Raw genomic sequence first — 57,671 nt, 5'->3', positions numbered from 1 at the left:
TCGCCGGGCGCATAAAAACGCAGCTGACATTGCTCAACCAGGTACGCCAGGTGGGCGTGTTCCATCTGATTGAAAGGCGGGAAGCGCTGAAGGAATTGCAAAGTGCCCTGGATGTTCTGCAACACCGCGGTTTTCCCTGCCTGTGTGAAGGCGTCCGCTTTACTCATAACCATTACCGCAGTCTTTTTTTGGATTTGTTGTTGTCGGATGACTCACCCATGGTCGGCCCCTGCGTCCGGGGTGCCCATTGGACGTAAGTCTAGGTAGGCAGTAAACGTGATGAAGCGTCGGAAAAAACTTACGCAAATGTGCGAAAAACCTCTGCGTTCCCCTCTTGGAAAAGTTTCCGACGAAGTGCACATTGGAGGTCTGCTTAGCGATGTCTCACCACTGTGCTAGGGAACTGTACTGAACATGTAGAGAAAGCCATGTCCGACCACGATATTTTGAGTGACGCCGAGCGCGAGGCGCTCAGTGCCGTCATGCTGGAACCTGACCTGCCGCCGCAGCGGGTGCTGATCGTCGATGACGATAAAGACGCCCGAGAGCTGTTGTCAGAGATTCTGGGTTTGGACGGAATTCGCTGCCTGACCGCCTCCAGTGGAGAAACCGCACTCAAGATGCTGGAAGAGAAACCCTCGATTGGACTGGTCATTACGGACCTGCGGATGGGACATATCGATGGCCTGGATTTGATCCGCCAGGTGCGTGAGTCTGTTCGGGCGGCGATGCCGATCATCATCGTTTCCGGCGATGCCGATGTGAAAGACGCGATTGCGGCGATGCATTTGAGCGTGGTGGACTTCCTGCTCAAGCCCGTCGATACCGGCAAGCTGCTGGGGTTGGTCAAGCATGAGTTGGGGATGGAGCCTTAACTGCATCTGCTGGCGGGTGCTGTTGTGGCGAGGGAGCTTGCTCCCGCTCGGCTGCGCAGCAGTCGCAAAGTCAGCGAACGTGGTCTGTCTGGCAAATGAAGGGGGCCGCTTCGCAGCCCAGCGGGAGCAAGCTCCCTCGCCACGGTGGTTTACGCGCGATCAATAAAAAAGCCCTGATCTTTCGATCAGGGCTTTTTCATGTCCGGCGTAAACGCTCAGTTACAGGCCATTGGCAGCCTTGAACTCGCGACGACGACGGTGCAGAACCGGCTCGGTGTAGCCGTTTGGCTGCTTGGTGCCTTCGATCACCAATTCGACGGCCGCCTGGAAGGCGATGTTGCTGTCGAAGTTTGGTGCCAGCGGACGGTACAGCGAGTCACCGGCGTTCTGACGGTCCACCACCGGCGCCATGCGCTTGAGGCTTTCCATCACTTGCTCTTCGGTGACGATGCCGTGACGCAGCCAGTTGGCGATGTGCTGGCTGGAAATACGCAGCGTCGCACGGTCTTCCATCAGGCCGATGTCGTTGATGTCCGGCACTTTCGAACAGCCGACGCCCTGGTCGATCCAGCGCACCACGTAACCAAGGATGCCCTGGGAATTGTTGTCCAGTTCGTTCTTGATCTGCTCGGCGGTCCACTGCGGATTGACTGCCAGCGGGATGGTCAGGATGTCGTCGACCGACGCGTGAGCACGCTTGGCCAGTTCGGCCTGACGGGCGAACACGTCAACCTTGTGGTAGTGCAGCGCGTGCAGTGCAGCAGCGGTCGGCGATGGCACCCAGGCGGTGTTGGCACCGGCCAGCGGGTGAGCGATTTTCTGTTCGAGCATCGCCGCCATCAGGTCGGGCATGGCCCACATGCCTTTACCGATCTGAGCGCGACCTTGCAGGCCGGTGCTCAAGCCGATATCGACGTTGGAGTTCTCGTAGGCGCCGATCCATTTTTCCGCCTTCATGTCGGCCTTGCGCACCATCGGGCCGGCTTCCATGGAGGTGTGGATTTCATCGCCCGTGCGGTCGAGGAAACCGGTGTTGATGAACACCACGCGCTCGCTCGCAGCCTTGATGCAGGCCTTGAGGTTGATCGTGGTGCGACGCTCCTCGTCCATGATCCCGACTTTGAGGGTGTTGCGCGGCAAGCCCAGCACGTCTTCGATGCGACCGAACAGCTCGTTGGTGAACGCAGCTTCTTCCGGGCCGTGCATTTTCGGTTTAACGATGTAGACCGAACCGGTGCGCGTGTTTTTGCGCGACGTATTGCCGTTCAGGTTGTGCATCGCCGCGAGGCAAGTGACCAGACCGTCAAGGATGCCTTCCGGCACTTCGTTGCCATCTTTGTCGAGGATCGCATCGATGGTCATCAGGTGACCGACGTTGCGCACGAACAACAGCGAGCGGCCGTGCAGGTTTACCGCGTTACCGTCGACACCGGTGTAGCTGCGGTCGGCGTTCATGGTGCGGGTAAATGTCTTGCCGCCCTTGGCGACTTCTTCCGACAGGTCGCCCTTCATCAGGCCGAGCCAGTTGCGGTAGATCACCACTTTGTCATCGGCATCGACGGCGGCGACGGAGTCTTCGCAGTCCATGATGGTGGTCAGCGCGGCTTCCATCAGGATGTCTTTGACGCCGGCAGCGTCGGTCTGACCGACCGGGGTGCTCGCATCAACCTGGATTTCAAAATGCAGGCCGTTGTTTTTCAGCAGGATCGCGGTCGGTGCCGAAGCATCGCCCTGGAAGCCGATCAACTGGGCATCGTTGCGCAGGCCGCTGTTGCTGCCGCCTTTGAGGGCGACAACCAGTTTGCCGTCAACGATTTTGTAGTGCGTGGAATCGACGTGGGAGCCGGCCGCCAATGGCGCTGCTTCGTCGAGGAAGGCGCGGGCGAAGGCAATGACCTTGTCGCCGCGAACCTTGTTGTAGCCTTTGCCTTTTTCCGCACCGTCAGCTTCGCTGATGGCGTCGGTGCCGTAGAGCGCGTCGTACAGCGAACCCCAGCGGGCGTTCGAAGCGTTGAGCGCGAAGCGCGCGTTCATCACCGGAACCACGAGTTGTGGACCGGCCATGCGGGCGATTTCTTCATCGACGTTTTGCGTCGTTGCCTGGAAATCGGCCGCTTCTGGCAGCAGATAACCGATGTCTTGCAAGAAGGCTTTATAGGCCACGGCGTCGTGCGCCTGACCGGCACGCTGTTGGTGCCAGCCATCGATACGAGCCTGGAAATCATCGCGTTTGGCGAGTAGGGCTTTGTTCTTCGGCGCCAGGTCATGAATGACCTTGTCGGCACCGGCCCAGAACTTATCGGCGGTGAGGCCGGTACCGGGAATGGCTTCGTTGTTCACGAAGTCGAACAGGACTTTGGCGACCTGCAGGCCACCGACTTGAACGTGTTCAGTCATTGCTTGCCTCACTCTGCTCAGCTATTTCGCTTTTCAGCTCTTCAATTTAACAATGAAGCCTTGGGCATTTAAACCACAAACCCTGCGACCAGTGCATGCCATTTCTGACGGCTGGGTGAGGACCAATCAACGGCGTTGAGGCCTTGCTGACGGGGCTTTCAGGGATGCGACTGCGCCTGTGGCAGACATCGATCCAACGTTATGTAGTGCGCGCTGCGGCATACTACATGATGAATTGCGCTTGTGAAAATTAGACTAAGTACGTCGTTCTGCGACCCCGTGACGCATTGCAGTCACGTCGGGGATCGGGATGTTCTCAAAAAAGTATGAGATTGTTCCAGTTAAATATAAAAAGTTGTACACATAATCTTTGCTGCACTGTTAAGGGCTTTGTTTTCCGTGGCGAGGGAGCTTGCTCCCACTCGGCTGCGAAGCAGTCGCAAAATCAGCCAATACGATCTGTCTGGAAAATGCAGGGGGCCACTTCGCGCCCCAGCGGGAGCAAGCTCCCTCGCCACAAAAAGCTGTGCCGCGCTGAATCTATCCTCTTGCCTATACTTGTTTTTCTATAACAAAACACATGACCAGAGGGCTGCGCCATGGACCACCTCGTACTCACCGTTTTTGCACCGGACAAGCCAGGGCAGGTCGAGCGCATTGCCCAATGCATTGCCGAGCAGGGCGGCAATTGGCTGGAAAGCCGCATGTCGCGCATGGCCGGGCAATTCGCAGGGATTCTTCGGGTGGGCGTGCCGGCAGAAGCCTACGATTCGCTGGTCGATGCCCTACAGGCGTTGTCGGCCCATGGCATTCGCGTGTTGATCGCCGAAAGCGGCATCGAACAATCGTGTACCTGGAAACCTATCGCCATGGAACTGGTGGGCAATGACCGGCCGGGGATCGTGCGGGATATCACGCGGTTGTTGAGTGAGCAGGGGGTGAACCTGGAGCGACTGGTGACTGAAGTGCGTCCGGCGCCGATGAGCAGCGAGCCACTGTTCCACGCCGAAGCGATTCTCGCGGTGCCGTTGACGTTGTCCCTGGACGTGCTGCAATCGCGCCTGGAAACCCTGGCGGACGACCTGATGGTCGAATTGGTACTGCGCAGCGAACCCTAAGGAGGTTATCCAAGTTAAACGTGCACCTGCCTGTGGATAACCTGTAGAGACAGCCCGCCAGGCCACGCCGGCCGGGGCTTTTCAGGATCTGATCAAAAAACCAGCAGTTTCAGTAACTTGCACACAAACGGCGGGGATCACGCTGTGGATAACCTTGGGAAGGAACGATGCAGGCCACGGATGACGTGGCCTGTAGAGGATTGTATCTTTTTTGATCAGTTGCGGCGGCGCAGGCTTACCCATGCATCGATGCTGTAAACCGCCAGACCGGCCCAGATAAAGATGAACGCCACCAGGGTGCTGGACGACAAGTGTTCGCCAAACAGCAGCACGGCTTGCAACAGCACTAATGTAGGCGCCAGGTACTGGAGAAATCCCAATGTGGTGTAGGGCAAATGCCGTGCAGCGGCGTTGAAACATACCAGCGGCACCAACGTCACCGGGCCGGCGGCCACCAGCCACCAGGCTTCGGACGTGGTCCAGAATTCAGGTTGAGCGCTTGCTGCCGTCGGATTAAACAGCAGCCAAGCGACCGCAATCGGCACCAGCATCCAGGTTTCCACCACCAGCCCAGGCAGAGCCTTGACCGGCGCTTGCTTGCGAATCAGCCCGTAGAAACCGAAGGTCAACGCCAGCACCAGCGAAACCCACGGCAGGCTTCCGACTTGCCACACCTGTTGCGCCACGCCCACCGCCGCCAGACCCACCGCAATCCACTGCATGCGCCGCAGCCGTTCGCCGAGGATCAGCATGCCCAGCAGCACGTTCACCAGGGGATTGATGTAGTAACCGAGACTGGCTTCCAGCATGCGTCCGTTGTTCACCGACCACACATACGTCAGCCAGTTGGCCGCGATCAGCGTGCCGCTCAGGGCCAGGATTGCCAGGCGTTTCGGGTTCTCCCGCAGTTCGCGCCACCAGCCCGGATGTTTCCAGACCATCAGCAGCAACGCGCCGAACAGCGCAGACCAGAGCACGCGATGGATGATGATTTCCACGGCGGGCACGCTGGCGATGGCTTTGAAGTAGAGCGGGAAAAGTCCCCAGATGATGTAGGCACTCAGGCCCAGGATGTACCCGCGACGCGGGTTGGCGGCTTGCATGCAGAATCCTTGCTTAGGCAGCTAACAAAGAGGGGATTGTAGGGCGGTTGTATAGAAGTGTCGCTTCTGAAAAGCAAAAGATCGCAGCCTTCGGCAGCTCCTACAGGGCAATGGTGTACACCTGTAGGAGCTGCCGAAGGCTGCGATCTTTTGATCCTGGATTAAAAAAGTTTCAGGGGTTCTTCATTGAGGGCGGCGAGTTGTTCGCGCAACGCCAACACCTGATCGCCCCAATAACGCTCCGTCCCAAACCACGGAAAACTGCGCGGGAACGCCGGGTCATCCCAGCGCCGTGCGAGCCAGGCGCTGTAGTGCATCAGGCGCAGGGCGCGCAGCGGTTCGATGAGCGCCAATTCCCGCGGGTCGAAGTCGTGGAATTCGTTATAGCCGTCCATCAATTCCGACAACTGTCCGAGACATTCCTGACGGTCGCCGGCAAGCATCATCCAGATGTCCTGCACCGCCGGTCCCATGCGACAGTCGTCGAGGTCGACGATGTGGAACATCTCGTCGCGGCACATCATGTTGCCGGGGTGGCAGTCGCCGTGCATGCGGATGTTCTGGTGCGGCGTGTTGCTGTAGGCATCTTCCACACGCTTGAGCAGATCACGGGCCACCGACTCGTAGGCCGGCAGCAGGCTGCGGGGGATGAAATTGCCTTCCAGCAAGGTCGTGAGCGAGTCATGACCAAAATTCTTCACCGCCAGCGCTTCACGGTGTTCGAAGGGCTTGGTGGCGCCAACGGCGTGCAGGCGACCGAGCAATTGCCCCAGGCGATACAGCTGATCGAGGTTGCCCGGCTCCGGCGCGCGCCCGCCTCTACGTGGGAACAAGGTGAAACGGAAACCGTTATGTTCGTGCAGGGTTTCGCCGTTGTGGATCAGCGGCGCAACGACCGGCACCTCGACCTCGGTGAGTTCGAAGGTGAATTGGTGTTCTTCCAGGATCGCTTCGTTGGTCCAGCGCTGAGGGCGGTAGAACTTGGCGATCAGCGGCTCGGAGTCTTCGATGCCGACCTGATAGACGCGGTTTTCGTAGCTGTTGAGCGCCAGAATGCGGGCGTCGCTGAGGAATCCGATGCTTTCGACGGCATCGAGCACGAGGTCTGGGGTGAGCGTTTCAAACGGGTGGGCCATGCTGACTCCTGCGCGCAGCAGGCTGCTGCGTCCGGCCAGGCATGGTAGCGCAGACGAGGCTCCTTTAGTGGCTGGGCTTGAGATGTATGGTGTCTGGGCTGACGCTTTCGCGGGCAAGCCCGCTCCCACAGTGATCTCCAGTGTGTGACAGATAGTGTGCACACCCTGGAACCCTGTGGGAGCGGGCTTGCCCGCGATGAGGCCGGATCAGGCGCCGACGATCCCGCCATCTTCCCGGCTAATCGCAATCACCGAGGACCGCGGCTTACCGTTGGGCAAATGCTCGGGAAAGGTCGAACCACCGTTCTCCCCCGGATGCTGAATCCCGATAAACAAGGTCTTCTGATCCGGCGAGAAACTGATCCCCGTCACTTCGCAACCAATCGGCCCGACCATGAACCGACGAATCTCCCCGTTGACCGGGTCGGCGCACAGCATCTGGTTATCGCCCATGCCGGCGAAGTCACCAGCATTGCTCGAATCGCCGTCGGTTTGAATCCACAACCGCCCGGCATCATCGAACGCCAGTCCATCCGGGCTATTGAACATGTTCTGCGGGGTGATGTTCGACGATCCGCCCTTCGGTGTGCCGGCATGCACTTGCGGGTTGCCAGCAACCACAAACAAATCCCAGGCAAAGGTTTTCGAACCGTGATCGTCACCGCCGGTGCGCCAACGCAAGATCTGCCCGTAGACGTTCTTCTCGCGCGGGTTCGGCCCGCCCACCGGTTGGCCGTCTTCGCCGCGTTTGGCGTTGTTGGTCAACGTGCAATAAACCTGGCCGTCCTTGGGGCTGACGACGATCCATTCCGGACGGTCCATGCGCGTGGCCTTCACTACGCTGGCGGCGAGGCGCGCGTGAATCAGCACCTCGGCCTGATCGGCAAAACCGCTGCTGGCGTCGATGCCGTTTTTACCGTGGCTCAGTTCGATCCATTCGCCCTGGCCTTTCGGGTGATCGGCGTTGCCGTCGCCCGCATCGAAGCGCGCTACGTACAAGGTGCCGTGGTCCAGCAGGTCGCGGTTGGCCTTGGGGTTTTTGTGGTCGATCTTGTCGCGGCTGACGAATTTGTAGATGAACTCGCCGCGCTCGTCGTCGCCCATGTACACCACGGCGTGGCCGTCAGCGGTTTCCGCCAGGGCTGCGTTTTCGTGTTTGAAGCGGCCCAGCGCGGTGCGTTTGACCGGAGTCGACTGCGGGTCGAACGGGTCGATCTCCACCACCCAGCCGTGACGGTTGAGTTCGTTGGGGGTTTTCGCCAGGTCGAAACGCGGGTCGTGCTGATGCCAGTTGATCTCTTTGCTGGTCGCCACCACGCCGTAGCGTTTCTGTGGCGCATCGAACTTCTGTTCGGCGTTGCTGCTGCCGAAGCAATCGGTGAAATTCTCTTCGCAGGTCAGGTAGGTGCCCCACGGCGTCTTGCCGTTGGCGCAGTTCTGGAACGTGCCGAGGACAGTTTTGCCGTGCGGATCGGCGCTGGTTTTCAACAAGTCGTGACCGGCCGCCGGACCGCTGACGCTGATCGGCGAGTTGCCGTGGATGCGTCGGTTATAGGAAGAACCCTGGACGAATTGCCACTGGCCATTCGAGCGGTGCACTTCGATCACCGACACACCTTCGCAGGCCAGAGCCTTGTGCACGTCTTCGGCCGATTGCGGCATGCCGCCGTGCGGGTAGAGGTAGCGGTAATTGGTGTATTCGTTGTTGATCGCCATCAACGCGCGGTTGTTGTCGCCGGGGAAGGCGAACAGGCTCATGCCATCGTTGTTGTCGCCGAACTGGAGTTCCTGATGCTCTGCGCTGCCGTTGCCACTCGGGTCGAACGCCGGGCCATTTTTGTGCAGTGGCTGGCCCCAGCTGATCAATACCGAAGACTTGTAACCCGGCGGCAGGCTGATGCTGTCGCTGGTGGCGGCGGGGATGCTGTCGAAACCCAATAACCGGCTGGTGCCGGCGCTGACACTGGCGGCCAGCACGCTGCGACTCAGCAGGTTGCCGCCGAGAAACATCGCGGCGCCGCACAGGGCGCCGGCGCTGATAAAACCACGACGGCTGAGGCCGACCATTTGTTCGAGGTCGGTGGATTGGTTTTCTTCTAATAGGCTCACATCAGGCTCCCTGCGATTTTTGCAGTCACCTTAATGATCAGTGATGAAGGTTTTGTTGCAGTTGCGTTTACAGCGGTGTGCCAAGTAACACGTTGGACGGTGAGAACTGCGCGCGCACCGGTTGACCGGGATTCAGCTTGCGGGACCGCAGGTGCCCGGGCTCGGCCAGCGCGCAGAGTGTCTGGCGGTTGGGCAGGCCGATGCGTACTTCGCTGGGGCCGTCTTCGGCGTCGAGAATTTCTTCGATGATCCCGGTCAGGCAATTGTGTCCGGGCGTTGCTTCATCCTCGGAACCGAGCACGTCGAGCCAGCCTGCCTTGATCAGGGCCACGACTTCGGTCCCCGGTTGCAGGTCCAGACGCAGGGTGCTGTCGTGAGTGATTTGCGCATCGATGCTCAAGCCTTCGGCCAGTTCCAGGCGAATCCGGTCGTTGTGGCCCTGGGTTTCGATGGCGGCGACTTTGCCGTGCAATTGATTACGCGCGCTGGTGCGCAGCATCAAGCGGCCCAGCAGGTCGAGGTCGCTGGCCTCTTCGGCGGCCTCCAGCACCTGAGCCTGCAACGCTTGCAGCTTTTGATACAGGCGCAACACGCGCTCGCCTTCGGTGGACAACTTGGCACCGCCCCCGCCCTTGCCGCCGACCACGCGCTCCACCAGCGGTTTTTGCGCGAGGTTGTTCAGCTCGTCGATGGCATCCCACGCCGCTTTGTAACTCAGGCCCGCGCTTTTCGCGGCGCGGGTGATCGAGCCCTGTTCCGCGACGTGTTGCAGCAGGGCGATGCGTTGCGGGCGGCGGACAATGTGCTGGGACAACAACGTGGGCAAGGACATGGCAAGGCGCTTTGGCTGTGACGATGGTGAGGACGTTGGCGGCTCGGGGGCCGGGAGTCAAGTCAGGAGGACTCGCCGGGTTTGGGGGTGCGAGCCAGGCAATAGACATCGACCCGCGACGCACCCGCGTCGACCAACCGGCGTGCGAGCGCTTGCGCCGTGGCGCCGGTCGTGAGCACGTCGTCCACCAGCGCGAGGTGTCGACCCGCGACAGCGGCTTCGGGCATGAGGGCGAAGGCGTTGCGCAGGTTTTTTCTGCGAGCTTCGGCATTGAGATCCTGTTGTGCGTCGGTGTCTTGCGTCCTCGACAGCAACCGTTCGTCGCAAGGAATATGCAGTCGTTCACTGAGCCAGCGCGCCAACATCGCTGCCTGATTGAACCCTCGTTTGCGCAAGCGTCGGGTGGCCAGCGGCACCGGGACCAGGGCATCAGGTCGTGGCAGGTCATCGTCGAAGCGATGTTGCAGGGATTGAGCGAGAAGTTCGCCGAGCAGGTGGCCAAACGGCCATTTAGCGTTGTGTTTGAAGCGAGTAATCAGGCTGTCGACCGGGAAGCCGTATATCCAGGGTGCAACGACCCGCTCGAAGGACGGTGGTTGCTTCAGGCATTGGCCGCACGTCAGGCCGGCGGCGGGCAAGGGCAGGGCGCAAGTCTGGCAGTGATCGCCGAGCCAGGGCAGTTCGGTTTCGCAGGCCATGCAAATGGGCGTGGCGCTATCCGCAGGTTCATCGCACAAAAAACAGGTTTGTTCGTTTTTTAACCAGATGTAAACCGGCCATTTGTATCGTGGTTGACAGCGCATCACTCTTCCTTAAATATGCCAAACATCCGTGTCGCGACTGTGGGTATTCCGTCCCCAGCGCCAGCCAAGCATAAAACAAAGGAAACGCCCATGAGCGCCAGCACCTCTGCAACCCTGCGTCATGACTGGTCTTTAGCCGAAGTCAAAGCGCTCTTCGTTCAGCCATTCAACGACCTGTTGTTCCAGGCTCAGACGGTGCACCGCGCGCATTTCGACGCCAACCGCGTCCAGGTATCGACCCTGCTGTCGATCAAAACCGGCGCCTGCCCGGAAGATTGCAAATATTGTCCGCAGTCCGGTCACTACAACACCGGCCTGGAAAAAGAAAAGCTGATGGAAGTGCAGAAAGTCCTCGAAGAGGCCGCACGCGCCAAGGCCATCGGTTCGACCCGTTTCTGCATGGGCGCGGCGTGGAAGCACCCGTCGGCCAAAGACATGCCGTACGTGCTGAAGATGGTCGAAGGCGTGAAGGCCCTTGGCTTGGAAACCTGCATGACCCTCGGTCGTCTTGATCAGGACCAGACCGAAGCGCTGGCCAAGGCTGGCCTGGACTACTACAACCACAACCTCGATACCTCGCCCGAGTTCTACGGCAGCATCATCACCACCCGTACGTACAGCGAGCGTCTGCAAACCCTGGCCTACGTGCGTGATTCGGGGATGAAGATCTGCTCCGGCGGCATTCTCGGCATGGGCGAGTCCCTCGATGACCGCGCCAACCTGCTGATCCAGCTCTCCAACCTGCCCGAGCATCCGGAGTCGGTGCCGATCAACATGCTGGTGAAAGTCGCCGGTACGCCGCTGGAAAACGCTGAAGACGTCGACCCGTTCGACTTCATCCGCATGCTCGCCGTTGCGCGGATCCTGATGCCGAAATCCCACGTGCGCCTGTCCGCCGGCCGCGAAGCGATGAACGAGCAGATGCAGGCCCTGGCCTTCTTCGCTGGCGCCAACTCGATTTTCTACGGCGACAAACTGCTGACCACTGCAAACCCGCAGGCCGACAAGGACATGCAACTGTTCTCGCGCCTGGGCATCCTGCCGGAAGCCCGCGAAGAGCACGCCGACGAAGTGCACCAGGCCGCGATCGAACAGGCGCTGGTGGAGCAGAAGAGCAGCGAGCAGTTCTACAACGCCGCCGTTTAATCAATGCTGAACCTGTAGGAGCCGGCTTGCTGGCGATGGCATCACCTCGGTCATTCAGGCAAACCGAGACGATGCCATCGCCCGCAAGCCGACTCCTGCGATCTGACTTTCGAGGCCTGCATGTCTTTCGATCTCGCCGCACGCCTTGCTGCCCGTCGTGCCGAAAACCTCTACCGCCAGCGTCCACTGCTCGAAAGCCCACAAGGCCCGGAAGTGGTGGTCGATGGCCAGTCGCTGCTGGCGTTCTGCAACAACGATTACCTGGGCCTGGCCAATCATCCGCAAGTGATTGAAGCCTGGCGCGCTGGCGCGTTGAAGTGGGGCGTTGGTGGCGGGGCGTCGCATCTGGTCATCGGTCATAGCGGCCCGCATCACGCGCTGGAAGAAGCCCTCGCCGACCTGACCGGTCGCCCGCGCGCCTTGTTGTTTACTACTGGTTACATGGCCAACCTCGGCGCAGTTACCGCGTTGGTGGGGCAGGGCGATACGGTGCTGGAAGACCGGCTCAACCACGCCTCGTTGCTCGATGCTGGGCTGTTGTCCGGCGCGCGCTTCAATCGCTATCTGCACAACGACGCGACGAGCCTGGCCAAGCGACTCGAGAAAGCCACCGGCAACACATTGGTGGTCACCGACGGCGTGTTCAGCATGGACGGCGATATCGCTGACTTGCCGGCGCTGGCCCGGGAAGCCAAGGCCAAGGGCGCGTGGCTGATGGTCGATGATGCCCACGGTTTCGGTCCGCTGGGTGCGCATGGCGGCGGGATCGTCGAGCATTTCGGCTTGAGCCAGGCCGACGTGCCGGTGCTGGTCGGCACCCTCGGCAAAGCGTTTGGAACGGCAGGTGCCTTCGTTGCCGGCAGCGAAGAGCTGATCGAAAGTCTGATCCAGTTCGCCCGCCCCTACATCTACACCACCAGCCAGCCTCCGGCGCTGGCCTGCGCCACGCTGAAAAGCCTGGAGCTGCTGCGCAGCGAGCATTGGCGTCGCGAGCACCTGAAAACGCTGATCCGCCAATTCCGTCAGGGCGCCGAGCAGATCGGCCTGGAGCTGATGGACAGCTTCACGCCGATCCAGCCGATCATGATCGGCGACGCCGGGCGCGCGGTGCGTTTGTCGCAGATGCTGCGCGAACGCGGTCTGATGGTGACCGCAATCCGCCCGCCGACCGTGCCCGCCGGCAGCGCCCGTCTGCGCGTGACCCTGACGGCCGCCCACAGCGAAGCACAGGTGCAGCTATTGTTAGAAGGATTGGCCGATTGTTTTCAACAACTTGGAGCGGAGCCGAGCCATGCGTGATCGACTGATTCTGCTGCCCGGCTGGGGGCTCGGAATTTCACCGCTGGAGCCATTGGCGGCAGCGTTGCAGGGGCTGGATGAACACCTGCGGGTGGAAATCGAGCCGTTGCCTGAACTGGAGTCGAGCGATCTGGAAGAATGGCTCGACGAACTCGATTCGACGGTGCCGCAGGACGCCTGGCTCGGCGGTTGGTCCCTTGGCGGCATGCTCGCGTCCGAGTTGGCAGCACGTCGTGGTGACCGTTGCTGTGGTTTGTTCACCTTGGCCAGCAACCCTTCCTTTGTCGCTCATGAGCAGTGGCCGAGCGCGATGTCCGGCGAGACTTTCGATGCGTTTCTGGCAGGTTGCGCGGCCGACCCGCGCACGACGCTGAAACGCTTTTCGCTGCTCTGCGCGCAAGGCGCCGAAGACCCGCGCGGGTTGTCGCGCTTGCTGCTGGGTGGCGCGCCACATACCGCGGCGCCGGTGTTGATGAAGAGTTTGGAGCTGCTCGCTCAACTGGATACGCGGCAAGCGTTGCAGGCATTTCGCGGTCCGCAACTGCATTTGTTCGCCGGCCTCGATGGGCTGGTGCCGGCCGAAGCGGCGGGCGACTTGCTGGCGTTGCTGCCGGATATCGAAATCGGTCTGATTGAACAGGCCAGTCACGCGTTTCTCCTGGAAGACCCCCACGGTGTGGCGGGGGCGATCCAGGCCTTTTTGCATGAGTCCGGTGATGACTGATTTATCCCTCCCCAACGTGCCCGGCGGTTTGCCCGACAAGCGCCAGGTCGCGGCATCCTTCTCCCGCGCGGCGGCAAGCTACGACAGCGTGGCTGAGCTGCAGCGTGATGTTGGCAGCCAATTGTTGAGCCGTTTGCCCAGTGATTTTGCGCCGACACGTTGGCTGGACCTTGGCTGTGGCACTGGGCATTTCAGCCGTGCGCTGGGCGAGCGGTTTGCCGATGGTCACGGCGTTGCACTTGATATCGCCGAAGGCATGCTCAATCACGCGCGGCCATTGGGCGGCGCCACGCACTTTATCGCTGGCGATGCCGAGCGTCTGCCGCTGCGCGATTCGACCTGCGACCTGATATTTTCCAGCCTGGCGGTGCAGTGGTGCGCGGACTTCGCCTCGGTGCTCAGCGAGGCCCATCGGGTGCTGAAACCGGGCGGGATTTTCGCATTTGCTAGTCTGTGTGTGGGCACGTTGATTGAACTGCGTGACAGTTGGCGTCAGGTGGATGGCATGGTCCACGTCAACCGCTTCCGTGAGTTCGGCGTTTATCAACAGTTGTGTGCGGACAGTGGGTTGCAGGCGCTGAGTCTGGAAACCCGTCCCCACGTGCTGCATTACCCGGACGTGCGCAGTTTGACCCATGAATTAAAGGCCTTGGGTGCGCACAATCTCAATCCCGGGCGGCCGGGCGGCTTAACCGGACGGGCGCGGATTCTGGGACTGATTGAGGCCTATGAGCAGTTTCGTCAGGCCCAAGGTCTGCCGGCGACTTATCAAGTGGTGTACGCCGTTATGGAGAAACCCTTATGAGCGCAGCCTATTTCATCACCGGCACTGACACTGATGTCGGCAAAACCACGGTGGCCGCCGGCCTGCTGTACGCCGCGCGTTCGGCGGGTCTGAGTACGGCGGCGGGTAAACCGGTCGCCTCCGGTTGCGACGCCACACCCAAGGGGTTGCGCAATGCCGATGCGCTGGCGCTGTTGGCGGAATGCTCGCTGCCGCTGACTTATGCGCAGGTCAACCCGGTGGCGTTCGAGCCGGCCATTGCTCCGCACTTGGCGGCGCGTGAGGCCGGAGTGGCGTTGACGGTGCAGTCGTTGTTGACGCCGATGCGGCAGATCCTCGACATGCAGGCCGATTTCACCTTGATCGAAGGCGCCGGTGGCTGGCGCGTGCCATTGGCGGACCAGGACAATCTGTCAGACCTGGCGATGGCCCTGGATTTGCCGGTGATTCTGGTGGTCGGTGTACGTCTGGGATGCATCAGCCATGCGTTACTGACGGCTGAGGCGATTGCCCGGGACGGTTTGCAACTGGCGGGGTGGGTGGCCAACATCATCGATCCGAAAACTTCGCGACTGGAAGAAAACCTCGCGACCCTCGCCGAGCGAATCCCGGCACCCTGCCTTGGGCGCGTGCCGAAACTCAAGGTGGTGACGGCCGAGGCGGTGGCGGAGCACCTGCAACTGGATTTGCTGGACTAGGCTTTGCCTATGACAAGGCACTGTGCCATTAGTGTTTTTGTCGGGTGTTTTGCGCGTGCGTCTGCTTCAATGATCGCTGTTGATCCTTTGCAAGGACGAGTTCTCCCATGGAAATCTCAGGAAACACCGCTTTTTATGCCGGTCTGAGCACTATTCAGACAGGGCAGAACCGGGTCGATCAAGCTGCCGGCCAGATCGCCAACAATACGATCGAGCGTTCGGTCACCAGTCAGTCCTCCGAGGTTCAGGTCGATCGTCTGCGTTCCGTGGATCGTAGCCAGCAATCGGACGTGGCCAGTAACGTTATCGAAATGTCCCAAGGCAAATTTCAAGTCGAACTGGGCGTCAAAGTCGCCAAGGCTTCCGATGAAGTGCTCGGTACGCTGATCGATACCTTCGCTTGATCATTCGCTGAATCCGCACCACTGACGCCGCGATTGTTCGCGGCGTTTTTCTGCGTAAGTCCTTCTTCCGTCACGAATCTTTCCTACTCTTAAGGTGTTGCGCAATCAACGGCGTTACGCCTCTGTGCGCGTCGCAATTGCTGGTGCGATGACGAGCGGCAAAAGATCGGCGCTTGACAAGGTTTAGGCGTAAACGTATGTTTCAAACAACTGTTTGATCGCAACAACAAATCAATGCGGTCGTTCATTCCCGGTTACATCAGCAGAGGTTTATCGCTATGCCTGACTACAAGGCCCCCTTGCGTGATATTCGCTTCGTTCGTGACGAACTGCTCGGCTACGAAGCGCACTATCAGAGCCTTCCGGCTTGCGCAGACGCAACTCCGGACATGGTTGACGCCATTCTCGAAGAAGGCGCCAAGTTTTGTGAGCAGGTGCTGGCTCCGCTGAACCGCGTGGGTGACACCGAAGGCTGCACCTGGAGCGAGTCCGGCGTTAAGACCCCGACTGGCTTCAAAGAAGCCTACAAGCAATTCGTTGAAGGCGGCTGGCCGAGCCTGGCCCACGACGTAGAGCACGGCGGCCAAGGCCTGCCGGAGTCCTTGGGTCTGGCTGTGAGCGAAATGGTTGGCGAGTCCAACTGGTCGTGGGGCATGTACCCAGGCCTGTCGCACGGCGCGATGAACACCATCTCCGAGCACGGCACGCCGGAGCAGCAACACGCCTACCTGACCAAACTGGTTTCCGGCGAATGGACCGGCACCATGTGCCTGACCGAACCGCACTGCGGCACCGACCTGGGCATGCTGCGCACCAAGGCCGAACCTCAGGCCGACGGTTCCTACAAAGTTTCCGGCACCAAGATCTTCATCTCGGCCGGTGAACACGACATGGCCGACAACATCGTCCACATCGTGCTGGCCCGCCTACCGGATGCACCGGCTGGCACCAAAGGCATCTCGCTGTTCATCGTGCCGAAGTTCCTGCCGAACGCAGACGGTTCGATCGGTGAGCGTAACGCGGTGTCCTGCGGTTCCCTCGAACACAAGATGGGCATCCACGGCAACGCCACTTGCGTGATGAACTTCGACGCGGCCACCGGTTTCCTGATCGGCCCGGCGAATAAAGGCCTGAACTGCATGTTCACCTTCATGAACACCGCACGTCTGGGTACCGCTTTGCAAGGTCTGGCCCACGCCGAAATCGGTTTCCAGGGCGGCCTGAAATACGCTCGCGATCGTCTGCAAATGCGTTCGCTGACTGGCCCGAAAGCGCCGGAAAAAGCCGCTGACCCGATCATCGTGCACCCGGATGTACGTCGCATGCTGTTGACCATGAAGGCATTCGCCGAAGGCAACCGTGCGATGGTTTACTTCACCGCCAAGCAAGTCGACATCGTCAAGTACGGCGTAGATGAAGAAGAGAAGAAGAAAGCCGACGCTCTGCTGGCCTTCATGACTCCAATCGCCAAAGCCTTCATGACTGAAGTCGGTTTTGAATCGGCTAACCACGGCGTGCAAATCTACGGCGGCCACGGCTTCATCGCCGAGTGGGGCATGGAACAGAACGTTCGCGACAGCCGCATTTCCATGCTGTACGAAGGCACCACCGGCATCCAGGCACTCGACCTGCTGGGCCGTAAAGTGCTGATGACTCAAGGCGAGGCTCTGAAAGGCTTCACCAAGATCGTCCACAAGTTCTGCCAGACCAACGAAGGCAACGAAGCGGTTCAAGAGTTCGTCGCTCCGTTGGCTGCACTGAACAAGGAATGGGGCGAGCTGACCATGAAGGTCGGTATGGCTGCCATGAAAGATCGCGAAGAAGTCGGCGCGGCCTCCGTGGACTACCTGATGTACTCCGGTTACGCCTGCCTGGCCTACTTCTGGGCTGACATGGCGCGTCTGGCTGCCGAGAAACTGGCTGCCGGCACTTCCGAAGAGGCGTTCTACACCGCCAAACTGCAGACTGCGCGCTTCTACTTCCAGCGCATTTTGCCGCGTACCCGCACTCACGTTGCAACCATGTTGTCGGGCGCCAACAACCTGATGGACATGAAAGAAGAGAACTTCGACCTGGGCTACTAAGCCATAACGAAGTCTTTATAAAAAACCGCTGCTCCTTCGGGAGTGGCGGTTTTTTTTGTGTTTGGCCCCAACTATGGCCCCCCATTCCCCAGCAGAAACGGTGTAGATCCTCTGCTGATCTTCGTATTTATTGATGCAAAATGTTTCAGTGGGGAGTGGCAAATTAATTGCACCACGCTGGTTAACCGGCGCTCACGAGACATCCTGTCCTGTTCAACGACGCCTCTCGCCCGGCGAACTTATAACAACAACAGTCAGGGTGAAGCACATGAACATCTGTCGACTTGTTCGTTTTACCGCCTGGTTATCCCTCTCTTTTTTGGCGGTCGATGCAATGGCTGCGACGCCTGCAGAAGTGGACCCGCCCATCCCCGAAGTGCCCAGCCTCCAATCGTTACGCGGCATGACCCCGCCTGACCCGTCGGGCACCGAAGGCGGACGCAAAGTCGACCTGATGACCGACTACGTGCTCAATCGCTCGGCGGCGATTCTCCTGGGCAAAGCGTTGTTCTGGGACATGGAGGTCGGCAGCGACAGCACCACCGCTTGCGCGTCTTGTCACTACCACGCCGGGGTCGATCACCGAACCACCAACCAGATCAACCCCGGTCAGGCGCACTCCAATGCCAACGTCGCGTCGATCTTCAACAAGCCGTTCGTGGCCTCCGACATTCCCGGCGACGTGCCGTCGTATACGACCAAGTCCGGAGGCAAGGGCGGCCCGAACTACTTGCTCAAGAAAACCGACTTTCCAACCCATGTGCTCGCTAATCCGCTGGATCGCAATTCGCTGATTCTCTACTCGACCGACGATGTGATCGGCTCCCAAGGCGTGTTCGACGCCAATTTCGTCAAGCCGAACCAAGCGCGATTCGACAAATGCACGCAGCAACCGGACGGTATTTTCCAGGTCGGCGGCATTAATGTTCGCCGCAGCACCGGACGTAACGCACCGTCGGTAATCAACGCCGCGTTCAACGTGCGCAACTTCTGGGATGGCCGGGCCAATAACGTGTTCAACGGCTTCTCGCCATTCGGCAACCGCGATCCCGATGCCGGAATCTATGTGACCAAGGACAACAGTGGCGTAGCGCTCAAAGTGCGGCTGGCGCTCAACGATGCCTCGGCCGCTTCCCAAGCGGTGGGACCTCCCGGCAGCTCTGTGGAAATGTCCTGCGGCGGTCGTACCTTTGCCGACATTGGCCGGCGCATGCTCGATACACTGATGCTCAAGCAGCAGCGGATTTCCTCCACCGATTCGGTGCTCGGCCCGGTTTCTGGAGCGCGCAGGCCCACTTATCGAGAGCTGATCAAAAACGCCTTCCAGCCACGGCTATGGAACGCCACGCAGCAAGTCCTGGTGGGCGGTGCGCCGTACGCCCAGATCGAAGCCAACTTCCCGCTGTTCTTCGGGCTGGCGATCCAGATGTACGAAGCTACGCTGGTTTCCGATCAGGCACCGCTTGATGCTTATTTGCAGGGCGACCATACGGCCATGAACGAGCAGCAAGTCCAAGGCATGAATCTGTTCCTGGGCAAGGGCAAGTGCGTCAATTGCCACGGCGGTGCGGAGCTGACCAACGCTGCCAGCCGTTTGCAGTTCCATCCCCGCGAGCGCATCGAGCGCATGGTCATGGCGGACAACCTGACCACGCTCTACGACAACGGCTTCTACAACACCGGCGTGCGCCCGACCTCGGAAGACCTGGCGCTCGGTGGCGCGGATGCCTGGGGCAATCCGTTGTCCTTTACCCGTCAGTACAACACCTTGCTGCAAGGTGGGAGAATTCCTGACCCGCTGGATGTCGATGTCTGCACCTTCGAAGCAGCCTTGAGTGCCGCGACTCCCTGCGATGCGACACTTCTGCCCAATGTCGGTTTTCGCGACGCGGTCGACGGCGCCTTCAAAACACCGACGCTGCGCAACATCGCGCTGACCGGGCCGTATTTCCACAATGGCAGCCGCTCGACGCTGAAACAGGTCATGGAGTTCTACAACCGTGGCGGCGACCGGCGCGGTGAGGATGCAAGCAACACCAGTGGCTTCGAACATCCGTCGGCCAATCAGCACAACGGCTCGAATCTCGATCCGGACATGACCAGTCTGAACCTGACCGCCGATGAAGTGGATGCCCTGGTCAAATTCATGGAGGTTGGCTTGACCGACCCGCGAGTCGCCTGGGAACGGGCGCCGTTCGATCATCCATCGCTGGTGCTTGCCCAGGGTCATGTGGGTGATGAAAACGCCGTTACACAAAAACCGGTCAGTCCAAAGATCACCACCCGGCAGGCACTGGACGCTACTTTCCAGCTCAAGCCGATCGGTGCCGAAGGGCGCAGGCCGGAAGAGGGTGCGTTGCAGCCGTTCAACAATGATCTCTAACGAGCTATCCCCTCGCGTCGCTGGCGACCCTGAATACGCCAGCGACGCCGTTTTAAAAAATACCTCAGCAAAACGCTCAGCAAATCAGGCGTTCTGCCGTTAAAGTGATGGGCACAATGCCATCAATTGCTATGACGGTCGGAGCTTTACCCTTGCCGCGTTCTTCCGCTGTACGTTTCAGTCATTTCCTGCCGTCGTTGCTGCTGTTGCTGGCGGGCCTTGCGGCTGCGTACGTCAAGGATCTGAATGTGTTCTTCACGTCGCTGTTCAACGTGCTGCCAACCCTGGTGCTGTTGCTCGGTGGTGCTTACTGTGCGGTTTACCGACGTCAGCGTGAGCTTTTTCTGATGGTCACGGTGTACATCGCCTACTTCCTGCTCGACACCCAGACCGACTATTACCGCGATAACGGCAAGGTGCGCGAAGACGCCGCGGTGGTCTTTCACCTGTGTTGCCTGTTGTTGCCACTGTTGTTTGGCGTATTCGCGGCGTGGCAGGAGCGTACGCATCTGTTCCAGGACATGGTGGCGCGCTTCGCCGTGTTGCTGGCAGTGGGCAGCGTGGCGTTGGGGCTTGAGCAAAGTTATCCCCAGCCGTTACTGATTTGGCTGTCGGAGATCCGCTGGCCGGCATTGCACGGCGCGTGGATGAGTCTGATCCAGTTGTCCTACCCGGTGTTCATCGCTGCGTTCCTGTTGCTGGCGTACCAGTATTGGCGCAACCCGCGACCGCTGCATGCCGCGCAATTGGTCGGGTTACTCGGGTTGTTCTGGATGTTGCCGAAAACCTTCATCCTGCCGTTCACTCTGAACATCATGTGCAGCCAGGTGATGCTGATGATCGCTGCAGCCGTGGCCCACGAGGCTTATCAAATGGCCTTCCGTGATGAGCTGACCGGTCTGCCGGGTCGCCGCGCCTTGAACGAGCGCATGCAGCGATTGGGGCGCAATTATGTGTTGGCCATGAGCGACGTCGACCACTTCAAGAAATTCAACGACACCCACGGTCACGACGTCGGCGACCAGGTGCTGCGACTGGTCGCCAGCAAGCTGTCGAAAATCGGCGGTGGCGGTAAGGCGTATCGCTACGGCGGCGAGGAATTTGCCTTGGTGTTTGCAGGAAAGACCCTCGAAGAGTGCATGCCGCACTTGGAAGTCATCCGCGAATCCATCGCGACCTACAACATCCACCTGCGTAATCAGGACAGCCGCCCGCAGGATGATAGTCAGGGTAGGCAGCGTCGCTCCGGTTCACATGCTTCGAGCGTGTCGGTCACCGTCAGTATCGGCGTTGCCGAACGCCTTGAGCAGCGCACGCCCGAAGAGGTGCTCAAGTCTGCGGACCAGGCGCTCTACAGCGCCAAAGGCGCCGGGCGAAACTGCGTGATGGCGTTCGGTCAGAACCGCCGGGGCGCTGTTCGGATGGACGCCGCTACGGTTGAGTGATGATGGCGCATTCAGCGTCTGGACTGTGATTGTGGGGTGTGGTCACCGGCAGTAGGTTGGAGCAATCTGCTGACGGAGAATGACCATGCCCGAGTACAAAGCTCCCCTGCGCGACATGCGCTTTCTGATCGACCAAGTCTTCGATTTTCACGGCAACTACGCGGCGCTGGGGGCTACTGACGCCAGCCCGGACATGGTCAGTGCGATCCTCGAAGAAGGCGCGAAATTCTGTGAGAACGTTCTGGCCCCGCTGAACCGCAGCGGTGACGAAGAAGGCTGCCATTTCGACAACGGCGTAGTAACAACGCCTACAGGCTTCAAGCAGGCTTTCGCACAATACGTTGAGGGCGGCTGGCATGGTCTGGCGGCTGATCCTGCATACGGTGGTCAGGGGCTGCCGAGCTCACTGGGACTGGTCATCAGCGAAATGGTCGGTTCCAGCAACACTTCCTGGGGCATGTATCCGGGCCTGACTCACGGCGCCATGTCGGCGATTCACGCCCATGGCACCGAAGAACAGAAACAAACTTACCTGAGCAAACTCACCGCCGGCCAATGGACCGGCACCATGTGCCTGACCGAAGCCCATTGCGGTACCGACCTGGGCATCATCAAAACCCGCGCCGTGCCTCAGGCCGACGGCAGTTACGCGATCTCCGGCAGCAAGATTTTCATCTCGGCCGGCGAGCACGACATGAGTGCCAACATCATTCACCTGGTACTGGCGAAACTGCCGGACGCACCCGCCGGGACCAAAGGCATTTCGCTGTTTATCGTGCCCAAGTTCCTGCCCGACGCCGAAGGTGAAGCGGGTGAGCGCAATGGCGTTTCCTGCGGCTCGATCGAGCACAAGATGGGCATCAAGGCGTCGGCCACTTGCGTGCTGAACTTTGACGGGGCCAAGGGCTTTTTGATCGGTGAACCGAACAAGGGCCTGAACTGCATGTTCACCATGATGAACCATGCACGCCTGGGCACCGGCATGCAGGGTTTGTGTCTGGGCGAGGCGAGTTTCCAGGGCGCGATAAAATACGCCAACGACCGCTTGCAGATGCGCTCTCTGACCGGCCCGAAAGCGCCGGAGAAAGCCGCCGACCCGATCATCGTGCATCCGGATGTGCGGCGGATGCTGCTGACCATGAAAGCCTTCAACGAAGGCAATCGCGCGCTCACTTACTTCACTGCGCAGTTGCTGGACGTTGCGCACTTGAGCGCGGATGAAACGGCGCGCCAGGACGCTGAAGACTTGCTGGCGTTCCTGACGCCAATCTGCAAAGCCTTCATGACGGAGACCGGTCTGGAGGTAACGAACCACGGTATGCAGGTGTTCGGTGGCCACGGCTTTATTCGTGAATGGGGCATGGAACAACTGGTTCGCGACTGCCGGATCGCACCGATTTACGAGGGCACCAACGGCATTCAGGCGCTGGACTTGCTTGGGCGTAAAGTGCTCGGCAGTCAGGGCAAACTGCTGCGCGGCTTCACCAAAGTCGTTCACAAGTTTTGTGCGGCGAACGCTGAGCATCCGCAGTTGGCCAGTTATGTGGCGCAACTTAATGAGCTGAATCAGCAGTGGGGCGAGCTGACCACCAAAGTCGGCATGGCCGCGATGAAAAATCCGGATGAAGTGGGCGCCGCGTCGGTCGATTACCTGATGTACAGCGGTTACATCATCCTCGGCTACTTGTGGTTGCGCATGGCGTTGGTGGCGCAGGCTCAGTTGGATTCGGGCAGCGGTGATGCCGATTTCTATAAGGCTAAACTGGCGACAAGCGAGTTTTACTTCAAGCGTTTGCTACCACGTACTGCCGCTCATCGGGCAGCAATCGAGGCAGGCAGCGATTGCCTGATGAAGCTGCCCGCGGAGTTGTTCGCGCTTTAGTCTTTTAAAATGAATCACAAAGGAAGCTCGCGAAACTGCGGGCTTTTTTTATGACTAAATAGTCAGTGACCAAACATTACAAAACGGTCACTGGCTGACCCTATGTGTCGCAAAAGTTGTTGGGTTACACTCGGGCCCAACGAAAACACCATTCCTATGAATCACCTGTTTAGATCTTGCGAGGTTTGCCATGGCTGACTACAAAGCGCCCCTGCGCGATATGCGCTTCGTCCTCAATGAAGTTTTCGAGGTCGCCAAACTCTGGGCCGAGTTGCCTGCACTGGCTGAGACCGTTGATGCGCAAACCGTCGAAGCCATTCTTGAAGAAGCCGGCAAGGTCACCAGCAAAAGCATCGCACCCCTGAGCCGTGCGGCTGACGAAGAAGGTTGCCACTGGGCGGACGGTGCCGTCACCACGCCGGCAGGTTTCCCACAGGCTTATCAGACTTACGCTGAAGGCGGCTGGGTCGGCGTCGGTGGCGATCCAGCCTACGGCGGCATGGGCATGCCCAAGGCGGTTTCGGCGCAGGTCGAAGAAATGGTCAACTCGGCCAGCCTATCGTTCGGTCTGTATCCGATGCTGACCGCCGGCGCATGTCTGTCGATCAACGCCCACGCCAGCGAAGAACTGAAGGCCGCGTACCTGCCGAACATGTACGCCGGTGTCTGGGCCGGTTCCATGTGCCTGACCGAGCCACACGCCGGCACCGACCTGGGCATCATCCGCACCAAGGCCGAGCCTCAGGCCGACGGTTCCTACAAGGTCAGCGGCACCAAGATCTTCATCACCGGTGGCGAACACGACCTGACTGAAAACATCATTCACCTGGTGCTGGCCAAACTGCCAGACGCACCGGCCGGTCCGAAGGGTATTTCGCTGTTCCTGGTGCCGAAGTTCATGGTCAACGCCGATGGCAGCCTGGGCGCGCGTAACCCGGCCAACTGTGGCTCGATCGAACACAAAATGGGCATCCAGGCGTCCGCCACTTGCGTGATGAACTTCGATGAAGCGGTGGGTTATCTGGTCGGCGAGCCGAACAAAGGCCTGGCGGCGATGTTCACCATGATGAACTACGAGCGTCTGGGTGTCGGTATCCAGGGTCTGGCGACCGGCGAGCGCTCGTATCAGAACGCTGTTGAATACGCTCGTGATCGTCTGCAAAGCCGTTCGCCAACTGGCGCGCAGAACAAGGACAAAGTGGCCGATCCGATCATCGTCCACCCGGACGTGCGTCGCATGCTGCTGACCATGAAAGCTTCGAACGAAGGCGGTCGTGCCTTTTCGACTTACGTGGCCATGCAACTGGACACCGCCAAGTTCAGCGAAGACGCCACCACCCGCAAACGCGCGGAAGATCTGGTGGCGTTGTTGACGCCAGTGGCCAAGGCGTTCCTGACCGACCTGGGTCTGGAAACCACCGTTCACGGCCAGCAGGTGTTCGGCGGTCACGGTTACATCCGTGAGTGGGGCCAGGAGCAACTGGTACGCGACGTGCGCATTACTCAGATCTACGAAGGCACCAACGGCATTCAGGCGCTGGACCTGGTGGGTCGCAAGATCGTCGGCACCGGCGGTGCGTTCTACAACCTGTTCGCTGACGAAATTCGTCACTTCACCGCCACCGCGAGCGCTGACCTGGCGGAGTTCACCAAGCCACTGAACGATGCCGTCACCACCCTCGACGAACTGACTGCGTGGCTGCTGGATCGGGCCAAATCCAACCCGAATGAAATCGGCGCGGCGTCGGTCGAGTATCTGCAAGCGTTCGGTTACACGGCTTACGCTTACATGTGGGCACTGATGGCCAAAGCGGCTTTCGGCAAAGAAGGGCAGGACGATTTCTACGCGAGCAAACTGGGTACCGCGCGGTTCTATTTCGCTCGCCTGCTGCCGCGGATTCACTCGTTGAGCGCGTCGGTGAAAGCCGGTAGCGAGTCGCTGTTCCTACTGGACGCCGCACAGTTCTGACAATGTAACGTCATGTAAGCATTCTCTTACATGACGTGCTGCTGTTCTCCCATAGAAGCAGATTGGATCCACGGCTAATCTACTTCACATGGACGTAGCGCAGGAAGCGCAAAGCAACAACACGGACACGTAGGATTCTGCCAGGGTGGCGGAGTGAAATGGATGTCAGGGAAACAGTCTGCAAAGCCCCGCTTCGGCGGGGTTTTCTTATGCCTGCGAAAAAGTATTCAGCTCAGCCCATCCAGCGCCGGCGGGCTGTTCAAGCGCTCATCAGGCCGATTCATCACTTCCTCCAGCAATGTCTGCAACAACGCCAATGAGGCCTGTTGCCGTTGCACATCGCGACACACCAATCCGACTTTCAACGGCACCCGCGGTTCGCTCAGGGGTTTCCACAGCAGATCTTCATTGCCATGCGCCTTTTGCGAGCGACCAGGTAGCACAGTCGCCAACCGTGTGTGCGGCAAGCTGTCGAGAATCCCGGCCATGTTGTTCAGTTCGGCCTGGACCTGCGGCCGTCGCCCGAGGTTGGCCAACTGCGATTGCCAAATCTGCCGCACTTGAAACTCTTCACCCAATAGCAACATCGGCAACTCGGCCGCCTGACTCATGGACACTTTCTTGAATTCCCGCAGTGGATGGTCCGCCGGGATGACCAGGGTCAGCTCGTCTTCGTACAACATCACACCATGCAGCCCCGGTTGCCTTGGCGGCAGGTAGCTGATGCCGATGTCCAGCGAGCCATTGAGCAGTCGACGCTCGATCTCCAGGCCCGTCAATTCATAGATTTGCACCACCAGATGCGGTTGCGCCTTGCGCACCCGTTCGAGCATCTGCGGCACCAGGCTGGTATGCACCGTTTGCAACACGCCAATGGCCAGCGTTCGCAACGCTTGCCCCTTGAAGTTGCCCAGTGCCTCGCGCGCTCGTTGCAATCCATCCAGCAAGGGCAGGGCGTGGTTGTACAGCGTGTGGGCCGCCAAGGTCGGCAACAGGCGTTTACTGCTGCGTTCAAAAAGGCTCACATCGAGGTTTTGTTCGAGGTGACGGATCTGCTGGGACAGCGCCGGTTGCGAGATGGAGAGGCGCTCGGCAGCGCGGCCGACATGACCTTCTTCATACACCGCGACGAAATAACGCAGTTGCTTGAAATCCATAAGTAATGCTTATCGAAAATGCTCGGAAATCGAAATGGCTCAACGCCGTGGCAGCGCCTAGTCTAACCGCATTCACAAGGCTTACAGGGCCAAAGAACGCGATGAATACCGTTTGCTTCGATGGTGTTTACATAGGTAAGGCAAAAAACCTCAATCGAGGGTTGAACGCATGAGTCTGTTCAACCTGCGTCGTCATTCTCCGAGTCTGGATGATCTGCTGGAGGATGCTTTCTTTCCATCCAGGGACGACAACCTTTCAAGCGAGTGTCTGATGCCCGGTGTCGAGCGGCCGAAACAGGTTTTTGTCCGCGGCCAGGGTTCATGGTTGTGGGACAGCGACGACCGCGCCTATCTGGATTTCTCACAGGGTGGCGGGGCAAACAGCCTCGGTCATAGCCCCAAGGCGCTGGTCGACGCGATCTCGACGCAGGCCCAGTCGTTGATCAATCCCGGCTTCGGCCTGCATAACCGCGGCATGCTCAACCTCGCCGAGCGCCTGTGTTCAAGCACTGGAAGCGACCAGGCGTATTTGCTCAATACGGGTAGCGAAGCCTGCGAAGCGGCGATCAAACTCGCGCGTAAATGGGGTCAACAGCATCGCGGCGGCGCCTCGCGGATCATCGTCGCGAATAACGGCTGTCATGGTCGTAGTCTGGGGACGATTTCGGCGTCGGACAGTTCGACGCTGACCAACCGATTCGAGCCGCAGCTTCCGGGCTTCAACCATGTGCCGTTCAACGACCTTCCGGCGTTGCACGCGGCGGTGGATGCGCAGACTGTCGCGATCATGCTCGAACCGATCCAGAGCGATGCCGGGGTGATTCCGGCCACGGCGCATTACCTCAAAGGGGTCGAGCGCCTGTGTCGTGAACTCGGCATTTTGCTGATCTTCGACGAAGTGCAAACCGGCATCGGTCGCTGCGGCACCTTGCTTGCGGAACAGTCCTACGGCGTGCGCGCAGATATCGTCGTGCTCGGCAAAGGGTTGGGCGGTGGCGTGCCGTTGGCGGCATTGCTGGCGCGAGGTAAGGCATGTTGCTTCGACACGGGCGAAATGACTGGCACTCATCACGGCAATGCACTGATGACGGCGGCAGGTCTGGCTGTACTCGGTAGTGTGCAGGACAAGGGATTTATCGAACATGTCGAGGAATCCGCGCAGCACCTGCGCGAAGGCTTGCAGCGGTTGTCCCATCGCTATGACCACGGTGAACTACGCGGTCAAGGGCTGCTTTGGGGGCTGACGCTGTCCGACGATTCGGCGGGCGCTGTAGTCAAAGCGGCTTTGTACGAAGGCCTGTTGCTCAACGCTCCGCAACCCGATTGTCTGCGCTTCACCCCGGCACTGACCGTCAGCAAAACCAACATCGACGAAATGCTCCTGCGCCTGGCCCGCGCCTTCTCCCGTGTGCGCACCGCGCAATTGCAGTGCCGAAAAGGGATTGCCGTCTGATCAGACGCGCCCTACACAAATTCCGGAACCGTCTCGCGGTATAACGCATCGCCCCAGGCCTGATTCTTTTGGCGTGGGGCGTTTTTTTGTGGCTGGGTTTTGCCAAACGTATTTCGGCGCTTGAGGAACGCTTGAGTTGGTGGTTTTTTAGATAGCGCCGGCAAGGAGTGTCGGTGTCAGTGAACCATTGAAAAACTGGTTTTGAAATCTATACCACTGGGTGGTATGTTTTTGGAAGGGATGCCGATGTCAGTAAGGTTGTTCAAGACAAAGCGCTTTGCGGTGCTGGCCGGTAAGGCTTGGATTGGTGATGACGAGCTTCGGGAAGCATTCACCGAAACACTCAATGGGCAGGCGGACAATCTAGGCGGCGGGGTGTGGAAGAAGCGTTTGAATGCCAATCGCCATCGTTCGATTATCCTGGCCAAGGGCAGCCGTTTCTGGGTTTATCAGTTTCTGTATGCCAAGAAAGACCAGAGCAATATTGGTCCCAAGCAATTGACTGACTTACGCGAGTTGGCCAAGACATATGGAGGGCTGACTGAGTGGGAAGTCCAGCATTTGCTGGATATGAAGGAGTTTGTGGAGATACATCATGAGTAAAAAATTCAAAAGTGAAGTAGCGGAATCGATCCATGAATCGGCCAGTGCCTTGTACGCCATCGGCGCGATCAGCAAAGCGACCATGCGCGAATTCGACGAGTCATGTCTTGCAACGGTGCCTGACGCGATTCCGGCGGAGCAGATCAAGGCGCTACGCGAGCGCAACAATGTCAGTCAGCCGGTGTTTGCGCGTTACCTGAACACCAGCGCTTCCACAGTCAAGCAATGGGAAGCGGGGGCTAAACACCCCAGTGGCATGGCATTGAAGCTGCTGAGCATTGTCCAGAAACATGGCTTGGAAATATTGGCCTAGATAAGTTTGGCTGAACCCTGACCAACGGCACAGGTCGATTGTTTGTAAGGCTCGCACGAGCCGACCTCAATCAGGAGCTGACCCCATGGATTTCTTTCGCATCATCATCGCCATTCTATTGCCGCCACTGGGAGTGTTTTTGCAGGTGGGGTTTGGCGGGGCGTTCTGGCTGAATATTCTGCTGACGTTGTGCGGTTACATTCCGGGGATCGTGCATGCGGTATACATCATCGCCAAGCGCTGAGTTTTGTAGCGTCAGATAAATTGTGATCGCTGGCAAGCCAGCTCCTACAGGGAATCACCGTTTTGTAGGAGCTGGCTTGCCAGCGATTGGAACAACACCGATTTCAGCCAGCCTTCCCCATCACCCGCCGATAAAACAACCATTCCTGCTCCAGCGCATGGGCCTGATTGCCGGCCTTGCGGAAGCCATGACGCTCGTCCGCGTAGTAATGCGCTTCGACCAGGATGCCGTTTTTTTGCAATGCCTCGACCATGTCGCGAGTCTGTTGCGGCACGACCACGGCGTCCAGTTCCCCTTGAAAGAAGATCACCGGCACGCTGATGTTGCTCGCATGCAGTAGGGGCGTTCGATCGGCATAACGCTCGGCATCCTGTACCGGATCGCCGATCAGCCAATCCAGATAATCGCCCTCGAACTTGTGAGTCGCCCGACCCAGGGCGACGGGGTCACTAACCCCATAAAGACTGGTGCCGGCGCGGAAAACCTTGTGGAACGCCAGCGCGCACAGCGTGGTGTAACCGCCGGCACTGCCGCCGCGAATGAACGCTTTGTCTCCGTCGATCAGTCCGCGCTCGGCGAGGTGGCTGACCACCGCGCAAGCGTCTTCGACATCGACGTCGCCCCAGCTCAAATGCAACGCTTGGCGATAAGCCCGGCCATAGCCGCTGCTGCCGCGATAGTTGAGGTCCGCGACGGCGAAACCTCGTTGCGCCCAGTACTGAATGCGCGGGTCGAGCATCGGATAGCACGCCGAGGTCGGGCCGCCGTGGATGAATACCACCAAGGGCGGTCTCGCCTCGCCGGTCATCGCCGGGTAGAAGAAGCCGTGAGCTTCGCCCGTGCCGCTTGGATAGCGCAGGGTTTGCGGGCGGCTGATCTGTTCTGCAGGCAATGGCGCAATGCCGCCGGCCAGTACCTTGACCTGACGAGTCTGGCGGTCGATGGCGATAACGGCCGATGAACTGATCGGCGACGCGGCGATGCAGTAAATGAATTGCTCATCCAGGGCGAGATGGCGGAAACGGCTGTAGTCCCCGGTGAAGTCTTCGCACGAGGCGCCGCACAAGCCCAGTCGGCCAAAACCGCCTTCCGTCCAACTGGCCAGATAACTGCCGTCGTTTAGCGGCAACCAAGTGCAGCCACCGAGCTGCCAGGGTGCGGGGCCGTGGTCGGCGGCGGCGCTTGGTAGAGGGCTTAAACCTTTTTCGGACTCCGCCCAGGGCTGCCAATAGCCGCCGCGATCCGTCAGGCAAAACAAACGGCCGCTGTCATCGAACCGAGGTTGTTGCAGAGACTCTTGAGCTTCATCACCGGCGACACAGCGGGGAGGGGCAAAGTGGCCATCGTCCTGGCGTTCAGCAACCATCAAGCGGGTCGCGGTCCATGGCTGTTCCGGGCGACTCCATTCAATCCAGGCCAAGCGCCGGGCATCCGGACTCAGTGTCGGTGCCGCGTAAAAATCCGCACCTTCGGCCAGTACGTGACGCGCGCCATCAGCCAGATTGAACGCCACCAATCGATGCTGATCGCGGTTTTCCTCGACCGCCAGCGCCTGCCCATTGGCGAACTGCAAATCGCCGTAACGGCACCGCCCCGAAGTCAGCGCCTCGGGTGTTTCGCCGTGCAGCGATTGGCGATACAGCTGCTGGTCTGCCTCGTTGACGAAAACCACCCCGTCATCGGTCAGACAAAACGCGCCACCGCCGTATTCGTACACCCGACTGCGCACACTGAAGCCAGTTGGCGTCAGACAATTCGCTACGCCATCACCCCAATGCCAGATACGGCAAGCGGCATCCTCCGGTCGGTATTCATTCCAGAACAGGCCATGGGCACCGGCCTGCAATTCGGCAAAGTCGATGCCGGCCGCGACGGCTTTGGCGGCGCTGAAAGGTTCAGCTTTTAGCGATGAGTCGTGAGTTTCGTTCATTGCGAAAGGCCAGTTGTTCGATGGTCTGAGTCGCGTGTTCGGCTTCTTCGCGGGCCTTGAGAATCACGCCGTGATGGTGCGACTTGCTGCACACCGGGTCGGCGTTGCTCGCATCGCCGGTGAGCATGAACGCCTGGCAGCGACAGCCGCCGAAATCTTTTTCCTTCTCGTCACAAGAGCGGCACGGTTCGGGCATCCAGTCGTAGCCACGAAAACGGTTGAAGCCGAACGATTCGTACCAGATATGCTGCATGCTGTGGTCGCGCACGTTGGGAAACTGTACCGGTAATTGTCGGGCGCCATGACAGGGCAGTGCGGTTCCGTCTGGCGTAACTGTCAGAAAAATACTGCCCCAGCCATTCATGCAGGCTTTCGGGCGCTCTTCGTAATAATCCGGCGTGACGAAAATCAGCTTGCAGGGATGCCCTTCGGCTTCGAGTTTGGCGCGGTATTCATTGGTGATGCGTTCGGCGCGCACCAGTTGTTCTTTGGTCGGCAACAACCCGACACGATTGAGCTGCGCCCATCCATAGAACTGGCAAGTGGCGAGCTCGACGAAGTCGGCCTCAAGGGCGATGCACAACTCGATAATGCGGTCGATCTTGTCGATGTTGTGCCGATGGGTCACGAAGTTCAGCACCATCGGATAACCGTGGGCTTTCACCGCACGGGCCATTTCCAGTTTCTGCGCGAAGGCCTTTTTCGAGCCGGCCAGCAGGTTGTTCACTTGCTCGTCGCTGGCCTGGAAACTGATCTGGATGTGGTCCAGTCCCGCCTTTTTGAAGTCGCTGATTTTCTGTTCGGTGAGGCCAATGCCGGAGGTGATCAGGTTGGTGTAGAAACCCAGTTTGCGCGCTTCGAAGATCAGCTCGGCGAGGTCTTGGCGCACCAATGGCTCACCACCGGAAAAGCCCAACTGCGCTGCGCCCATCTCCCGCGCTTCGCGAAAAACCTTGATCCATTGTTCGGTGCTGAGTTCTTTACCCTGCTCGGCGAAGTCCAACGGGTTGGAGCAATACGGGCATTGCAGCGGGCAGCGATACGTCAGCTCGGCGAGCAGCCACAGCGGCAGGCCGATTTCCGGTTTGGGCGGTAACTTGTCTGACGCGTGATCAGGCAAGTTCGATCCAGTGCTGAGCACGGGCAACCTCCATGAATTGCTCGATGTCGTCACCGAGCTCCGGTACGCCGGGAAATTGCTGATCGAGTTCGGCGATGATGGCCGCGACATCCCGTTCGCCATCGATCAAACCGCCAATCAGCGCGGCGCTTTCGTTGAGTTTAATCATGCCTTCCGGATACAGCAGCACGTGGCCTTTTTGCGCCGGTTCGTATTGGAAGCGATAGCCGGGACGCCAGGTCGGCGTCTTGCTGCGATCGAAACTCATAAGGTGATTCCTTTATGCCAGACCCGTTGTTCGGTCACGCTGTGATACGGCGGGCGGTTGAGTTCGTAGGCCATGCTCATGGCATCGAGCATGCTCCAAAGAATGTCCAGTTTGAACTGGAGAATTTCCAGCATGCGCTCCTGGCCTTCCCGCGTCGTGTAGTGCTGCAAGGTGATCGCCAGGCCGTGCTCGACATCGCGGCGTGCCTGGCCCAAACGGGTGCGGAAATATTCGTAGCCGGCCGGGTCGATCCACGGGTAATGCTGCGGCCAGCTGTCCAGGCGCGATTGGTGGATCTGCGGCGCGAACAACTCGGTCAGCGAGCTGCTGGCGGCTTCCTGCCAACTGGCGCGGCGAGCGAAGTTAACGTAGGCGTCCACGGCGAAACGTACGCCGGGCAGCACCAGTTCCTGGGAGCGCAGTTGATCGGGGTCGAGACCGACCGCCTGACCAAGACGCAACCACGCTTCGATGCCGCCGTCTTCGCCGGGAGCGCCGTCATGATCGAGCAGACGCTGAATCCACTCGCGACGGATCTCGCGGTCCGGGCAGTTGGCGAGGATCGCGGCGTCCTTGAGCGGGATGTTCACCTGATAGTAAAAACGGTTGGCGACCCAGCCCTGGATCTGCTCGCGGGTCGCCCGGCCTTCGTACATCGCCACGTGGTACGGGTGATAAATATGGTAATAGGCGCCCTTGGCGCGCAGGGCGGCTTCGAATTCGGTGGGGGACATTGGGGTGTCGGTCATTGCGGTTCTCCGGAGTAAAACCGGTGGGTTCTTTGGTGTCTGATCGGACGTCATCGCTGGCAAGCCAGCTCCTACAGGTTTTGTGAACTTCAAAAAACTGTGGGAGCTGGCTTGCCAGCGATGGGGGCATCCGCTACAGCACAATACTCATGCCGTCATACGCCACTTCAACCTTGCGCCGATCCAGCTCCGCCCGCTCTGGCGAATCTTCATCAAGAATCGGATTGGTGTTGTTGATGTGGATAAGCACCTTGCGCTGTTCGGGCAACTGCTCCAGCACTTCGAGCATGCCGCCAGGGCCATTCTGCGCCAGGTGACCCATTTCCCGACCGGTGCGGGTGCCGACACCGCGGCGCTGCATTTCTTCATCGTCCCACAGCGTGCCGTCCACCAGCAGGCAATCGCTGCCGGCCATGATTTCCAGCAACGGCGCATCCACCTTGCCCAGGCCCGGTGCGTAAAACAGCTTGCCGCCGGTGTTGATGTCTTCAACGATCAGGCCGATGTTATCGCCCGGATGCGGGTCGAACCGATGCGGCGAGTAGGGCGGCGCGGCGCTGCGCAGGGGCAACGGGGTGAAACGCAGGTTCGGGCAGGCCGGGATGCTGAAGCTCTGGTCGAGTTCGATACGGTTCCAGTTCAGGCCGCCGTTCCAGTGGGTCAACATGGTGAACAGCGGGAACCCGGTGCTCAGGTCTTCGTGGACCATGTCAGTGCACCAGACCTGATGCGGACAACCTTCGCGCAGCATGAGCAGGCCAGTGGTGTGGTCGATCTGGCTGTCCATCAGAATGATCGCGCTGATCCCCGTATCACGCAGCGCACGGCCCGGTTGCATCGGCGCGAAACCCTGGAGTTGGGCGCGGATGTCCGGCGAAGTGTTGCAAAGCACCCAATTCACGCCGTCATCGGAAATCGCGATGGACGATTGGGTACGCGCCTTGGCATTCAGGCTGCCGTCGCGAAAACCTGCGCAGTTCACGCAGTTGCAGTTCCATTGCGGGAAACCACCGCCGGCGGCGGAACCTAGAATCTGGACATACATGGGGGCACCATCATTTCAACGCTGAAAATAAAAACGCCTCGGGATAACCGAGGCGTTGAAACCACAAGACAAACTTAGCGGCTTGCGAAGTACATGGTGACTTCAAAGCCGATACGCAGGTCGGTGTAAGCCGGTTTGGACCAGGACATGGGAGCGCTCCTTCAGGTGATGGGACAGTTGAGGTCTATACATATAGTCCACCTCCAGCGGGAGATGTTCAGATAGTTAGGCAGCTATGTTACTTAAAATTTCAGGTTAATTGGCTGCAAATGTTCGAGAAAGTAAATTGCAGCCTCGGTAATGATCATTTTGTCACTTGCCAAGGTGCGCCGGGGCACGCCCTGTTGGACAGGCAGCGCCAGCCGCCTTCGGCTTGATTCAAACGTTGGGCCGCGACCATCAGTGCCGAACGATCTGTTTGCAGGATCGCCTCTGGCAGCAGAGTCAGATAATCCGACGAGCGGCCAGCCAGTTTGCCCTGCCAGAGCAGTTCGGCGGCCTGGACGGTGGGCATTGCCGCACTGGCGAATTGATCGGCCAAGGCGTTGCGCAGGGCGATGAAACTCTCGTCATCAATCGTGCGGATCAGTTCCGGCAACCCGTTGAGGAACTGCTCGACGTGTTGCAGCAACTCCACAGGCGCAACGCTCGGGGACTGTACGCCAAAGAGCAGCCCGGTTTGCCCGTGCATCTGGCGCAGGGCGCTGAACACCGCATAACCCAGTTGTAACTCCACCCGAAAGCGTTGGTAGAAAGGCGTCTGACAGATGTGTGCGAGTAAACGCCATGCGGCTTCGTCGGCGATGTCCGCAGAGGCTGTAGGGCAAAACAGCAACAACGCGTGTTCTGTGGAGCCTGTATCGAGGGTGCTCCAGAGATGTTCCCCGCGAATCGAGGGCGCAGACGTGAGCTGATTGTCCGGCGTGCCAGGTATGCGGCTCAATGCCAGGCCCATTGTGGCTTGGGTTTGAGCGGACAGACTCACTGCCAGCCCATCCCAGCGTGCACTCGACCAGATTTGTCGCAGGTCGTCCGAGTCTGCGGTGCGGTCAAGGCAGTGAGCAGGTAATGCCTTGAGCAGTTGCCGGATCGGCATCAGCGGCGGTTCATCCTGTGGAAAATCGACATCGGGGTTTGCCAGCCATTTCAGCGCATGTTCCAGGACCATGGGCATCGGTTCCTGCAGTCCGGTCATCTTCAATAGCCATTCGTTGCCCGATGCACAGAAGGAAAAATCGACACCCGCCTGATGGGCCTCTTCGCGCAGCGGTTGCAGATGTTTTTCCAGACTGGATTGCAGTTGAGTGCTCGGCGCTGCAACGAGGCGCCAGCGCAAATACACCGCACCTTCAGCGCTGTTCCCCGGCAACGCCTCGCTGAAGTGCATCGGCGATCGCTCGCGGCGACTGCGTGAACGATCCTGGGCAAAGGTACGCAGCCCACGGTGGGCGCTGGTCTGGCCGCGAATCAACCCGGCATTCGACGCCGGCGCTTCGGTACGCAAGAACGGGTTGGGCGTCGGCAGTTGCCATTGACCTGTGAAGTTATCCACAGCGCCGAGTTGTTGCAGGATTTCACTGAGGGCTGCGACGCCTTGTTCAGATAACCCGGCCTCACGCTGTTCGATGTCCAGTCGAGCCAGTTGCAGGGCGCCGCTGACTTGCTGCTGGCGTTGGAGCAGGGCCGCGTATTCGTCGCGCAATCCGCTCCAGTCTTGCCGGGCGAAGAAGCCCAGCCAATCCAGCAATTGTTCGCGAATTCCGCTTGCCGGCGTATCGGTTGGCACTGTGAACTCGATGTGCAGTAAGGCTTGCCCGACGAACTGATACAGCGGCTCTGCCTTCAGATGGTCTGCCAAACGATGTGCACGCAAGCCAGCCAGCAACCCCCCGGGTTTGGAGGTGTTCAGCCAATGGCACAGAAATGTCAGTGTTTCAGGCGATGAGTCTGGTAGTGCTTCGAAGGCGAACAGAAGATCCAAGCGGCGCTTGCTCGCCTGTTGATAAGTGTTGTCAGAAGAATCCATCAACCGTGTAGGCGCTTGCTGAGCGATCGTGTTGCCCACAGGCATGGCATCAGCGAATGCCTGGGCCAGCGCCTTCAGCTCTTCGAGACTTTGCGGGCCTGCCAGGCTCAGGGTCATCTGCCCGGTTTGATAAAAGCGCTGATAGAAATCCTGTAACGCCTGCTGAAACTCAGGTTGCGTCACCGGCAGGCTATCGCGGTTGCCGGCGTGAAAGCCCCGCAGCGGATGCGTTTCAGAAAGACCATCGAACAGCGCTAACCGCTGTTGCGCCGTTGCATCCTGGGACCAAGCGACAAATTCCGCGTGCAGCACTTCCCGTTCCCGCTGCTGATCGTCGAAATTCATACGCGGATGGGCGAGCATGTCTGACAGACGCTCCAGCCCACCCGCAAACGCCTGGAGCGGCAACTCGAAAAAGTAGTCGGTAGTTCGTTCGCTGGTGCGCGCATTCACCTGGCCGCCATGACCCTGAACGTAGGCCATCAGCCCTTGGCCCGCAGGAAAACGCTCGGTCCCCAGAAACAGCAGATGCTCAAGAAAGTGCGCCAGACCGGGCCAGGCCAATGGAACGTCATGACTACCGGCGGCGACCCGCAATGCCGCCGCGCAGCGCTTCAAATCAGGCGCGTGACGCAGCGTCACCCGCAGACCGTTGGCCAGGGTTTCAGTGTGGGGGCGAGGGTGATTCAGCGCAGGCATGGGCACTTCCAGAACAGTGAAGTGCCAATGCTAGCGGATTAGCGCTTGTTCAGCGCGCCGTAAAGTTCGGGGCGACGATCGATCAGGTAGCGATTGGCGGCGCGGGAGTCGAGCATTAGCTGGCGATCCAGTTCACCGACGATCAGCGCTTCATCCAGGCCAGCCTGGGCGATACGGCTGCCATCCGGCGCAGCGATGCTGCTCTGGCCGCAGTAGTGGATATCGCCTTCGTTCCCGCAGTAGTTGGCGTAGGCCACGTAGCACTGGTTCTCATAGGCCCGGGCGCGGACGGTGACGTCGGCGATGAAGTCAAACGGGATCATGTTGGCCGTCGGCACCAGGATCAGTTCGGCGCCGTCGAGTGCCAGGCGACGGGCGTTCTCCGGGAACTCCAGGTCGTAGCAGACCAGGAAACCGAGTTTCCAGCCGTTGAGCTCCACGACCGGAAATTCGTTGGTACCGGGGCTGAACATCGAACGGTCGAGGTCGCCAAACAGGTGGGTCTTGCGGTAGTTGCACAGGCGTTCGCCATTGGCGTCGATCAACTGCACGGCATTGTAGATCTGCCCGTCCTCGGTGCGCTCGGGATAACCATACAAAATGGCGATCCCGGCAGACTTGGCAATGCGCGCGATCTGTTGCGCCGACTCACCGTTGTACACCTCCGCCAGCACGCTGACGGCATCGACACCGATGTTGTAGCCAGTCAGGAACATCTCCGGCAGCACCAGCAAATCGGCACCTTTGGCTTCCAGTGCAAGCTGATGCAGGCGTTGCAGATTGCCAGCGACATCCAAAGGCAACGGTGGACATTGGTAAAGGGCTACGCGCATTTCGGATTCCTCTTACTCGGGCAGGGCGATCGGTCCGATCTCGTTGAACACATCACCTGGACCCGGATTTTCGGCGTGAGTTGCACCGCCGAAGTGTTTCATGATGCCCCACACCGCGTTGAGCGAAGTCTGAACCGCGCCTTCGACCCAGGCCGGCGTCCACGAAACGTCGTCACCGGCGATGAAGATACCGCGCTGTTCGGCCGGCATGTCGTCCTGCATGAAGTGCGCGTACATGCGCTGGTTGTAGCGGTAGTGGCCGGGCAGGGCGCCTTTGAAAGCCCCGAGAAAATGCGGGTCAGCTTCCCACGACACGGTAATCGGATCGCCGATGATGCGCGCGGCGATGTCGACTTTCGGGTAGATCTTTTTCAGTGCATCCAGCGCCAGTTTCACGCGTTTTTCCACTGGATGCGGGAGCATTTTCAGCGCGTCGCTCATCCACGAGTACGACAGGCAAATCACGCCGGGTTTGTCGTCGCCGTTGTCGAACAGGTAAGTTCCACGGGTCAGGCGATCGGTGAGGGTCATGCTCATCAGGTCGCGGCCGGTTTCCGGGTCTTTGTCTTTCCAGAACGGGCGGTCGACCATCACGAAGGTTTTCGACGATTGCATGTAGCGGGTGCGGTCCAGGGCCATCCACATTTTTTGCGAGAACAGGGTTTCATCGCATTCGATCTGGGTAGTCAGCAGCCAGCTCTGGCAAGTGGTCAGCACCGCGGCATACTCGCGGGTGTCGCCATTGTTGTCGGTGACCGCAAAACGGCCATCGGCGGCGTGGGCGATTTTTTTCACGCCAGAACGCGGGGCACCTCGATGCAGGGATTTGAGGCTGGTGCCTTTGGGCCAATGCACACAACGCTCCGGCACATGACGCCAGATACCTTGTGGCACTTGCTCTACACCACCGACCACCAGGTGCTGGTGATCGTCGCAGTTGGTCATCACCACGCGGAAGATTTCCAGCATCGAGTTGGGGAAGTCCGAGTCCCAGCCGCCGGTGCCAAAACCGACCTGGCCGAACACTTCGCGGTGATGGAACGACAGCTTGGCGAACGCTTTGGAGGTGGCGACGAAGTCGTAGAACGTGCGGTCGTCCCACAGGGGCACGAGGGTGTTCCACAGCTCTTTGAGGCGCGGCACGTCGCGGTCGCGGATGGCCTGCTGGATATCAGAGAACTGCGAGCCCGCTTCCAGTGCGTCGGCCCAGGCGTCGGCGACTTCCTGAAACAGTGCAGGAAGATCCGCCAGTTTCTGTGCGTAATGGGTCTTGCCTTCCAGATCGATCACGGTGCTGCCGGAGGCCGGTGTCAGCGGGTTGGGGAAGGGTTTGGTCTCAAGACCGAGTTTGTCGACGTAGTGGTAGAACGCAGTGGACGACACCGGGAAACGCATGCCGCCCAGCTCGGCGACGATACCATCCGTCCCGTTGAATGCTTGCGAACGCAGACGGCCGCCCATTTTCGAGGCTTCGTAGACGACTGGCTTCAGGCCCAGCTTCATCAGCTCATAGGCCGCCACCAACCCGGCGATACCCGCGCCGACAATCGCTACTTCGGCACCGTGATTGTGCTCGGGAATACTGCCCAGGCCCGCCGGGTGTTCGATCCAGTCGTCGAAGGCGAAAGGAAAGTCCGGGCCAAAAATGGTGACTGGTTTCTTACCGTCTGCAGGATGGCGATTGTTCTTGTTCATGGCTGACCTTGCTGGCGACCGGACGCGGGGTGCGCGTCTGAGTATAGGAAAAGATGCCAGCCATTCTAGAGAGCGTAGAACACGTTAATAAGACGCAAAGTGTCGTCGTTTTGCTAATTAATTGATCGGTATGACGAGCGTACTAATCAATATGACAATTGAGGCTTCTGTAGGAGCAAGCTTGCTCGCGATGGCGTCAGCCCAGACAACCATGAAGACTGGGCCAAACAATCAAACCGGCTGCCCCCGATCAATCTTGCTACTCAAGATGATCGACGTCGTCGTCTTCTCCACCCCATCCACGCTGCCAATCTGATCCAGCAGTTGATCCAGCTGCTCCGGCGAGTCCGTGCGCAACCACGCCACATAATCAAATTCGCCACTCACCGCACACAACTGCTGCACCTGAGCCATGGCGCTCAACCGTCGCAGTACTTCCTTCCCGGAGCGCGGCTGCACGGTGATGCCCACGTATGCCTGCAACCCGCCATCGACCACGCGCTGACCCAGTCGAACGCCGTAACCGGTGATCACCTTGGCCTTTTCCAGCCGTGCCAGGCGCGAAGTGACGGTGGTACGGGCGATGCCCAATTGGCGGGCGAGCATGGCCACGCTTTCCCGGGCGTTGATCTGCAGGGCCGCAATCAACTGGCGGTCGATTTCATCAAGAACGGGCGGGCGGGTGTCTGGCAAAGCGGTGTCTCCAGGGCATGGATCGATGCGCAAGCATGTTACAGGCAGTTTCTGCACGACGCTCGCGAGTGAGGGCTGAGGCTTTTCGTTGGGCGTAAAAGCGTGTGTGGAAATCGGCTAGGATTGAGGCAGTCGAGGGCGCGAGGCGAAGGACATGACAACAAAGCTACCGACCGCAGTACGCGAACGCGCATTGCAGATCGCCCATCACGAAATGGGCCACTACGTCGTGGCCCGCGCGCTGGGCTTTGCCACGGGCGGCGTGACCCTGACGGTGACCATGGATCTGCGCCACCAGGGCGGGGCTTGCATTACGCTGGTGCGCCCCATTTCATCGATGGAAGTCATGAAGGAGCATCTGGAAGCCCGGATCATGGTGCTCCTTGCGGGCGCAATGGCTCAGACACTCCCTTCAAAACCTTCAGCCGCAAAACGCGTCGACAAGCCGAAAGCCACAGCCATCCTCAAAGGTGAGCAGGGGGCCGAACAGGATTACGCAAAAGTCAGGGAGCTTCAGCATCTGCTGCGCAACGTCATCTACCCCGATACTGACCCGGCGTCGTCTGAGCGCATAGCTTCGCAGCTAAAAGCGATGACGGATGGTGTGTGGATTCGGACGCAAAAAATCATAGAGGATCAGGCCGAAACGATTGCCGAATTGGCTGCGACGCTGGTCGACGGCATGCTGCTCGTTGAGCAATGGGGAAGAGCGGCGGATACCTATGAGGTCGTTTTCACGCGTGAAATGCTGGAGCGGTTGAGTCCAGTGCAGGCCATTCCCGCAATGAGTGTTGGGCTTAAGCCACGCCTTGAATGTTGAAACCCCGAATTTTCGGGGTTCATACCCCTGCCAATTCTTCGCTAGTTTCTCGACGCCGTCTCGGCGCCGCCGTTGAATTCACAAAAAACGCTTCAGAAATTCACGCTAACAATTGCCAACCAAATCAGGCTGGTCGGACGGCCATTGAAGCTCATACATTTATTCCTTTGAGGTTATATTCCCTTGGTGGCATATTTGTATGAAGTGGGACGTTGAATATACCGATGAGTTTGAGGCCTGGTGGGATCGCCTCAACGATGCTGAGCAGGACTCAGTCCAGGCCACGGTCATGCTGCTGAGCGATGACGGACCGCACTTGGGTTTTCCGCATACCAGCGATATCAAGGGGGCTCGACATGGCAACCTCCGTGAATTGCGAGTGCAACACGCAGGCAGGCCTTACCGTGTGCTGTATGCCTTTGACCCGCGACGCTGCGCGATCTTGCTGATCGGTGGTGACAAAGGCGGTCAAGATCGTTGGTATCAGGAATATGTGCCGCTGGCCGAACGTCTGTACGACGAGCACTTGGAAGCATTGAAGAAAGAGGGCAACGACAATGGCTAAAAAATTTGCTGATTTAGTGGAGCGGCGTACTCCTGAGTCTCAAGCGCGTGTAAACACGTTGCATCAGAAACTACGAGCAGAAATGCCGCTGCATGAACTGCGGCAGGCTCAGGCACTGAGCCAGGACACATTGGCCAAAACGCTACATGTCAACCAAGCGGCGATTTCCAAGATGGAGCGCCGAACCGATATGTACATCAGCACGCTGCGCAATTACATCCGCGCCATGGGAGGTGAGCTGGAAATCATTGCCACCTTCCCCGAAGGCCAGGTAAAGATCGAGAACTTTGCCAACTGAGCGATAAAAACCTCCAGACACGAAAAAGCCGCGCATTGCGCGGCTTTCTTGTTTGGTGGGCCCACACGGACTTGAACCGTGGACCAAAGGATTATGAGTTGCCTAGAAACGCTGCAAGCCCAGTGAAACTGTGCGTAGTTTGGCGCAGGTACAGTTAGCTGAAAGTAGCGTGGTTACTGGTGCTGAGCGTAATTTCGCGAAATGGGTAGAAGCTTAGCTCTGTACTGCCAGTGTACCGAAAAGTGGAACAGTTTTTAAAAGTCACTGCTTGGGTAGTGCAGTTAAACCTTTGCCATGTGATTGCCGCCGAAGACCAGTAAAGGCGGCATTTCACTCCCCCGCACCCTAGGGGAGTGATTTCTGCGATATAGGTAATGTCTTCCTATCGAACCACTAGTTACTGATTAATAAGCAGTTATTCGATCACCGCTGCACACCCATGAGTTAAGGTTGTGGGAAATATTTTCCCACAACTGCTTGATAGGTAGCGGCAGTGGTGCGATGGTGTTAGCTATTTCGGATAGTTGCCCGTTAAGCTTAGCCGCTGAAAGGTATTCAGTTACTATTTGGGCTGTTTTACCTGGCATTTTTTCTAGCACCTCACAAGGTTGTGCGCAAACTCCATTATTCCACGATTGGCATGCGGCGTTGAGCGGTGCGAAGTGTTGCTTTTGACTGCCCCAGTAAATGCTTTTGGGTGTGTTTCCCACAAAATTGCTGCAGTTTTTGCCAAGCTTTAATGGTATGTATGGCCAAAATTGTTCGTCTTGGTATTGTGTGATTTTACTTAAGTATGGCGATATTGGGGCTCTAGGATTTGTGGCGTTAATTATAATTTTTGTAGGGATCAAGTTTTCTATCGAATAGCAACTCAAAATTAACGAGGCGCAATGAGGGACGGGGTTAGCTATTTCGTCTAGATGAATCGGAGCTGCTGTATTTGTACCCAACGGTGCATTTTGATACTCAATGTCACCATCCACAATGCAAAGGGTTAGGCTTTTGTTGGCTTTTTGTTGGCGGTATTGTCGAGGTGTCTGGCTACCTCCGCCGGAAACGTAATTTAGCCTATGTCTTAGACTTGTTAGTGCGCTATTACTCCTATTTGTGATGTTTGTAATATTCTGATAGAACTCGCAATCTGTGAGGTTTTCCGCGAGCAAGGTCGTCGCATCAAGGAAGTCGCCATTTGCTAGCTGATCAATGGAGATTTCTATAACCGTTTTGTTGCCAAGTATGGATTTTCTGATGGTGTTCGGGGTTGCAATGACATTCACGTAGGTGGTCATTGACTCAAATGCGGCTTTTTTGAATCGCTGTTGTTGCTTTATTTTTTTTATCGTGAGTTTGGTTGCTTCGCTTATTCCATTGAAGCTCTCAATTTTTTCTAAATTTGAAGGTTTGCAATATATTAAGTGCTGCCCTAAACGCCTTGCTCTAAATAGCTCGTCTATGCAAAGACCGATACTGGCTGGTGGCTGGACTTGGTTTAGCAAGTCTATAATGCTGTCATCAATTTTAAAGAACATTATTGCGGCTCGCTATCAAAGAAGCCAAGGGGCCAGTCCATCAGGTAGCCATCATTATCGAATTTCGATTCTCTAACACGTGTTGAACCTTCAAGTGAATCTTGTTCAAAAATATAGATTCCGATATCTTCGGCTGAAATGGCCCCTTTTTCTATAGCTTTACCTAACTGATTGATGATGACTTCACTATGCGTTTCAATTGCCAGCTTGAACCCGTTTTCATTTTTACTATGACTGATTAAATTTACGAACAAGTCCGCCAGTTTTGCTTGCATTTTTGGGTGTAGATGTAACTCGGGTTGTTCAATTGCGAAAAATTTTGTCGCGTCTTTATAATGGCTTTTTTTCGTCATTGCCCAAAGTTGGGCGATGATTGGAAGCACTTGGGAGTAGCCAAAACCGGTGTCTGCAAGGTTTACTTTCTGAGTGCCACCTGCATCGCTAAGAACAATAGATACATGTCCTTCGTAGTTCTTTGCCCGTGCTTCAAAACCCATTGCCTTGCCTGTCCATTGTGCAAAGCTCTCAGCTTCTTCATTTGAGAGATTCTTGAGGAACATTGCCAGGTTATTGCCCTGGGGGTCTATTTCATCTACTGCTAACCCTTGAGTCCTATAATATCTTTCCGCTGTTGCTCTAAGAGGGGTGATGTATTGTATTGAATGGCAGGTTCGGTTGAGAGAGTCGCCGACAGCCTCAAAAATTCCGCAGAAACTTTTGCCAATAAGAAGTGAGGTTATTTTAAGAACATCTTCGCTTTCAGGTGTCCAGTCAGATATTTTGTTTCTCCAGTGTGCTCCAAAATCTAAAGATTTTAATTGTCTTAAAACTTTCGATGGTGAGCCGGGGTGTAGCCTGTTTGCGGTAAATCCAATATTTTCAAGTTGTTTATTTTTATGCGTATGTTTCTTTATTAGTTCAATTATTTTGTTGTGGTAGTTTTGCTGCGAGTCTGACTTGTCAACCTCTATGATGTTTGGTAGTAGGTCGAAGCTTCTAAATAATATATAGTTGTTTGGCAGGTTTGTGAAATCTTCTCCACCGATAACAAGCTTTAGAATTTTTAACTTTTCATTGATCGTGAGCTTTATTTTTGTTTCGAATATGTCAATTGAGTACTCTGTGACTAGTGAGCTGTTCGGAATTGCCTTTTCTGGAAATATAGATATGGTTAGTTCTGCGCGAACTGTTTCGTCAGGCATTCGAAACCGAAATCTCGCCCCCCTAATTATAAATCGAGGGTTGATGTTAATTTCAAAAATAAACTCTATTTTTTTGTTTTTCGAGTTCCTAGATAACGCCTCATCGAAAGAACCAAAGTCGACTAAAGGTCCGTACCAGAGGATTTCGGATAACGTCTTAACTTGAGCGCTTTGCTTTAATAGTGGGAGCGTTCTAATAAATGTACTTTTCCCTGAGCTGTTTTGACCAACAAAAACATTTATTTTTTTAAAGGTTATAGTGCCTGTGTCATTTAGGCTTCTAAGATTTTTTATCCGTAAGCTTTCCATTGTTTGTCCTTGTTGGCTCAGGTTAAGCTTTCATATTGTTTGGTTTTATGGGGCTATTTCTTGCGCCCGGTTAGAGGTATGCAGAACATTAATTTATGCATAGTTTCCAACTGAAATTTTCAGCAATTTTTTAATCGAATAATCGCTGTCTTGTTTCGGTAAATTAGGTTTGCGTGACGTCATACCGACCCCTTGATCCATCTCAGGTTGACCAACTGACTGCTATTAACTAGCAGCATCCCTTCCACTGCGCGGGAAAAATCGATGACTTGGGTTGTTCAAAAGAGGGAAAATTTATTTCTCTGCATTATTATTCCTCATCGAAGTAATCTCTATCTAGCTTCGGTAGCTTGAGAAGGCGTGATGTTACACCTACCTCGTGATCCATCATCATATTCACTAGTCGACTGCCATCAACCAGAACTATGCCTTCCACTGAGCGGGCAAAGTCTATGGCCTGCGCGGTGAAGCCTGAGGTCGTGATAAACACTCCGCGTTTGGCCTTCTGCCCAGCGAGAGCGCCATAAAAAGCTTGTAACTCTGGCCGGCCAACCGTGCTCTGCCAGCGCTTGGCTTGGACGTAGATCTTCTCCAGGCCAAGCTTGTCGAGCGAGATCACTCCGTCGATTCCGCCATCACCGCTGCCACCGACGCGCTGCAGATCGTTACGGCTAGCGCCATAACCAAGGCTATGAAGCACGTCTAGGACAATAACTTCAAAGCGGTTGGGGCTAACTAACAGAAGGCTATCCAGTAAGTCTGCAGCCGTTGCTTCTCGCAGTTCGCGCAAAGCTTGATCCAAGCGGTCATCAGGGCTGACAGTAGCTGAACTGGCTGCAAGCGCAGGCTGCTCTTGCCCGTCGAGAGGGACAGCGTCATTCGGGCTCTTGAGTTTTACATTCATAAAAGCGATCGCTAGCTGTTCGACTTTATCTGTAGTCAGGGGGTGGGGGTGCTGTGCAGCATAGTTAATTCCAGCTTCAGTCAGTTTCCAGTATCCGCGCTTGGCGCTACTAGATAGGCCGGCGCGCTTGAGGCGGTCATGGGCCCAGCCTGCACGGTTCTTGTACGTAGCCTGGCCGCTGGCGATCAGCTGTTGACGTTGGGATTCCGACAGGTTGAGCGCATCGGCAGCGGCTTCATGAGCGTCACGCGCTGTTGCACCTTCGGGTGTGGCTGCCAGGTAACGCAGGATTGGTTCGATGAACTGGTCGTAGGTTGGGACGGACATTGCGACTCCAAACGCAGGGTTGATGGTATACATCAGCTGGCCAGACGATACTGATCTGCATCTTTCTGTACCATTCCCAGCTCTTCCAGGGCTTCCAGCACGGCCTGTACGGCGACCTTAGGTGAACGCTTGAACTGGGCGGCGAGTGCTTCGGCAGGCATTGGATATAGGCTGAGCGCGTGGCGTACGGCGGCGACCTGTTCGCGCATTTGTTTGGGCCAGGTGAGTTTCCCTGTTGCGGCTATAGATGCAGGGGCGGATTCGAAGTCCATTGTGTCGTCCAGCTCGACTTCACTTTGCGCCGGCGCGACAGTGGCGCTTGGATTTTGGTACTCGGGGCGCAACCAACGGATATGACCACGTACTTCCTCGGCAGCGCGTTCGCTGTTCAGCGCCACTAGGCGGCAGAGCAGTTCCTCTTCTGCATCGGCCTGCGCCTCGGGTTTGTCCAGCAGTGGCGTTGTAGCACCGGGCCTACCCACCAGTTGTTCGGCCAAATCTTCCCAGCCATATGCGGCAAAGACTGCGCGATCTATTTCGTCATGCAGTTCACGCACCAGGGAGACCAGACCCTGTTCGTGGATAATCTTCTCTTTGGCGGTCAATGGTTCGCAGGTCCGTAGCTTCTCCAGCACGTTGTATATGCCGGTAAGTGTCAGTTCAGGGTGCCGCGCCTGCTGGAGTTTGCGGTGGGTATCTAGGCGTTGGGCGAGTTCGCTGATTTGTGCTTGCTGCTCGGAGCTAGCTTCGGGAAAGGGGAAATTTGCAAAGCAAGGGCCATTCTGCCAGCGAGCATCATTCCCCATGCCCATGCGTCCGCCCTGATTTAAGGCCCAAAGTGTGTGAATTCTGCTGCTCAGTACTCCTAAGTAAACCGAGTTTGCGGATGCAACTACAGCCAAGGAACCGTCCGCGATAGTTCCTAGCGTTGGTGCAAATGAGAAAAAGCGGTGCTTGGAAACTTCACTGGTAATGATGTAGTAGTCAATCCCCTGCAGCGCAGTTCGCATATCTCCACGGGCACGTCCGAATAGCCACCAGTTATCGCGAAAGAAACGGTCGTTATTGCTATCTCGCATAGGCTTCACTTCGGTCAATACCTGCTGATATCCGGGCGGACAGGCAACGGTGGCTTCTGCAGCACTAAGCCCGAAAAAATCGATGCAGTAACGTGCCTCTCTCCCTCTGGTTAGATCGGTGCCGGCAATCAGTCGAGGCAGATGGCACCCCCACTCAGGTTCGATTTCTACCCAGCTATTGCGCAGCGGCTCAGTGAGCAGAAAACCATTGCCGACGAGTTTTACTCCTTGAAAAACAATTGAAGTATTGCTCGCTAAGGCAACTGCTTTCGATAGCGCTGCCCCTGCTCGGAGATTGGCGTGGATTTGTCCTAATCGTTGGTTGAAGCGAATTTCCTTGGCGTCATCTCCAGAGTCGCTTTCCTCAGCAACCTGCAAGAGCGTACCGTCCTCGGAACCTATAGAGGCTACCGTCATGGCTATGCGAACAGCGGCGCCATCGCCTGCATCTACCCAGGGGTGATCTGGGATAGCAAACGAGAGATTCAAATTGGCTGATAGATGAGGCTCAAGTATTTGGCGGTTTTTGAGCTGGGTAATGCTGTTAGTCGTGATGAATCCAAAACGCTTGGTAAGTCCCGCGCTCGTCGTTTCGGCTGCAATATCCCACCAGTACATGACCAGATCACATGCAGGCAGAGTTAGATAGGTGCTCCGCAGAGCTTCGACATAGCCATCACCCAAAGCTTGTCGCATTCGCTTCTCGCCAATGAACGGCGGATTACCCACTATGTAGTCGGCTTGTGGCCACTTGGCCTTTCGCGGGTTGCGATAAATGAATTGATCGACTTGAGCTGATTCATCTGGCACCTGCTCGCCGGTAATCGGGCTGGTCTTGGTGGTGATGCCGTCCCAGCGTGTAAGCGGTTTGCCGAATTCGTCAGTTACCAAATCCACAGCGTCGTATGTAATCAGCGCATCGCGGTGTTCGATATTGTGGAAGTCACGTAGTACCGGCTCGGGAGGGTTCACTTTGCCGTGGGTGCGGAAGTGCCATTGTAGGTAGCCGATCCATAGCACCATTTCGGCAATTCGGGCTGCACGCGGGTTGATCTCCAGGCCAAGGAACTGATGCGGGTCGACGGTGAGACCTTCTGTGTCCAACATCCCAGTCTGGCCTAAGTCGCCCAACAGGTTGAGCACTTCGCCTTCGAGGCGCTTCATATGCTCCAGGGTCACGTAAAGGAAATTACCGCTGCCGCAGGCCGGGTCGAGTACGCGCACGTCGCACAGATGGCGCTGGAAAGCTTTCACTTCCTCAACGGCTTCTTTGTGCTTGCCAAGGCTCTCATAGGTCAACGCTGCAGCTTGTACTTCCTTCCACTCGGCGCGCAGCGGTTCAATGACGGTGGGCAGAACCAAGCGCTCGACGTAGGCGCGAGGAGTGTAATGCGCGCCCAACTTATGGCGCTCTCGGGGGTTGAGCGCGCGTTCCAACAAGGTGCCGAAGATAGCAGGCTCAACATAGCGCCAGTTGGCCTCAGAGGCTTTCAGCAGCAAATCCATTTGGTCGCGATCCAGAGCGATGGCTGAGGCTTCGGCGAACAGCCCTCCGTTGAACTTAAGCAGGGTGCTTTCCAGAATCGGCGAAAAGCCACCACTGTTCATGGTTTGCCAGAGGTTTTCGAGCATCGGCGCGAAAGTGTCAGGCTTGTTTTTCAGGCGCTTCAGCAGCTCGGTGAAGCTGCGTTCGGGGAGCAGCTCCACGTCCTCGGCAAACATAGTGAATAGGGCACGCATCAGGAAGTTGGAAACCAGCTGCGGCTTGTGTCCGGCAGCCTCCAGGGACTTCGCTAGTTTGGCCAGTTGGTCGGCAATTTCTCGGGTTACTCTGGCCGAACGGCGCGCAGGATCAAGACTTAGCGGGTCAAGCCAAACGGCACTTAGACGCTTACGGACTTTTTCATTACGCAGGTCTTCCAGGCGTATGCGGTGGCTGCGTGCATCTGGGTAAGGCGTGTAGGTGGCACCGGACCGGCTGAATTCGGCATACAATTCGATGTTGCGACCCACATCCACGACTAAAATGAACGGCGGTCGGCCTTCTTCGGTTGGCAGAGCCCGGGCGTACTGGTCGGCTTGGTTGTGTGCCTTGAGCATGGCCTTGTCCCACCCGGAGCTATCCAGGGCCTTACCCGTTTGTTTGGCCTCTAGCACGAAGCTGCCGCGCTTGTAGAGGTCAATAAAGCCATTGTTGCTTGAACCGTCCGGCTGGTTAATAACCACACGGCGTTCGAACACATAGGCGTTATCGCGTTTGTCGTCGCCGGCAGGCTCTGGCAGTGGCAGGCCAAGCAGGCTACATAGTTCGGTGAGGAACAGCTGGTAGTTGGCGCGCTCAGTACCGCCTGCCTTGCTCCAGCGGCTGAGGAAGGTGTCCAGGTGTTCCATCACGGTATTGCTCCGATTTCGAGAAAGGGTTGGATTCTATCGGTTTGCAAGCTCAAGAGCTAAGTGTGGCTCAGGCTGATCGGCTTTTGGCGCGAGTCAGGCCAGATAGCCACTTGAACGCGGTAGCTAAAGCAGAGCAGGTGGATGAGCCGGTCCTGAACGGGTTTGGAGCAATTGCATAAAAGCCTCTTGGACAAAACAAATTCCACGCCTGACTGCCCCTCAACAAAGGTGCCTGGTTGTATGAGAGGTGTGTTCGCGATGTCCGCTTTACACTCGGCTCGTAGAGCCTGGGGTTTCAAAGGGAGCACCCTTTGGCACCGGATGTGTATACATCCATGGCGTGCCTGTATTTTTTTATTGAGTTGCTGCTTTTGTCTGGCTGTCATGTGTTTGTCAGGTCTTTGCAGGACATTTGTCAGGAATCGAATGCGCTGTCAGGCATTTGTTAGGCATTTGTGGGGACATTGTCATGCGTTGGTCAGGCTTAGCTAAATTTAAGAGCCAAAGTAAATGCTTGATGCGCGGATCAGGGAAAGGGGGGAAAGATTCCGGCTATCTCTTGGTACGTGCTGAGTGAAGAAGGCGCGCAGGTCAATGGGGATAGCAGGGCCATTTATCAGTTGATAGTGGTGACTACCGAGCTCTCAGGGCTGATTACTAATTATCCCCAATGCGACAAGCCATCCGAACTGTCCCCGCTGCCGATGTCATCTGACTGGGCCGGTGTATCTAAATCCAGGCTTCAGAACGTTGAGCGATTGAGCCGGAATCCTTCCCTCATAATCGGCCCTGAAACCGTTGGTTTTATTGGCTCATCCTGGACTAGCCGGAATCTTTCCCTTTTTCGCTGCGGGTGAAGTGCGTTGGGCGTTCAGCGGGGCACCAGTAGCAGGGCTGATCGACGGACACGCTAGTCAAGTCTTCGTGAACTCCTGGATCTCCTTTTGCATGCGTTTCAGTTCGTCGATTGAGGAAGCCTGAAAGTGACCAGCCAGTAGTCTATCCAGCTCATTCTTGGTGGTTCCTAGCGCCCTGGCTACATGATCGAGAGACATCCGCTTCGCCTCAATTGCCTGGCACATCAACGCCACTATCTGTGCTTTGGCCTGCATGGCCTTGGCTTCGGGGACGCCAAGATCGTCATAGACGTTTCCGCTGCTCGTTTCGACCTTGCTCATGGTAATCACCGACCCTGATTAAAATGATTAGAAAGGATTAAGTGAACGCGCGCTTTTTGTAGAGCCCAGCAGGTCCGGGGGATGTAGAGGATTTCAGCTGTGGGTAATTTAGCCAACAGTACGGTATTTTCTAGCCGACGGTACGGTAATTCCTAGTCGACAGTACGGGACTGCCTAGCCAAAGGTACGGTATCTATTTTCCGTCTGGAGCCACTGCCTTTCCTTCCGAGGTGCCTGGATTGGCTACTGCTTGGTGTTTTCCTAACGTGTACGTTGCCGCCGCGGATTTCATAGCTGAACGGCTGTCCGTGAAGATCGCTAGCGTGTTGCAGAGAGTCCAGTGCTCTTCGGAGATTCTGTTCTCGGCTGGATGCTGATTCGTCCAAGCTGCCGGCCATCAGCATGAGCGTGTCAACCGAAACTGGTATGGGCTCGGCATGACTCGATAAATAGCCATGCAGCCATTGCGCGAGTGGTTTTGAGTTCAGGCTCCGGCGAACGGACCAGTTAATGTGAGTAAACTCATTTGGACCAAATAGTTTGCAAAGCTCATGGTTAAGAGTGATGACGAGTTCATGTGTAATTTCGTCCCTGTACATTGAATCAATCAGGCCGCCGGTGTAGGAATGTCGAGAGGCGCGTATCTCAAGCGTGGCCGCTGCGAGGCGGAAAAGGCGCTTGTATAGCGTCTTCCTATTGTTGCCAGCGTCTGTCTTTCCTTGCTGTTTCAGTAGCTCATACGCGCTGGTTTTGAAGGCTTTTCCCATCATTTTCCGGCGTGCGATATGCAGTAGTGTAATCCAGACATCCAAGTCGCCTTGATCTAGTCGCGGGCCGGTATATCGCATCTGCGTAGGTCTTTGAGTGTAAATTTCGGCGCGTTGGAGATACGCCTGGCTACTGGATCGACTGGAGCCAAAGAGCGCTGAGCGGAGCGTGATATTGGGTATGCCTCTGACTTCATCGGGCCAGCTAGTGAGCAGGACTTCAGTCTGAGGCGCATCCTGTTGTGTTGCCGGCAGGTTGGGCGATCGCTTGGAAAACGACTCTCCCAGTCGCGTCAGTGCGGCCAACGCAGACACGGGCTCGCCTCACGCTTCGTCAATAAAACGAGCGATGCCCGTGACGCGGAAGTAAACGCGACGACCAATTTTTATCCTGCATGGCTTTAGGTTTCGGGCGATTTCATTATCCCCGGATAGCGTAATGCGCAGGCCCTCAGGGCTGCGGTGAAGGATCTCAGCTACCTGTGATAATGAGAGAAGTGGAGACCCGCCGTTGCTGGTCAGAATTAGTTCTTCGGTTGTCATGTCCCTGCACCTAAATTCAGTAATGTAGGTGGAACATTACGAGTAATTACGCCTAGAATAAGATGAGTGTTTTTAACTTATAGGTTGACATGGCCCGCGCTGATTACCTCGATCACCTGTTGACTAGCTTCGCTAGCGATCCCCGCTGCTCGCCTGATTTCGGTTCGGGCTTCCAGGTGGTTCTTTCGAGCCTTTCTGCATCTTCAAGTCTTACCTCCAGGCGCTACCCAATCTGGCCTTTAATTCGGGAGCACCTCGATGGAGTCTTTGACGACTGCATCGAGAGCTACAAAGGCGAATGGTCAAGGGCGTTGCTGGTGGGAATTCGTTTGTCGGAGGTGGCGCAACGGCCACCGCATTTCGGGGCGCTCCCCTACATGAAACCAGCCGAAAATGGCGATACCACGCTGGCTGTAGAGATTGTTGCAAGTGATTTTGTTGATGCTAAGCCAGACAGCATGCCTGAGATCGACTGGCAGCTTTTGAACTTGGAGCGCTGGGATTCAAACTTGAGGTTTGCCATTCGCAGCTTGCTTGGTCCGTCGGGTGCTCCGCTTCCCGACGCTAGTGTTTTACTCGGTGCTCTTGAGTCGGTGCGTGAGTTGTTTCGATTGTTGAGGCACTTCAGGCCCAAGCTCACTAAGGCGCTGAGGGATTTTGATGCGCTTATAGATGACCGTACCCGTCCGCAGGGTACGGTGTTCTGCGAACTCTGTTGGCGAGAAAGCATCAGGTCTAAAAGGCTGCAGGAGATTGATGCTAAAGAGCGGCAGGAGATTGGCGCGGTGTTTCGTTCTAGCAGTCTCGCTGAGGATGAGCAGGACGTAAGGTGGGCACAGGCTCTGATGCTGAAAACAAACCGGCAACTTCCTCCTGCAGCCACTTTGATCTCGACAGCAGAGGCTACAAAGCTTGGTCGTGTATTTGAAAGGTTGCGCGCCGAGAGAATGATTGCTGGGAATTTAAGCAATCGGTATTGCTCGATCCATAAACCTGGCTCATCTAAATATCATGCGGATCTCCGTTACAAGGCAGCGTTTCAACGCCACCTTTCTGTGCTGATGGGGTCAGCTAGGTCTGATTTTGCAGTTAATTTTCGGCCTCCCGAGGCCGCTGATATGCAAGAAGTGCGAAAGACAGCCTATGACCAGGTGCATTCAGGTCTGCATGCAATAGCGTCAGGCAGCGGTGCTGCTATGGGGCTGCGTGAGAAAGTCTGGCTTATGCATGGTGAGGGGCTCCGTCAGTCTGATATGGCAAAGCGCTTGGGTGTTTCGCGCCAGGCAATATCAAAAGCCAAGAAAAGCCTGGTGGAGCTGGTTAACGCTCACCATGCTGGTAGTTACATTGACCCGCGAATAGGCGAAGCGCAGGTGCCTGAGCGCATTAGGGACGATATTCGGGATGCACTGCGGCGTGGACTGCCAGTCGCAGCTATCGCTAAAGAGGTGGGGCTTAGCAAAGGCACAGTAGATGGATTGGTTCGTCTGATGGGCATGCGTTAGTCCAAAGTGGCGTCTAGTGTGAGCCGCTTTTCACCCGGCGGATTCTCAGCCGGGGGGAAAAGTGGCTAGAGCTTCTAACGACTGACGATGAGGTCAGGAATTCCTGGCGTCCAGCTTATCCAACTTGCTTACTAGATCCTCGGCCCGCAAGTGCGTGTAGCGCTTGAGCATCTGCATTGATTTGTGGCCGCTGATGGCTGACACCTCCTGGTCGGATAGGCCACCCTCGACCAGCCGACTGACCGCTTCGTGGCGCAGATCGTGGAAGCGCAGGTCGGGCATGCCTAGCTTGGTCTTCAGCAATCCCCATGTCTTGGTGAATGCGTAGGGGCTACGCTTGCCGTTTTTACCTGGCTCGCCAAAGAACACCAGGTCGCAGTCGATGGGGCGTACAGGGTTGTTCAGTGCTATCTGGAAGGTCTCTGTGGCCCACTTGCTGAGTGGGACAGTGCGTGCGCTGTCATTCTTGGTGTCTGAAAGGCGCACCACACGCTTTTTCATGTCGACCTGATTTCTGTGTAGCGATGTGATCTCAGACGAACGCATGCCGGTTTCCAGGGCGATGCGAACGATCCAGCCAAGCATGGGGTTGCTGTGATTGTTTACGGCCGTCAGAAGGCGACGTTCTTCTTCTGCAGATAGTCGGCGGTCGCGGCCTTCGCCCGGGCTTGGTTTGCGGATATTCAGCACTGGGTTGAAGCTGAGTCCCAGGCCCCATTCCTGAATCGCCACGGTGAACAGGTGGCTGAGCAGGGCCAGCTCCAGGCGCACGGTGTTGTTACTGGTGGGTTTACCGCGATTGGTGATTGATGCCAAACGAGTATCGCGGTAGCCAGCGATGATTTCCGCGGAGAGGGCAGCCATGGAGTATTTGCCCAGGTGACTAATCAGTTGTTGAGCTTTAGTCGCTTCGGCGCGCTGGGTGGTTGGCTTCTTAGTTGGACTGATTTCGCTCAGATAGCGTTTCAGCGCCACTTCCAAGGTCATGCGCTCGGAACCGCTGCGCTGGATGTACACGCCTCTGACCATTTCGTCTTCGGTGCGGCGTGCCCAGTCTTCGGCGTCACGTTTCGTACGGAAGGTTTTTGTGTTGGTCGGCCAGCCTGTTTTGCGCACCAGAGCTTTCCAAGTGCCGGCAGCCGTTTTGACGAGGGTGGCCATGATTTTTCTACTCCAAAGGCTTGCCGCTGAACCGGCACTGTACTGAATTTGTACCTTTGGACTATAGGACTGGTCTAGCGATTTTTGCGGCGGACATGAAAAAGCCGCGCAATGCGCGGCTTTGAGTATGGTGGGCCCACACGGACTTGAACCGTGGACCAAAGGATTATGAGTCCTCTGCTCTAACCAACTGAGCTATAGGCCCTCAGTAGGCCGCGGATTATAGCGACGGTTTCGCGGCTGTGCTATCCGAAAAGTCTGAAACTGTTATACGAAGAAACGTCGCGGCAAATTCGTCGGGGGGCAGGGGCACGCTGACGATGTAGCCCTGGATTTGCTCACAACCTTCGTCGGCGAGGAATTGCTGTTGCGCATGAGTCTCCACGCCTTCGGCGATCACGGTGAATTGCATGCTGCGGCCAAGGGCGATGATGGCGCGAACGATGGCGGCATCGTGGGGGTCATCCGGCAGGCCGCGAACGAAGGACTGATCGATCTTGAGAATGTCCAGCGGCAGACGCTTGAGGTAACTCAGTGACGAGTAGCCGGTGCCGAAGTCGTCGATCGCCAGTTGTACGCCCAGTTGCTTGAGTTGATGCAGCACCGCCAATGCTTCCTCAGCCTGGCTCATGATGAAGTTTTCGGTGATTTCCAGTTGCAGGAAGTCCGGTTTGAGGCGGTTGTCCTTGAGCAATTGTTCGATTCGGCCGAGCAGGTTGGGTTGGCGCAGTTGAGCACCTGCAAGATTGACGGACAGCGGGCCGAGGCCCTCGTAGGTCGAACTCCACTCACGCATTTGCCGGCAGGCGGTCTCGAGCACCCAGTCGCCGATTTGCAGAATCATGCCGTTTTCTTCGGCCAGGGAGATGAAACGTTCCGGTGGAATGTCGCCCAGGGTCGGATGGCGCCAGCGAATCAATGCTTCGGCGCCCACCAGGCGATAGTCGTTAAGGCTGATTTTCGGTTGGTAGTAGAGGTGCAATTCATTGCGCTCGATAGCGCGTCGTAGCTCATGTTCCAGCGCTACACGTTCACTGGCTTGCGCGGTGAGGTCCCGGGTATAGCTTTCCACCCGGTTGCGACCCTTGGCTTTGGAGCGGTACATCGCCGCGTCGGCGTTTTTGATCAGGGTGGCGACGTCGCCGCCGTCCTGTGGATAAAGGCTGGTGCCAATACTGGAGCTGATGAAAAACTCATGTTCACCGGCCTGGAACGGTGCGGTGAAGCAATTGAGCAGCTTGGTGGCGATGTTGTCGGCGTCGCTGGGTTGCTGCAGGCCCGGTAACAGGATGATGAACTCATCGCCACCCAGGCGCGCTACGGTGTCGATATCACGCAGCTGCTCTTTGAGGCGCACGGCAATGCCCTTGAGCAGCAGGTCGCCGACCGGGTGACCGAGGCTGTCATTGATGTGTTTGAAGCGATCCAGGTCGAGGAACAGCACCGCGCCCTGGCCGCCGTTTTCCCTCTGGATATTGAGCGCTGTCTGCAAGCGACTTTCGAAAAGCGTGCGGTTTGGCAGGCCGGTCAATGGGTCGTGGTGTGCCTGATAATCGAGCTTGGCCTGGGCGTGTTTGAGGCTGGAAATGTCAGCGAACACGGCCACGAAGTGGGTGATGAATTTATCCCGGTTGCGCACGGCGCTGATGGTCAGCCAGCTCGGGTACAGCTCGCCGTTCTTGCGTCGATTGGAAATCTCGCCTTGCCAGTGACCTTCAGCAGTCAGTTGGTGCCACATGGCCGCGTAGAACGCGCTGTCATGCAGACCCGAGGCAAGCAGGCGCGGCGTGTGGCCCAAGGCCTCGCTTTCGCTGTAGCCGGTGATCTCGGTGAACGCACGGTTGACCGCGCTGATGTGTTGCTGGGTATCGGTGATCAGCACGCCTTCTGCGGTGCTCTCGAACACGGTGGCAGCCTGTTGCAGTTTTTCCTGCATCATGTGGCGCTCGGTGATGTCCCGGGCAATGGTCAGCATGCAGTCCTCGTCGCCGATCGGCAGCGGACGGCTGGACACCTCGCATAGGCGGATCTGTCCGTCGCTGCGGCGAATATGGCAACTGAAGTCGCGGACAAAACCGTCGCGGTGCAGCAGATCGAGCATCTGTTTGCGTTCGTTGAGATTGACCCAGATCCCCAGGTCCAGGGCCGAGCGATCCACCGACATCGCGCTGTTGAAGCCGGTAATGCGGCTGAAACCCTCGTTAACCTCCAACAGCAACCCGTCACTCTGCCGCGACAGCAACAAGCCGTCCGGCGAGGCATGGAAGGCCTTGGCGAACTTCTCTTCGGAGGTTTGCAGTTGCTGCTGGGTTTCCTTGAGTTGCGTGATGTCGCGCACTACGACCACCAGTGCCGGGGTTGTGTCGAGGTCGAACGGTTCAGCCGAGATCAGGCCGGTAAACACCTGACCGTTGCTGCGGCGAAAGGGCATCTCCAGGTTGCGGATGCTGCCGGCCTGCAACCGCTGCAACAGGCCCGGCCCCACGCCGGGAATGCCCCAGATGTTGAGTACGGTGGCGGTCTGGCCGATGACATCTTCGGCTCGCAGGCCAATCTGTTCCTCGAACGCTTCGTTGACCTCCAGCAGGCAGCCGTCCGAAAGTCGCGCGATCACCAGAATGTCCGGGCATTGCTGGAATACCGAGGCAAATTTCTGTTCCGACAGGCGCAGCGCTTCTTCGGTGCGCTTGGTCTCGCTGATGTCGATCATCAGCCCGCGCATCACCGGTTCATGACCATGCTCGATCAGGCTGACGATATCGCGCACCCACAGGCAGCGCCCATCAGCGGTAATGACTCGGTAATCGAGAGTGTGATCGCGTCCGGCCAGCACTTCGTGATCGCAGAAACTCTGCGCGCGGGTGAGGTCGGCCGGGTGAATGATGTTGCGCCAGAAGCCCGGAATCAGCCAGTGGGAAAGGGGATAGCCGAGCAGGTCCTCAGCGTGGGGCGACACGTAGCTGTAAGTGAAGTCGCTCATCCGCGCTTCCCAAGCGATGGCCGACAGGCTCTCCACCAGTCCACGGTAGTGATACTCGCTGCTGCGCAGTTCCTGTTCCAGATCCACCCGA

At 57.5% G+C, this 57,671-nt stretch carries 48 protein-coding genes and 1 tRNA gene (2 of these 49 cut by a window edge); 21 read left to right on the top strand and 28 right to left on the bottom strand.

Translation table 11 applies throughout. The features are described 5' to 3' along the window. Positions 1-173 carry the beginning of a putative nucleotidyltransferase substrate binding domain-containing protein gene (locus KGB21_RS05310; protein WP_223504049.1) on the bottom strand. Its footprint begins 1,768 nt before the window's first position, so the window shows 173 of its 1,941 coding nt (coding positions 1-173); its start codon is at positions 171-173; its stop codon lies beyond the left edge, outside the window. 255 nt (positions 174-428) lie between these two features. On the opposite strand from KGB21_RS05310, the gene KGB21_RS05305 reads away from it, so the two are divergent. Further along, the gene (locus KGB21_RS05305; RefSeq protein WP_034147428.1) at positions 429-875 is read left to right on the top strand and encodes a response regulator; all 447 of its coding nucleotides are present in this window, start codon (positions 429-431) and stop codon (positions 873-875) included. A gap of 219 nt (positions 876-1,094) precedes the next feature. Here KGB21_RS05305 and KGB21_RS05300 read toward each other — a convergent pair whose 3' ends face one another. After that, positions 1,095-3,272, bottom strand: a complete 2,178-nt coding sequence (locus KGB21_RS05300; protein ID WP_034147427.1) for a malate synthase G — start codon at positions 3,270-3,272, stop codon at positions 1,095-1,097. 599 nt (positions 3,273-3,871) lie between these two features. Between KGB21_RS05300 and KGB21_RS05295 the strand changes: the two genes are divergently transcribed. Further along, positions 3,872-4,390, top strand: coding sequence for a glycine cleavage system protein R (locus KGB21_RS05295; RefSeq protein ID WP_034147426.1), 519 nt, complete (start codon positions 3,872-3,874; stop codon positions 4,388-4,390). Between the two features lie 215 nt (positions 4,391-4,605). Here the strand turns inward: KGB21_RS05295 and rarD are convergent, their stop codons facing one another. The 5 genes from rarD to KGB21_RS05270 all read right to left on the bottom strand — a co-directional run bounded on the left by rarD (position 4,606) and on the right by KGB21_RS05270 (position 10,373). After that, positions 4,606-5,493 carry an EamA family transporter RarD gene (gene rarD, locus KGB21_RS05290; protein WP_034147425.1) on the bottom strand — a complete coding sequence of 296 codons (888 nt, stop codon included), beginning with the start codon at positions 5,491-5,493 and terminating at the stop codon, positions 4,606-4,608. 161 nt (positions 5,494-5,654) lie between these two features. Further along, a complete protein-coding gene (locus tag KGB21_RS05285) occupies positions 5,655-6,629 on the bottom strand; it encodes a serine/threonine protein kinase (protein WP_034147424.1) in 975 nt (324 codons plus the stop codon). 207 nt (positions 6,630-6,836) lie between these two features. Then, positions 6,837-8,738 carry a PhoX family protein gene (locus KGB21_RS05280; protein ID WP_223504047.1) on the bottom strand — a complete coding sequence of 634 codons (1,902 nt, stop codon included), beginning with the start codon at positions 8,736-8,738 and terminating at the stop codon, positions 6,837-6,839. Between the two features lie 67 nt (positions 8,739-8,805). Further along, positions 8,806-9,570 (bottom strand): TOBE domain-containing protein, encoded by a 765-nt coding sequence (locus tag KGB21_RS05275; RefSeq protein WP_223504046.1) that lies wholly within the window; start codon positions 9,568-9,570, stop codon positions 8,806-8,808. Positions 9,571-9,632: 62 nt separating this feature from the next. After that, positions 9,633-10,373: a ComF family protein gene (locus KGB21_RS05270; RefSeq protein ID WP_223504044.1), complete on the bottom strand. Its 741-nt coding sequence runs from the start codon at positions 10,371-10,373 to the stop codon at positions 9,633-9,635. 90 nt (positions 10,374-10,463) lie between these two features. On the opposite strand from KGB21_RS05270, the gene bioB reads away from it, so the two are divergent. The 11 genes from bioB (at position 10,464) to KGB21_RS05215 (ending at position 25,191) form a co-directional block, all read left to right on the top strand. Next, positions 10,464-11,519: a biotin synthase BioB gene (bioB, locus tag KGB21_RS05265; RefSeq protein ID WP_034147420.1), complete on the top strand. Its 1,056-nt coding sequence runs from the start codon at positions 10,464-10,466 to the stop codon at positions 11,517-11,519. Between the two features lie 120 nt (positions 11,520-11,639). Further along, complete coding sequence (bioF, locus tag KGB21_RS05260; protein ID WP_223504042.1) at positions 11,640-12,818, top strand: 8-amino-7-oxononanoate synthase; 1,179 nt, start codon at positions 11,640-11,642, stop codon at positions 12,816-12,818. Then, positions 12,811-13,542, top strand: a complete 732-nt coding sequence (locus KGB21_RS05255) for an alpha/beta fold hydrolase (protein ID WP_223504040.1) — start codon at positions 12,811-12,813, stop codon at positions 13,540-13,542. Before bioF ends, KGB21_RS05255 begins: the two co-directional genes overlap by 8 nt. Further along, positions 13,535-14,347, top strand: coding sequence for a malonyl-ACP O-methyltransferase BioC (bioC, locus tag KGB21_RS05250; RefSeq protein ID WP_034147417.1), 813 nt, complete (start codon positions 13,535-13,537; stop codon positions 14,345-14,347). Before KGB21_RS05255 ends, bioC begins: the two co-directional genes overlap by 8 nt. Beyond that, positions 14,344-15,024: a dethiobiotin synthase gene (gene bioD / locus KGB21_RS05245; protein ID WP_223504038.1), complete on the top strand. Its 681-nt coding sequence runs from the start codon at positions 14,344-14,346 to the stop codon at positions 15,022-15,024. Before bioC ends, bioD begins: the two co-directional genes overlap by 4 nt. 107 nt (positions 15,025-15,131) lie before the next feature. Beyond that, a complete protein-coding gene (locus tag KGB21_RS05240; protein WP_034147415.1) occupies positions 15,132-15,428 on the top strand; it encodes a hypothetical protein in 297 nt (98 codons plus the stop codon). Between the two features lie 278 nt (positions 15,429-15,706). Then, entirely contained in the window at positions 15,707-17,512 is a 1,806-nt protein-coding gene (locus tag KGB21_RS05235; RefSeq protein WP_034147414.1) for a phenylacyl-CoA dehydrogenase, read from the top strand. A gap of 268 nt (positions 17,513-17,780) precedes the next feature. After that, positions 17,781-19,895, top strand: coding sequence for a cytochrome-c peroxidase (locus tag KGB21_RS05230; RefSeq protein WP_223504036.1), 2,115 nt, complete (start codon positions 17,781-17,783; stop codon positions 19,893-19,895). Positions 19,896-20,047: 152 nt separating this feature from the next. Beyond that, the gene (locus tag KGB21_RS05225; RefSeq protein ID WP_034147412.1) at positions 20,048-21,340 is read left to right on the top strand and encodes a GGDEF domain-containing protein; all 1,293 of its coding nucleotides are present in this window, start codon (positions 20,048-20,050) and stop codon (positions 21,338-21,340) included. 85 nt (positions 21,341-21,425) lie between these two features. Beyond that, positions 21,426-23,222: an acyl-CoA dehydrogenase C-terminal domain-containing protein gene (locus KGB21_RS05220; RefSeq protein ID WP_223504034.1), complete on the top strand. Its 1,797-nt coding sequence runs from the start codon at positions 21,426-21,428 to the stop codon at positions 23,220-23,222. A gap of 190 nt (positions 23,223-23,412) precedes the next feature. Next, positions 23,413-25,191, top strand: coding sequence for an acyl-CoA dehydrogenase C-terminal domain-containing protein (locus KGB21_RS05215; protein ID WP_034147410.1), 1,779 nt, complete (start codon positions 23,413-23,415; stop codon positions 25,189-25,191). A gap of 227 nt (positions 25,192-25,418) precedes the next feature. Here KGB21_RS05215 and KGB21_RS05210 read toward each other — a convergent pair whose 3' ends face one another. After that, the gene (locus tag KGB21_RS05210) at positions 25,419-26,348 is read right to left on the bottom strand and encodes a LysR family transcriptional regulator (protein ID WP_034147409.1); all 930 of its coding nucleotides are present in this window, start codon (positions 26,346-26,348) and stop codon (positions 25,419-25,421) included. A 169-nt stretch (positions 26,349-26,517) separates the two neighbouring features. On the opposite strand from KGB21_RS05210, the gene KGB21_RS05205 reads away from it, so the two are divergent. The 4 genes from KGB21_RS05205 (at position 26,518) to KGB21_RS05190 (ending at position 28,961) form a co-directional block, all read left to right on the top strand. Further along, entirely contained in the window at positions 26,518-27,801 is a 1,284-nt protein-coding gene (locus KGB21_RS05205; RefSeq protein ID WP_223504032.1) for an aspartate aminotransferase family protein, read from the top strand. Positions 27,802-28,047: 246 nt separating this feature from the next. Further along, entirely contained in the window at positions 28,048-28,404 is a 357-nt protein-coding gene (locus KGB21_RS05200) for a type II toxin-antitoxin system RelE/ParE family toxin (protein ID WP_223504030.1), read from the top strand. Beyond that, positions 28,397-28,717: a helix-turn-helix domain-containing protein gene (locus tag KGB21_RS05195; RefSeq protein WP_034147408.1), complete on the top strand. Its 321-nt coding sequence runs from the start codon at positions 28,397-28,399 to the stop codon at positions 28,715-28,717. Before KGB21_RS05200 ends, KGB21_RS05195 begins: the two co-directional genes overlap by 8 nt. An 85-nt stretch (positions 28,718-28,802) precedes the next feature. Next, positions 28,803-28,961, top strand: a complete 159-nt coding sequence (locus tag KGB21_RS05190) for a YqaE/Pmp3 family membrane protein (RefSeq protein WP_034147407.1) — start codon at positions 28,803-28,805, stop codon at positions 28,959-28,961. 103 nt (positions 28,962-29,064) lie between these two features. Here KGB21_RS05190 and KGB21_RS05185 read toward each other — a convergent pair whose 3' ends face one another. The 10 genes from KGB21_RS05185 to KGB21_RS05140 all read right to left on the bottom strand — a co-directional run bounded on the left by KGB21_RS05185 (position 29,065) and on the right by KGB21_RS05140 (position 40,019). Then, on the bottom strand, positions 29,065-30,891 hold the full coding sequence (locus KGB21_RS05185; RefSeq protein WP_223504028.1) for a S9 family peptidase: 1,827 nt from the start codon (positions 30,889-30,891) through the stop codon (positions 29,065-29,067). Further along, positions 30,857-32,011 (bottom strand): pyrroloquinoline quinone biosynthesis protein PqqE, encoded by a 1,155-nt coding sequence (gene pqqE, locus KGB21_RS05180; RefSeq protein ID WP_223504173.1) that lies wholly within the window; start codon positions 32,009-32,011, stop codon positions 30,857-30,859. Before pqqE ends, KGB21_RS05185 begins: the two co-directional genes overlap by 35 nt. Next, positions 32,004-32,279, bottom strand: coding sequence for a pyrroloquinoline quinone biosynthesis peptide chaperone PqqD (gene pqqD, locus KGB21_RS05175; protein ID WP_008051583.1), 276 nt, complete (start codon positions 32,277-32,279; stop codon positions 32,004-32,006). Before pqqD ends, pqqE begins: the two co-directional genes overlap by 8 nt. Further along, on the bottom strand, positions 32,276-33,028 hold the full coding sequence (gene pqqC / locus KGB21_RS05170; RefSeq protein WP_034147403.1) for a pyrroloquinoline-quinone synthase PqqC: 753 nt from the start codon (positions 33,026-33,028) through the stop codon (positions 32,276-32,278). Before pqqC ends, pqqD begins: the two co-directional genes overlap by 4 nt. A 133-nt stretch (positions 33,029-33,161) precedes the next feature. After that, complete coding sequence (gene pqqB, locus KGB21_RS05165) at positions 33,162-34,073, bottom strand: pyrroloquinoline quinone biosynthesis protein PqqB (protein ID WP_223504026.1); 912 nt, start codon at positions 34,071-34,073, stop codon at positions 33,162-33,164. Between the two features lie 74 nt (positions 34,074-34,147). Further along, on the bottom strand, positions 34,148-34,222 hold the full coding sequence (gene pqqA, locus KGB21_RS05160) for a pyrroloquinoline quinone precursor peptide PqqA (protein ID WP_009045898.1): 75 nt from the start codon (positions 34,220-34,222) through the stop codon (positions 34,148-34,150). A gap of 155 nt (positions 34,223-34,377) precedes the next feature. Then, a complete protein-coding gene (pqqF, locus tag KGB21_RS05155) occupies positions 34,378-36,798 on the bottom strand; it encodes a pyrroloquinoline quinone biosynthesis protein PqqF (RefSeq protein ID WP_223504024.1) in 2,421 nt (806 codons plus the stop codon). 38 nt (positions 36,799-36,836) lie between these two features. Continuing rightward, entirely contained in the window at positions 36,837-37,631 is a 795-nt protein-coding gene (locus tag KGB21_RS05150) for a carbon-nitrogen hydrolase family protein (RefSeq protein WP_034147400.1), read from the bottom strand. Between the two features lie 12 nt (positions 37,632-37,643). Beyond that, entirely contained in the window at positions 37,644-39,326 is a 1,683-nt protein-coding gene (locus KGB21_RS05145) for a flavin monoamine oxidase family protein (protein ID WP_034147399.1), read from the bottom strand. A 231-nt stretch (positions 39,327-39,557) separates the two neighbouring features. Beyond that, complete coding sequence (locus tag KGB21_RS05140; RefSeq protein WP_007980298.1) at positions 39,558-40,019, bottom strand: Lrp/AsnC family transcriptional regulator; 462 nt, start codon at positions 40,017-40,019, stop codon at positions 39,558-39,560. Between the two features lie 154 nt (positions 40,020-40,173). Between KGB21_RS05140 and KGB21_RS05135 the strand changes: the two genes are divergently transcribed. From KGB21_RS05135 to KGB21_RS05125, 3 genes are all read left to right on the top strand, one after another. Next, positions 40,174-40,839: a peptidase M41 gene (locus KGB21_RS05135; protein ID WP_223504022.1), complete on the top strand. Its 666-nt coding sequence runs from the start codon at positions 40,174-40,176 to the stop codon at positions 40,837-40,839. 199 nt (positions 40,840-41,038) lie between these two features. Next, positions 41,039-41,404 (top strand): type II toxin-antitoxin system RelE/ParE family toxin, encoded by a 366-nt coding sequence (locus KGB21_RS05130; RefSeq protein WP_034147397.1) that lies wholly within the window; start codon positions 41,039-41,041, stop codon positions 41,402-41,404. Further along, complete coding sequence (locus KGB21_RS05125) at positions 41,397-41,702, top strand: XRE family transcriptional regulator (protein ID WP_034147396.1); 306 nt, start codon at positions 41,397-41,399, stop codon at positions 41,700-41,702. The genes KGB21_RS05130 and KGB21_RS05125 overlap by 8 nt, the downstream gene beginning before the upstream one ends. A gap of 404 nt (positions 41,703-42,106) precedes the next feature. On the opposite strand, the gene KGB21_RS05120 is transcribed toward KGB21_RS05125, so the two are convergent. From KGB21_RS05120 to KGB21_RS05090, 7 genes are all read right to left on the bottom strand, one after another. After that, positions 42,107-43,231 (bottom strand): hypothetical protein, encoded by a 1,125-nt coding sequence (locus KGB21_RS05120; RefSeq protein WP_223504021.1) that lies wholly within the window; start codon positions 43,229-43,231, stop codon positions 42,107-42,109. Continuing rightward, positions 43,231-44,742 (bottom strand): DUF3696 domain-containing protein, encoded by a 1,512-nt coding sequence (locus tag KGB21_RS05115; protein WP_223504019.1) that lies wholly within the window; start codon positions 44,740-44,742, stop codon positions 43,231-43,233. Before KGB21_RS05115 ends, KGB21_RS05120 begins: the two co-directional genes overlap by 1 nt. A 310-nt stretch (positions 44,743-45,052) precedes the next feature. Next, on the bottom strand, positions 45,053-45,973 hold the full coding sequence (locus KGB21_RS05110; RefSeq protein ID WP_223504018.1) for a restriction endonuclease: 921 nt from the start codon (positions 45,971-45,973) through the stop codon (positions 45,053-45,055). Between the two features lie 32 nt (positions 45,974-46,005). Continuing rightward, the gene (locus KGB21_RS05105; protein ID WP_223504171.1) at positions 46,006-49,443 is read right to left on the bottom strand and encodes a class I SAM-dependent DNA methyltransferase; all 3,438 of its coding nucleotides are present in this window, start codon (positions 49,441-49,443) and stop codon (positions 46,006-46,008) included. Positions 49,444-50,360: 917 nt separating this feature from the next. Next, positions 50,361-50,624, bottom strand: coding sequence for an XRE family transcriptional regulator (locus KGB21_RS05100; protein WP_177110342.1), 264 nt, complete (start codon positions 50,622-50,624; stop codon positions 50,361-50,363). A gap of 152 nt (positions 50,625-50,776) precedes the next feature. Beyond that, positions 50,777-51,706 carry a plasmid replication initiator TrfA gene (gene trfA, locus KGB21_RS05095; RefSeq protein WP_223504016.1) on the bottom strand — a complete coding sequence of 310 codons (930 nt, stop codon included), beginning with the start codon at positions 51,704-51,706 and terminating at the stop codon, positions 50,777-50,779. 9 nt (positions 51,707-51,715) lie between these two features. After that, entirely contained in the window at positions 51,716-51,934 is a 219-nt protein-coding gene (locus tag KGB21_RS05090; RefSeq protein WP_223504014.1) for a DNA-binding protein, read from the bottom strand. Positions 51,935-52,023: 89 nt separating this feature from the next. On the opposite strand from KGB21_RS05090, the gene KGB21_RS05085 reads away from it, so the two are divergent. Next, positions 52,024-53,439, top strand: a complete 1,416-nt coding sequence (locus KGB21_RS05085; RefSeq protein WP_223504013.1) for a MarR family transcriptional regulator — start codon at positions 52,024-52,026, stop codon at positions 53,437-53,439. 93 nt (positions 53,440-53,532) lie between these two features. On the opposite strand, the gene KGB21_RS05080 is transcribed toward KGB21_RS05085, so the two are convergent. From KGB21_RS05080 to KGB21_RS05070, 3 genes are all read right to left on the bottom strand, one after another. After that, positions 53,533-54,600: a tyrosine-type recombinase/integrase gene (locus KGB21_RS05080; RefSeq protein WP_223504010.1), complete on the bottom strand. Its 1,068-nt coding sequence runs from the start codon at positions 54,598-54,600 to the stop codon at positions 53,533-53,535. Between the two features lie 128 nt (positions 54,601-54,728). Further along, a tRNA-Ile gene (locus tag KGB21_RS05075) sits at positions 54,729-54,805 on the bottom strand. Between the two features lie 15 nt (positions 54,806-54,820). Next, on the bottom strand, positions 54,821-57,671 hold the 3' portion of the coding sequence (locus KGB21_RS05070; RefSeq protein ID WP_223504008.1) for a bifunctional diguanylate cyclase/phosphodiesterase. 896 nt of this gene lie beyond the right edge of the window; only the last 2,851 of its 3,747 coding nucleotides appear in the window; the start codon falls outside the window, past its right edge — the gene reads right to left on this strand; its stop codon occupies positions 54,821-54,823.

The sequence above is a fragment of the Pseudomonas sp. GL-RE-29 genome, from assembly GCF_019947275.1.
GTDB lineage: Bacteria > Pseudomonadota > Gammaproteobacteria > Pseudomonadales > Pseudomonadaceae > Aquipseudomonas > Aquipseudomonas fluorescens_A.
The sequence above is the reverse complement of the archived record's forward strand: the minus strand, read 5'-3'. Positions and strand labels throughout refer to the sequence as shown.

Excerpts from the sequence above, each read along its gene's own strand:
- KGB21_RS05085 (WP_223504013.1), top strand. The coding sequence starts at position 52,024 with ATGGCCCGCGCTGATTACCTCGATCACCTGTTGACTAGCTTCGCTAGC.
- KGB21_RS05285 (WP_034147424.1), bottom strand. The coding sequence starts at position 6,629 with ATGGCCCACCCGTTTGAAACGCTCACCCCAGACCTCGTGCTCGATGCC.
- pqqD (WP_008051583.1), bottom strand. The coding sequence starts at position 32,279 with ATGAGTTTCGATCGCAGCAAGACGCCGACCTGGCGTCCCGGCTATCGC.
- bioC (WP_034147417.1), top strand. The coding sequence starts at position 13,535 with ATGACTGATTTATCCCTCCCCAACGTGCCCGGCGGTTTGCCCGACAAG.
- KGB21_RS05145 (WP_034147399.1), bottom strand. The coding sequence starts at position 39,326 with ATGAACAAGAACAATCGCCATCCTGCAGACGGTAAGAAACCAGTCACC.
- KGB21_RS05120 (WP_223504021.1), bottom strand. The coding sequence starts at position 43,231 with ATGTTCTTTAAAATTGATGACAGCATTATAGACTTGCTAAACCAAGTC.
- KGB21_RS05185 (WP_223504028.1), bottom strand. The coding sequence starts at position 30,891 with ATGAACGAAACTCACGACTCATCGCTAAAAGCTGAACCTTTCAGCGCC.
- KGB21_RS05195 (WP_034147408.1), top strand. The coding sequence starts at position 28,397 with ATGAGTAAAAAATTCAAAAGTGAAGTAGCGGAATCGATCCATGAATCG.
- pqqB (WP_223504026.1), bottom strand. The coding sequence starts at position 34,073 with ATGTATGTCCAGATTCTAGGTTCCGCCGCCGGCGGTGGTTTCCCGCAA.
- pqqF (WP_223504024.1), bottom strand. The coding sequence starts at position 36,798 with ATGCCTGCGCTGAATCACCCTCGCCCCCACACTGAAACCCTGGCCAAC.
- rarD (WP_034147425.1), bottom strand. The coding sequence starts at position 5,493 with ATGCAAGCCGCCAACCCGCGTCGCGGGTACATCCTGGGCCTGAGTGCC.
- pqqC (WP_034147403.1), bottom strand. The coding sequence starts at position 33,028 with ATGACCGACACCCCAATGTCCCCCACCGAATTCGAAGCCGCCCTGCGC.
- KGB21_RS05205 (WP_223504032.1), top strand. The coding sequence starts at position 26,518 with ATGAGTCTGTTCAACCTGCGTCGTCATTCTCCGAGTCTGGATGATCTG.
- KGB21_RS05275 (WP_223504046.1), bottom strand. The coding sequence starts at position 9,570 with ATGTCCTTGCCCACGTTGTTGTCCCAGCACATTGTCCGCCGCCCGCAA.
- KGB21_RS05220 (WP_223504034.1), top strand. The coding sequence starts at position 21,426 with ATGCCCGAGTACAAAGCTCCCCTGCGCGACATGCGCTTTCTGATCGAC.
- KGB21_RS05125 (WP_034147396.1), top strand. The coding sequence starts at position 41,397 with ATGGCTAAAAAATTTGCTGATTTAGTGGAGCGGCGTACTCCTGAGTCT.
- KGB21_RS05240 (WP_034147415.1), top strand. The coding sequence starts at position 15,132 with ATGGAAATCTCAGGAAACACCGCTTTTTATGCCGGTCTGAGCACTATT.
- bioF (WP_223504042.1), top strand. The coding sequence starts at position 11,640 with ATGTCTTTCGATCTCGCCGCACGCCTTGCTGCCCGTCGTGCCGAAAAC.
- KGB21_RS05150 (WP_034147400.1), bottom strand. The coding sequence starts at position 37,631 with ATGCGCGTAGCCCTTTACCAATGTCCACCGTTGCCTTTGGATGTCGCT.
- KGB21_RS05100 (WP_177110342.1), bottom strand. The coding sequence starts at position 50,624 with ATGAGCAAGGTCGAAACGAGCAGCGGAAACGTCTATGACGATCTTGGC.
- KGB21_RS05135 (WP_223504022.1), top strand. The coding sequence starts at position 40,174 with ATGACAACAAAGCTACCGACCGCAGTACGCGAACGCGCATTGCAGATC.
- KGB21_RS05110 (WP_223504018.1), bottom strand. The coding sequence starts at position 45,973 with ATGTCCGTCCCAACCTACGACCAGTTCATCGAACCAATCCTGCGTTAC.
- bioD (WP_223504038.1), top strand. The coding sequence starts at position 14,344 with ATGAGCGCAGCCTATTTCATCACCGGCACTGACACTGATGTCGGCAAA.
- KGB21_RS05305 (WP_034147428.1), top strand. The coding sequence starts at position 429 with ATGTCCGACCACGATATTTTGAGTGACGCCGAGCGCGAGGCGCTCAGT.
- KGB21_RS05255 (WP_223504040.1), top strand. The coding sequence starts at position 12,811 with ATGCGTGATCGACTGATTCTGCTGCCCGGCTGGGGGCTCGGAATTTCA.
- KGB21_RS05090 (WP_223504014.1), bottom strand. The coding sequence starts at position 51,934 with ATGACAACCGAAGAACTAATTCTGACCAGCAACGGCGGGTCTCCACTT.
- KGB21_RS05230 (WP_223504036.1), top strand. The coding sequence starts at position 17,781 with ATGAACATCTGTCGACTTGTTCGTTTTACCGCCTGGTTATCCCTCTCT.
- bioB (WP_034147420.1), top strand. The coding sequence starts at position 10,464 with ATGAGCGCCAGCACCTCTGCAACCCTGCGTCATGACTGGTCTTTAGCC.
- KGB21_RS05190 (WP_034147407.1), top strand. The coding sequence starts at position 28,803 with ATGGATTTCTTTCGCATCATCATCGCCATTCTATTGCCGCCACTGGGA.
- KGB21_RS05235 (WP_034147414.1), top strand. The coding sequence starts at position 15,707 with ATGCCTGACTACAAGGCCCCCTTGCGTGATATTCGCTTCGTTCGTGAC.
- KGB21_RS05295 (WP_034147426.1), top strand. The coding sequence starts at position 3,872 with ATGGACCACCTCGTACTCACCGTTTTTGCACCGGACAAGCCAGGGCAG.
- KGB21_RS05210 (WP_034147409.1), bottom strand. The coding sequence starts at position 26,348 with ATGGATTTCAAGCAACTGCGTTATTTCGTCGCGGTGTATGAAGAAGGT.
- KGB21_RS05215 (WP_034147410.1), top strand. The coding sequence starts at position 23,413 with ATGGCTGACTACAAAGCGCCCCTGCGCGATATGCGCTTCGTCCTCAAT.
- KGB21_RS05080 (WP_223504010.1), bottom strand. The coding sequence starts at position 54,600 with ATGGCCACCCTCGTCAAAACGGCTGCCGGCACTTGGAAAGCTCTGGTG.
- KGB21_RS05105 (WP_223504171.1), bottom strand. The coding sequence starts at position 49,443 with ATGGAACACCTGGACACCTTCCTCAGCCGCTGGAGCAAGGCAGGCGGT.
- KGB21_RS05200 (WP_223504030.1), top strand. The coding sequence starts at position 28,048 with ATGTCAGTAAGGTTGTTCAAGACAAAGCGCTTTGCGGTGCTGGCCGGT.
- KGB21_RS05300 (WP_034147427.1), bottom strand. The coding sequence starts at position 3,272 with ATGACTGAACACGTTCAAGTCGGTGGCCTGCAGGTCGCCAAAGTCCTG.
- KGB21_RS05270 (WP_223504044.1), bottom strand. The coding sequence starts at position 10,373 with ATGCGCTGTCAACCACGATACAAATGGCCGGTTTACATCTGGTTAAAA.
- KGB21_RS05130 (WP_034147397.1), top strand. The coding sequence starts at position 41,039 with ATGAAGTGGGACGTTGAATATACCGATGAGTTTGAGGCCTGGTGGGAT.
- KGB21_RS05115 (WP_223504019.1), bottom strand. The coding sequence starts at position 44,742 with ATGGAAAGCTTACGGATAAAAAATCTTAGAAGCCTAAATGACACAGGC.